Source organism: Shewanella waksmanii, from assembly GCF_043643685.1.
Lineage (GTDB): Bacteria > Pseudomonadota > Gammaproteobacteria > Enterobacterales > Shewanellaceae > Shewanella > Shewanella waksmanii_A.
Genome location: NZ_JBHZSN010000005.1, coordinates 57,672 through 115,342 on the forward strand (window position 1 = coordinate 57,672; position 57,671 = coordinate 115,342).

The 57,671-nt window shown below is 46.3% G+C and carries 59 protein-coding genes and 1 pseudogene (2 of these 60 cut by a window edge); 44 read left to right on the forward strand and 16 right to left on the reverse strand.

The features are described from left to right. Both ACHUFW_RS08980 and ACHUFW_RS08985 read right to left on the reverse strand, forming a co-directional pair. Positions 1-894, reverse strand: the 5' portion of a protein-coding gene (locus ACHUFW_RS08980; protein ID WP_394202354.1) for an NTP transferase domain-containing protein. Its footprint begins 15 nt before the window's first position; only the first 894 of its 909 coding nucleotides appear in the window; the start codon lies at positions 892-894; the stop codon falls past the left edge of the window. 356 nt (positions 895-1,250) lie between these two features. Continuing rightward, positions 1,251-2,333: a hypothetical protein gene (locus ACHUFW_RS08985; RefSeq protein WP_394202356.1), complete on the reverse strand. Its 1,083-nt coding sequence runs from the start codon at positions 2,331-2,333 to the stop codon at positions 1,251-1,253. 361 nt (positions 2,334-2,694) lie between these two features. On the opposite strand from ACHUFW_RS08985, the gene gmk reads away from it, so the two are divergent. The 32 genes from gmk (at position 2,695) to ACHUFW_RS09145 (ending at position 34,165) form a co-directional block, all read left to right on the forward strand. Further along, complete coding sequence (gene gmk, locus ACHUFW_RS08990; RefSeq protein ID WP_394202358.1) at positions 2,695-3,318, forward strand: guanylate kinase; 624 nt, start codon at positions 2,695-2,697, stop codon at positions 3,316-3,318. A 59-nt stretch (positions 3,319-3,377) separates the two neighbouring features. Continuing rightward, positions 3,378-3,659: a DNA-directed RNA polymerase subunit omega gene (gene rpoZ / locus ACHUFW_RS08995; protein ID WP_028773472.1), complete on the forward strand. Its 282-nt coding sequence runs from the start codon at positions 3,378-3,380 to the stop codon at positions 3,657-3,659. A gap of 14 nt (positions 3,660-3,673) precedes the next feature. Next, entirely contained in the window at positions 3,674-5,779 is a 2,106-nt protein-coding gene (gene spoT, locus ACHUFW_RS09000) for a bifunctional GTP diphosphokinase/guanosine-3',5'-bis pyrophosphate 3'-pyrophosphohydrolase (protein ID WP_394202360.1), read from the forward strand. 31 nt (positions 5,780-5,810) lie between these two features. Then, positions 5,811-6,194 (forward strand): RidA family protein, encoded by a 384-nt coding sequence (locus ACHUFW_RS09005; protein ID WP_028773470.1) that lies wholly within the window; start codon positions 5,811-5,813, stop codon positions 6,192-6,194. A 105-nt stretch (positions 6,195-6,299) separates the two neighbouring features. Next, positions 6,300-7,001: a tRNA (guanosine(18)-2'-O)-methyltransferase TrmH gene (trmH, locus tag ACHUFW_RS09010; RefSeq protein ID WP_394202361.1), complete on the forward strand. Its 702-nt coding sequence runs from the start codon at positions 6,300-6,302 to the stop codon at positions 6,999-7,001. A 187-nt stretch (positions 7,002-7,188) separates the two neighbouring features. Next, on the forward strand, positions 7,189-8,844 hold the full coding sequence (locus ACHUFW_RS09015) for an AMP-binding protein (RefSeq protein ID WP_394202363.1): 1,656 nt from the start codon (positions 7,189-7,191) through the stop codon (positions 8,842-8,844). Between the two features lie 170 nt (positions 8,845-9,014). Further along, positions 9,015-9,944, forward strand: a complete 930-nt coding sequence (locus tag ACHUFW_RS09020) for a calcium/sodium antiporter (protein ID WP_394202365.1) — start codon at positions 9,015-9,017, stop codon at positions 9,942-9,944. A gap of 434 nt (positions 9,945-10,378) precedes the next feature. Then, positions 10,379-11,068 carry a tetratricopeptide repeat protein gene (locus tag ACHUFW_RS09025; RefSeq protein WP_394202367.1) on the forward strand — a complete coding sequence of 230 codons (690 nt, stop codon included), beginning with the start codon at positions 10,379-10,381 and terminating at the stop codon, positions 11,066-11,068. 65 nt (positions 11,069-11,133) lie between these two features. Beyond that, a complete protein-coding gene (locus ACHUFW_RS09030; protein ID WP_394202369.1) occupies positions 11,134-12,207 on the forward strand; it encodes a sensor histidine kinase in 1,074 nt (357 codons plus the stop codon). Between the two features lie 2 nt (positions 12,208-12,209). After that, positions 12,210-12,806: a response regulator transcription factor gene (locus tag ACHUFW_RS09035; RefSeq protein ID WP_394202371.1), complete on the forward strand. Its 597-nt coding sequence runs from the start codon at positions 12,210-12,212 to the stop codon at positions 12,804-12,806. Between the two features lie 131 nt (positions 12,807-12,937). After that, on the forward strand, positions 12,938-15,013 hold the full coding sequence (gene recG, locus ACHUFW_RS09040) for an ATP-dependent DNA helicase RecG (protein WP_394202373.1): 2,076 nt from the start codon (positions 12,938-12,940) through the stop codon (positions 15,011-15,013). Positions 15,014-15,233: 220 nt separating this feature from the next. After that, positions 15,234-16,115 carry a DUF3014 domain-containing protein gene (locus ACHUFW_RS09045; protein ID WP_394202375.1) on the forward strand — a complete coding sequence of 294 codons (882 nt, stop codon included), beginning with the start codon at positions 15,234-15,236 and terminating at the stop codon, positions 16,113-16,115. A 234-nt stretch (positions 16,116-16,349) separates the two neighbouring features. Beyond that, positions 16,350-17,060: a beta-ketoacyl synthase chain length factor gene (locus tag ACHUFW_RS09050; RefSeq protein ID WP_394202377.1), complete on the forward strand. Its 711-nt coding sequence runs from the start codon at positions 16,350-16,352 to the stop codon at positions 17,058-17,060. Next, the gene (locus tag ACHUFW_RS09055; RefSeq protein ID WP_394202379.1) at positions 17,057-17,860 is read left to right on the forward strand and encodes a lysophospholipid acyltransferase family protein; all 804 of its coding nucleotides are present in this window, start codon (positions 17,057-17,059) and stop codon (positions 17,858-17,860) included. Before ACHUFW_RS09050 ends, ACHUFW_RS09055 begins: the two co-directional genes overlap by 4 nt. Continuing rightward, positions 17,857-18,111, forward strand: a complete 255-nt coding sequence (locus ACHUFW_RS09060; protein ID WP_394202380.1) for a phosphopantetheine-binding protein — start codon at positions 17,857-17,859, stop codon at positions 18,109-18,111. Before ACHUFW_RS09055 ends, ACHUFW_RS09060 begins: the two co-directional genes overlap by 4 nt. A 9-nt stretch (positions 18,112-18,120) precedes the next feature. Next, entirely contained in the window at positions 18,121-18,369 is a 249-nt protein-coding gene (locus ACHUFW_RS09065; RefSeq protein WP_394202382.1) for an acyl carrier protein, read from the forward strand. After that, positions 18,369-18,920 carry a COG4648 family protein gene (locus ACHUFW_RS09070; protein ID WP_394202383.1) on the forward strand — a complete coding sequence of 184 codons (552 nt, stop codon included), beginning with the start codon at positions 18,369-18,371 and terminating at the stop codon, positions 18,918-18,920. The genes ACHUFW_RS09065 and ACHUFW_RS09070 overlap by 1 nt, the downstream gene beginning before the upstream one ends. Then, positions 18,913-20,277 carry an AMP-binding protein gene (locus ACHUFW_RS09075; protein ID WP_394202385.1) on the forward strand — a complete coding sequence of 455 codons (1,365 nt, stop codon included), beginning with the start codon at positions 18,913-18,915 and terminating at the stop codon, positions 20,275-20,277. The genes ACHUFW_RS09070 and ACHUFW_RS09075 overlap by 8 nt, the downstream gene beginning before the upstream one ends. Further along, positions 20,270-20,647, forward strand: coding sequence for a 3-hydroxyacyl-ACP dehydratase FabZ family protein (locus ACHUFW_RS09080; protein ID WP_394202387.1), 378 nt, complete (start codon positions 20,270-20,272; stop codon positions 20,645-20,647). Before ACHUFW_RS09075 ends, ACHUFW_RS09080 begins: the two co-directional genes overlap by 8 nt. Beyond that, a complete protein-coding gene (locus tag ACHUFW_RS09085) occupies positions 20,644-22,374 on the forward strand; it encodes a glycosyltransferase family 2 protein (RefSeq protein WP_394202388.1) in 1,731 nt (576 codons plus the stop codon). The genes ACHUFW_RS09080 and ACHUFW_RS09085 overlap by 4 nt, the downstream gene beginning before the upstream one ends. Further along, complete coding sequence (locus ACHUFW_RS09090) at positions 22,374-23,936, forward strand: HAL/PAL/TAL family ammonia-lyase (protein ID WP_394202390.1); 1,563 nt, start codon at positions 22,374-22,376, stop codon at positions 23,934-23,936. The genes ACHUFW_RS09085 and ACHUFW_RS09090 overlap by 1 nt, the downstream gene beginning before the upstream one ends. A gap of 27 nt (positions 23,937-23,963) precedes the next feature. Then, entirely contained in the window at positions 23,964-24,392 is a 429-nt protein-coding gene (locus ACHUFW_RS09095) for an acyl-CoA thioesterase (RefSeq protein WP_394202392.1), read from the forward strand. Between the two features lie 2 nt (positions 24,393-24,394). Next, positions 24,395-25,099, forward strand: coding sequence for an outer membrane lipoprotein carrier protein LolA (locus ACHUFW_RS09100; protein ID WP_394202393.1), 705 nt, complete (start codon positions 24,395-24,397; stop codon positions 25,097-25,099). After that, positions 25,099-27,477: an MMPL family transporter gene (locus ACHUFW_RS09105; protein ID WP_394202395.1), complete on the forward strand. Its 2,379-nt coding sequence runs from the start codon at positions 25,099-25,101 to the stop codon at positions 27,475-27,477. Before ACHUFW_RS09100 ends, ACHUFW_RS09105 begins: the two co-directional genes overlap by 1 nt. Next, on the forward strand, positions 27,477-28,745 hold the full coding sequence (locus ACHUFW_RS09110) for an NAD(P)/FAD-dependent oxidoreductase (protein ID WP_394202397.1): 1,269 nt from the start codon (positions 27,477-27,479) through the stop codon (positions 28,743-28,745). Before ACHUFW_RS09105 ends, ACHUFW_RS09110 begins: the two co-directional genes overlap by 1 nt. After that, positions 28,733-29,317 (forward strand): DUF3261 domain-containing protein, encoded by a 585-nt coding sequence (locus ACHUFW_RS09115; RefSeq protein ID WP_394202399.1) that lies wholly within the window; start codon positions 28,733-28,735, stop codon positions 29,315-29,317. The genes ACHUFW_RS09110 and ACHUFW_RS09115 overlap by 13 nt, the downstream gene beginning before the upstream one ends. 34 nt (positions 29,318-29,351) lie before the next feature. Next, the gene (locus ACHUFW_RS09120) at positions 29,352-30,539 is read left to right on the forward strand and encodes a beta-ketoacyl-[acyl-carrier-protein] synthase family protein (RefSeq protein ID WP_394202400.1); all 1,188 of its coding nucleotides are present in this window, start codon (positions 29,352-29,354) and stop codon (positions 30,537-30,539) included. After that, positions 30,536-31,033 (forward strand): hotdog family protein, encoded by a 498-nt coding sequence (locus tag ACHUFW_RS09125; RefSeq protein WP_394202402.1) that lies wholly within the window; start codon positions 30,536-30,538, stop codon positions 31,031-31,033. Before ACHUFW_RS09120 ends, ACHUFW_RS09125 begins: the two co-directional genes overlap by 4 nt. Positions 31,034-31,070: 37 nt before the next feature. Further along, positions 31,071-31,796: a 3-ketoacyl-ACP reductase FabG2 gene (locus ACHUFW_RS09130; RefSeq protein WP_394202404.1), complete on the forward strand. Its 726-nt coding sequence runs from the start codon at positions 31,071-31,073 to the stop codon at positions 31,794-31,796. Then, on the forward strand, positions 31,796-33,034 hold the full coding sequence (locus ACHUFW_RS09135; RefSeq protein ID WP_394202406.1) for a beta-ketoacyl-ACP synthase: 1,239 nt from the start codon (positions 31,796-31,798) through the stop codon (positions 33,032-33,034). Before ACHUFW_RS09130 ends, ACHUFW_RS09135 begins: the two co-directional genes overlap by 1 nt. A gap of 18 nt (positions 33,035-33,052) precedes the next feature. Then, a complete protein-coding gene (locus ACHUFW_RS09140) occupies positions 33,053-33,796 on the forward strand; it encodes a hypothetical protein (protein WP_394202408.1) in 744 nt (247 codons plus the stop codon). Between the two features lie 156 nt (positions 33,797-33,952). Further along, positions 33,953-34,165 (forward strand): hypothetical protein, encoded by a 213-nt coding sequence (locus ACHUFW_RS09145; RefSeq protein ID WP_394202410.1) that lies wholly within the window; start codon positions 33,953-33,955, stop codon positions 34,163-34,165. Here ACHUFW_RS09145 and ACHUFW_RS09150 read toward each other — a convergent pair. Continuing rightward, entirely contained in the window at positions 34,129-35,703 is a 1,575-nt protein-coding gene (locus ACHUFW_RS09150) for an Ig-like domain-containing protein (protein ID WP_394202411.1), read from the reverse strand. The two genes, ACHUFW_RS09145 and ACHUFW_RS09150, sit on opposite strands and share 37 nt — an antisense overlap. A 262-nt stretch (positions 35,704-35,965) precedes the next feature. Continuing rightward, positions 35,966-36,880 (reverse strand): AraC family transcriptional regulator, encoded by a 915-nt coding sequence (locus tag ACHUFW_RS09155; RefSeq protein ID WP_394202413.1) that lies wholly within the window; start codon positions 36,878-36,880, stop codon positions 35,966-35,968. A gap of 323 nt (positions 36,881-37,203) precedes the next feature. Here ACHUFW_RS09155 and ACHUFW_RS09160 point away from each other — a divergent pair, with 323 nt between their 5' ends. Further along, positions 37,204-38,589, forward strand: a complete 1,386-nt coding sequence (locus tag ACHUFW_RS09160) for a DUF4397 domain-containing protein (protein WP_394202414.1) — start codon at positions 37,204-37,206, stop codon at positions 38,587-38,589. Positions 38,590-38,735: 146 nt separating this feature from the next. Here ACHUFW_RS09160 and ACHUFW_RS09165 read toward each other — a convergent pair whose 3' ends face one another. The 5 genes from ACHUFW_RS09165 to ACHUFW_RS09185 form a co-directional block, all read right to left on the reverse strand. Continuing rightward, on the reverse strand, positions 38,736-39,197 hold the full coding sequence (locus tag ACHUFW_RS09165; RefSeq protein WP_394202416.1) for a thioesterase domain-containing protein: 462 nt from the start codon (positions 39,195-39,197) through the stop codon (positions 38,736-38,738). Further along, positions 39,197-39,640 carry a D-aminoacyl-tRNA deacylase gene (gene dtd, locus ACHUFW_RS09170; RefSeq protein ID WP_394202418.1) on the reverse strand — a complete coding sequence of 148 codons (444 nt, stop codon included), beginning with the start codon at positions 39,638-39,640 and terminating at the stop codon, positions 39,197-39,199. The genes ACHUFW_RS09165 and dtd overlap by 1 nt, the downstream gene beginning before the upstream one ends. Positions 39,641-39,702: 62 nt before the next feature. Beyond that, complete coding sequence (locus ACHUFW_RS09175; RefSeq protein ID WP_394202419.1) at positions 39,703-40,275, reverse strand: hypothetical protein; 573 nt, start codon at positions 40,273-40,275, stop codon at positions 39,703-39,705. Continuing rightward, a complete protein-coding gene (locus ACHUFW_RS09180) occupies positions 40,272-41,216 on the reverse strand; it encodes an alpha/beta fold hydrolase (RefSeq protein ID WP_394202421.1) in 945 nt (314 codons plus the stop codon). The genes ACHUFW_RS09175 and ACHUFW_RS09180 overlap by 4 nt, the downstream gene beginning before the upstream one ends. Positions 41,217-41,219: 3 nt before the next feature. Next, positions 41,220-42,203, reverse strand: a complete 984-nt coding sequence (locus tag ACHUFW_RS09185; protein WP_463602308.1) for a virulence factor BrkB family protein — start codon at positions 42,201-42,203, stop codon at positions 41,220-41,222. Positions 42,204-42,300: 97 nt separating this feature from the next. Between ACHUFW_RS09185 and ACHUFW_RS09190 the strand changes: the two genes are divergently transcribed. The 8 genes from ACHUFW_RS09190 to ACHUFW_RS09225 all read left to right on the forward strand — a co-directional run bounded on the left by ACHUFW_RS09190 (position 42,301) and on the right by ACHUFW_RS09225 (position 49,515). Next, positions 42,301-42,525, forward strand: a complete 225-nt coding sequence (locus tag ACHUFW_RS09190; protein ID WP_394202422.1) for a hypothetical protein — start codon at positions 42,301-42,303, stop codon at positions 42,523-42,525. 60 nt (positions 42,526-42,585) lie between these two features. Beyond that, a complete protein-coding gene (locus ACHUFW_RS09195) occupies positions 42,586-43,233 on the forward strand; it encodes a DUF2959 domain-containing protein (protein WP_394202423.1) in 648 nt (215 codons plus the stop codon). Positions 43,234-43,457: 224 nt separating this feature from the next. Next, positions 43,458-44,672 (forward strand): 4Fe-4S binding protein, encoded by a 1,215-nt coding sequence (locus tag ACHUFW_RS09200; RefSeq protein WP_394202424.1) that lies wholly within the window; start codon positions 43,458-43,460, stop codon positions 44,670-44,672. Positions 44,673-44,821: 149 nt separating this feature from the next. Then, positions 44,822-45,130 (forward strand): hypothetical protein, encoded by a 309-nt coding sequence (locus ACHUFW_RS09205; protein ID WP_394202425.1) that lies wholly within the window; start codon positions 44,822-44,824, stop codon positions 45,128-45,130. 373 nt (positions 45,131-45,503) lie between these two features. After that, positions 45,504-45,824, forward strand: coding sequence for a c-type cytochrome (locus ACHUFW_RS09210; RefSeq protein WP_394202885.1), 321 nt, complete (start codon positions 45,504-45,506; stop codon positions 45,822-45,824). A 158-nt stretch (positions 45,825-45,982) separates the two neighbouring features. After that, complete coding sequence (locus ACHUFW_RS09215) at positions 45,983-47,695, forward strand: DUF3373 domain-containing protein (protein WP_394202427.1); 1,713 nt, start codon at positions 45,983-45,985, stop codon at positions 47,693-47,695. 46 nt (positions 47,696-47,741) lie between these two features. Next, on the forward strand, positions 47,742-49,136 hold the full coding sequence (locus tag ACHUFW_RS09220; protein WP_394202428.1) for a tetrathionate reductase family octaheme c-type cytochrome: 1,395 nt from the start codon (positions 47,742-47,744) through the stop codon (positions 49,134-49,136). 166 nt (positions 49,137-49,302) lie between these two features. Next, a complete protein-coding gene (locus ACHUFW_RS09225) occupies positions 49,303-49,515 on the forward strand; it encodes a DUF7661 family protein (protein WP_394202429.1) in 213 nt (70 codons plus the stop codon). Here ACHUFW_RS09225 and ACHUFW_RS09230 read toward each other — a convergent pair. Beyond that, complete coding sequence (locus tag ACHUFW_RS09230; RefSeq protein WP_394202430.1) at positions 49,512-50,639, reverse strand: multidrug effflux MFS transporter; 1,128 nt, start codon at positions 50,637-50,639, stop codon at positions 49,512-49,514. The two genes, ACHUFW_RS09225 and ACHUFW_RS09230, sit on opposite strands and share 4 nt — an antisense overlap. Positions 50,640-50,738: 99 nt before the next feature. On the opposite strand from ACHUFW_RS09230, the gene ACHUFW_RS09235 reads away from it, so the two are divergent. Beyond that, a complete protein-coding gene (locus ACHUFW_RS09235; protein ID WP_394202432.1) occupies positions 50,739-51,515 on the forward strand; it encodes an AraC family transcriptional regulator in 777 nt (258 codons plus the stop codon). Between the two features lie 9 nt (positions 51,516-51,524). Here ACHUFW_RS09235 and ACHUFW_RS09240 read toward each other — a convergent pair whose 3' ends face one another. Together ACHUFW_RS09240 and ACHUFW_RS09245 are read right to left on the reverse strand one after the other, a co-directional pair. Continuing rightward, positions 51,525-51,929 (reverse strand): MAPEG family protein, encoded by a 405-nt coding sequence (locus tag ACHUFW_RS09240; RefSeq protein ID WP_394202433.1) that lies wholly within the window; start codon positions 51,927-51,929, stop codon positions 51,525-51,527. Between the two features lie 56 nt (positions 51,930-51,985). After that, a complete protein-coding gene (locus ACHUFW_RS09245) occupies positions 51,986-52,384 on the reverse strand; it encodes a DUF4345 domain-containing protein (protein WP_394202434.1) in 399 nt (132 codons plus the stop codon). Positions 52,385-52,688: 304 nt separating this feature from the next. Here ACHUFW_RS09245 and ACHUFW_RS09250 point away from each other — a divergent pair, with 304 nt between their 5' ends. Beyond that, positions 52,689-53,045, forward strand: a complete 357-nt coding sequence (locus tag ACHUFW_RS09250; RefSeq protein ID WP_394202435.1) for a nuclear transport factor 2 family protein — start codon at positions 52,689-52,691, stop codon at positions 53,043-53,045. 59 nt (positions 53,046-53,104) lie between these two features. On the opposite strand, the gene ACHUFW_RS09255 is transcribed toward ACHUFW_RS09250, so the two are convergent. The 4 genes and pseudogenes from ACHUFW_RS09255 to typA all read right to left on the reverse strand — a co-directional run bounded on the left by ACHUFW_RS09255 (position 53,105) and on the right by typA (position 57,049). Beyond that, positions 53,105-53,458, reverse strand: a complete 354-nt coding sequence (locus ACHUFW_RS09255) for a hypothetical protein (protein WP_394202436.1) — start codon at positions 53,456-53,458, stop codon at positions 53,105-53,107. Positions 53,459-53,477: 19 nt separating this feature from the next. Then, positions 53,478-54,062, reverse strand: a complete 585-nt coding sequence (locus ACHUFW_RS09260; protein ID WP_394202438.1) for a CatB-related O-acetyltransferase — start codon at positions 54,060-54,062, stop codon at positions 53,478-53,480. Between the two features lie 220 nt (positions 54,063-54,282). Beyond that, positions 54,283-54,369, reverse strand: a pseudogene (locus tag ACHUFW_RS09265) (type B chloramphenicol O-acetyltransferase); the annotation flags it as partial. A gap of 856 nt (positions 54,370-55,225) precedes the next feature. Further along, on the reverse strand, positions 55,226-57,049 hold the full coding sequence (typA, locus tag ACHUFW_RS09270) for a translational GTPase TypA (RefSeq protein WP_394202439.1): 1,824 nt from the start codon (positions 57,047-57,049) through the stop codon (positions 55,226-55,228). A 377-nt stretch (positions 57,050-57,426) separates the two neighbouring features. Here typA and glnA point away from each other — a divergent pair, with 377 nt between their 5' ends. Then, positions 57,427-57,671, forward strand: partial view of a glutamate--ammonia ligase gene (gene glnA / locus ACHUFW_RS09275; RefSeq protein ID WP_394202441.1) — the 5' portion only. The gene runs 1,165 nt beyond the window's last position; 245 of the gene's 1,410 nt are visible here — the first part of the coding sequence; the start codon lies at positions 57,427-57,429; its stop codon lies beyond the right edge, outside the window.

Below are 57,671 nucleotides of genomic sequence, written 5' to 3' on the forward strand. Positions count from 1 at the left end.
CTCCATTAATTTTTGTTTTACCTCAGTCACATCCTGAGGATAGGTCACACCCAACCATTTCTCGGTTGCAGTGCGCACCTTTATCGGTAACACGCTTGGTGTTTGTTTTGACACATCCAAAGCTGTCTGTACCACTGAAGGCAAATAGCATTCAGCGGTTGCATGGCTTGGATTATCAGACAAAAATGCCAGTAAAGACTGCTCTAGCACGCTAAAAATATTGTCACTAAAGCCCCAGCATGTCATTGATACTAAGGCATCTGTTGCTAATTGTCGCTGCCGACCTTGATATTCACCGCTACAAGTCTCTGACGCCAAATCAGCCCGAATGTTCAACCATTCTTGCACGCTAACTAGCTGGCCGTCATCAACCTGACAAATACCACGATTCACTCCGCCGTGTTCAGACAAGGTATGACTTAATTGATAAGCCACCATCTGCCATTGCTCAGGCGATGCAGCAAAACCCTGTGCGAGTAGCTCAAATGCCTGTTGACCATAATAATCATCAGCATTAATTACCGCCATCGCTCCAGTAACGTGTTTACGGGCACACCAGAGTGCGTGAGCGGTGCCCCAAGGCTTAGTGCGATGATCAACATGATTAATAATCGTTTGCCAACCATTGGGTAAGTCGTCCATCACTTGGTAGCAAAAGCTCAGCTCAATGTTTTCGCCAACAAAGGGCGCCAAACTTTTTGCCAGCGTCGACTCTAATTCTGGGCGGATAATTAGCACCACTTTATTAAAGCCAGCTTCAATGGCGTCGCGAATTGACAAAGCCATTAAGGTTTCGCCATTCGGGCCAAGCTCTGCGAGCTGTTTATCGCCACCAAAGCGGCTGCCCATGCCCGCAGCCATAATGACCAAAGTTAACGGATTTTGTTTTTGCATATACTCTTGCGCCATGTCGCAAACAGCTATTGGCAAACAGCTATTAGCATACAACTATTCGTATACAACTATTCGCATACAACTAAGGGGGATTGCCTCAGTCTTTTATACTGGGACCTGCGGCCTATCATCGGGTAGCAGTGCTATACTGCTACACCATTACAGCCTCAACAAACAAGCCCCGAAGTCTAATTACTTAACCGCGCAAATGCTAGGGGCTATTAACCTTTCGAAGCTAAATTTTGTTCGTAATAAGCGCTTTCATCGCCGCAAGAGTTTTGCCACGGCCTCGATAACATCTCTCAACAAACAGAAAAGCGCTTTTTCCGTCCCCACAGGACAGCGTTTGTAATTACTTACAAGTAATCGATAAATCCTGCGCTTTTTGCTAATGCAGCTTGGCTACCTTTAAGGCTAAATTGATAGCCACACAATTTTAAATTACCACGCATAGCGATATCGGTAATAATCGCCTCCGTATCAAGTGGCGAGAAACGGGCTCGGGTGGCACTACTCGGTAGCAACTCAACACGTATTGGGCGATAACTTGCACCATTATTAAACTCCATCACCTGACAGGTCTTATCACCAATGGCAGTTTCAAGCGACCATAATTGCTGTGGCTCTCCGCGCTCACCAAGCCATTCAAGTATTACCGCGTCATCAGATAATATGACGCTAAATCCATCTGGCATTTCTGCTTTAGCATCGGCTTTAAAAGCGATGGGTTGGATCGGTTCTGGCATGAGTTGCTCTGCAACAGGCTCAACAGGTTGTTTCGCCGGATTTAGCCAGCTTAATATCACCGCTAATACGATAGTAGCTGCAACACTGACCATGAGCATTTTTTGCTTAACGGCAGACAACGTGGTCCACTTATGACTAATCGCCTGCCAATTAATTTGCTCACCAACCGGCTCAGCTGAGTTCTCCTGCGCCCGATGAGTTGCCAAGTCATCAATTTCTTCGTCACTCACTTCGCTAGGTTGACCATCCAAGGTCGGCTCAACACGGCGACGTTCCGCAGACTGTTTACTAGCAGTCTGGTTACCATGAGGTCCTGCGTAACCAAATTGATCAAATGGGAGAGATTTCGCGCTGGGCAATACCAGCTGCGTCAATACCAAAACCGCAGCGCCAATGAGTGCACTAACCAGCAATAAGGTCACGCCGGCATCCAACGCCAATGCAAACCAAAATAGGGTTAACGGCAGTGCGGGTAATAGCGCAAACCACACTGGGGTTTGCACATGTTTGACGCGACGTTTGGCGCTCAAAGTCACCATGGCGATAACCGGCAAAGCAACGATTGCGGTGGCAAAGCTTGCGCCAACTAAACTGGTGATAATCAGTAACACCACATAAGCCAGTACATTGATCGCCATAAAACGATACTGGCTATCGGCACCTGTTAAACAAAATAGCGATTTAATGTGCATAAAAGACGTCACCTAAAACATGCATGGAAAAGTCGATTAAAACCGATGGAGCTGAGCCGAAGATTAATGAACTGGCAAATATTATCCTCCATCTTGGCTGTTTTTATACCATAGACTACTGAATCACCCTAGGGGCTTGCGGGCATTGACCCTGTGTTTCGTCATCAACTGAGGACGAAATAAGCAGGTTAACCAGCATATTGCTGTGATGCTCCAGTCATATTTCTTTGTGACTCCTAGTCGTACTTTCCTGTGACTCTAAATTCAACGGCGATATTTTTTTTGCAGCCACTAGCTCAATAGATCGGCTAAGAGGTATAATAAGCGGCTATTATTAATTTCTAGCTTTGGACTTCGCACCATGACCTCTCGTGGCAACCTATTTATCATTTCTGCGCCAAGTGGCGCCGGAAAATCGTCGCTTCTCTCTGCTATCTTAAAAGATAAGCCCGCTGATATGCAGGTTTCAGTGTCGCACACGACACGCCAACCCCGTCAAGGTGAAAGCAATGGCGAGCACTATCACTTTGTGTCGGTCGATGAGTTTAAGTCACTTATCGAGCAAGGGGCATTTTTCGAGTGGGCCGAAGTGTTCGGTAACTACTACGGCACGTCACGCCAAACCATCGAAGCCAAGCTCGATGAAGGGGTGGATATCTTCCTCGATATCGACTGGCAAGGTGCACAGCAAGTTAAACAAATGATGCCTGAAGCCATTGGGGTATTTATTTTACCGCCATCGAAAGCAGAATTAGAGCGTCGTTTAACAGGTCGTGGACAAGATTCTGCGGAAGTGATTGCAGGCCGTATGGCGCAAGCAACCTCAGAAATTTCCCACTACAACGAGTATGATTTCATTATCGTCAATGATGATTTTGAACAAGCACAGGTAGATTTAAAGGCGATTATTCGCAGCCAACGGCTTACTGGTGCTAGCCAAATTCAGGCTCAAAATGATATGCTTAAAGATCTGTTGGCAGACTAACTGTCATAGTGTACAATTTTGCGTCATTTTTTCACCCATAAAGACTGGAGTTCCATCAGATGGCTCGCGTAACTGTAGAAGACGCCGTAGAACAAATCGGCAACCGTTTTGATATGATCTTGGTTGCAGCTCGTCGTGCTCGCCAAATCGCTGTACAGGGTAAAGACCCTATGGTTGAAGAAGAGAACGATAAGCCAACGGTTATCGCACTTCGCGAAATCGAACTAGGTTTAGTAACTGCTGACACCCTTGATGCTGATGAGCGTCAAACTGTCCGCGAACGTGAAGCAGCTGAAATTGCTGCTGTTGCTGCCATCGCTGAAGGCCGCAACACTATATAAGGAGTGCCGCCACTTTGTATCTGTTTGAAGGTCTCAGGGAGTCTGCATCAGCTTATTTAGATGCTGAGCAGGTAGAATTACTCAAGCAGGCCTATCAGGTGGCGCGTGATGCCCATGAAGGTCAGATGCGCACCAGTGGCGAGCCTTATATTACCCATCCGGTTGCGGTAGCCCGCATCCTGGCAGAGATGCGTCTCGATCACGAGACGCTGATGGCTGCCCTGCTACATGACACCATTGAAGACACCCCGGTCACCAAAGAAGACTTAGCCGAGCGCTTTAGCGAATCGATTGCTGAGCTGGTTGAAGGTGTGTCTAAACTGGACAAACTCAAGTTCAGAGACAAAAAAGAAGCCCAAGCGGAAAACTTCCGTAAAATGATGATGGCAATGACTCAAGATATTCGAGTTATTCTCATCAAGTTGGCTGACCGCACCCACAATATGCGCACCCTTGGTGCTTTGCGTCCTGATAAGCGTCGTCGTATTGCCCGTGAAACCTTAGAGATTTACGCACCGATTGCTAATCGTCTTGGTATTCACAACATCAAAACTGAACTTGAGGACTTAGGTTTTCAGGCCTATTACCCCATGCGTTATCGCGTGTTAAAAGAAGTGGTAAAAGCCGCTCGTGGTAACAGAAAAGAACTGATCCAAGGTATCGAAGCGGCGATTCATACTCGACTTGAAGATACAGGGTTAGTTGGCACGGTCAAAGGCCGTGAGAAAAACCTGTACTCGATCTACAACAAGATGTGCAGCAAAGAACTGCAATTCCAAGAAGTCATGGACATCTACGCGTTCCGCGTCATTGTTGATACCGTGGACACCTGTTATCGAGTCATGGGGGCTATGCACGGTTTATACAAACCGCGTCCTGGCCGATTCAAAGATTATATTGCTATCCCTAAAGCCAATGGCTATCAGTCATTGCATACTTCACTATTTGGTCCCCACGGTGTGCCGGTTGAGATTCAGATCCGCACCGAAGACATGGATCAAATGGCGGATAAAGGGGTAGCTGCACATTGGTTATACAAAGGTGCTGGTAGCCAAGATCAAGGCACCACCACCCAAGTTCGTGCCCGTAAATGGATGCAAAGCCTGCTCGAGCTGCAGCAAAGCGCTAGCACCTCGTTTGAGTTTGTTGAAAACTTCAAAACAGAACTGTTCCCTGAAGAAATCTACGTGTTTACGCCAGAAGGGCGCATTCTTGAATTACCCGTCGGCGCAACGCCCGTTGATTTTGCCTACGAAGTACATACCGACGTGGGTAATACCTGTGTAGGCGCGAGAGTAAACCGTCAAGCCTACCCCCTCAGCCAGCCTTTGATTTCAGGGCAAACCATTGAAATCATTACCGCCAAAGGTGCTAGACCAAATGCGGCCTGGCTTAACTTTGTGGTGACAGGTAAGGCACGTTCTAAGATTCGTCATCTACTTAAGAGCCTCAAAGAGGACGATGCAGTTGTGCTCGGTAAGCGCCTACTTAATCACGCGCTGGGTGAGAACAACATTGAAGATATCGATCCTAAACAGATTGAAAAAGTCGTCAGTGATACTAAACACAACACCTTAGATGAATTACTTGCCGACATTGGTCTAGGCAACGCCATGAGTATTGTCATCGCCCAGCGTTTACGCGGCGATCAAATTGAGCAACACGAGCACAAAGAATCCAATATGATGCCGATTCGGGGCGCCGAAGGCATGTTGGTCTCTTTCGCCAACTGCTGTCGCCCTATCCCAGGTGACGCCGTGATTGCCCACGTAAGTCCAGGTAAAGGCTTAGTGGTGCACATGGAAAGCTGCGCCAATATCCGTGGCTACCAAGGTGAACCCGATAAATATATTCCGGTGCAGTGGGATAATGCGGAAGGTGTTGAGTTCCAGGCTAACCTGCGTGTTGAGATCGTTAATCACCAAGGTGCGTTAGCAAAAATTACCTCTATTGTCGCCGCTGAAGGTTCAAACATTCATAACCTCAGTACTGAAGAGCGAGATGGGCGAGTATTCTTAATCAATTTACGAATTTCGGTCACCGACCGAATTCACTTAGCGAACGTGATGCGTCGCATTCGCGTATTACCTGAAGTTTTGCGTACATCCCGTAACCGATAAGCATTAGCAAAAGATTATAACGGAGAGTTTCATGGCTGAAAAAACCATCATCGCAACCGATAAAGCCCCACAAGCAATCGGCACTTATTCTCAAGCTGTCCGCGTTGGCGATACTGTGTATTTGTCAGGTCAAATCCCACTAAATCCACAAACAATGGAGATGGTGAGCGATGAGTTTGAAGCACAAGTTGTGCAAGTTTTTGACAACCTAACTGCGGTATGTGAAGCAGCAGGTGGGTCACTGAACGATATCGTTAAACTCAATATCTTCATGACTGATCTAAGTAACTTTGCGACAGTGAATGAAATCATGGGGCGTTACTTTAGCCAGCCATATCCTGCACGTGCCGCGATCGGCGTGAAGCAACTACCAAAAGATTCGTTAGTTGAAATGGACGGTGTATTAGAGCTGTAAGCCCTGCACTGTTAAGTATGTAAGGGCGCTTTGGCGCCCTTCGTTATTTTTACTGGTCAATATGCGTGTTGTTAACACCATTGCAAGTACTGAATTGAAATCCCTATGAGTCCCGAACGTTTACAGCGCATCAATCAGATGCTCGACAATCGCCAAACTGATCTCACCATCTGTTTAGATAAAGTCCACAAAACCAACAACATTGCTGCAGTAGTTCGCACCGCTGACGCTGTTGGTATCCATCAAATTCATGCAGTTTGGCCAGACAGTGATATGCGAGTTTCTGGCAATACCGCTTCGGGCAGCCAACAATGGGTCGGTACCAAAAAGCACTACCACATGAGTGAAGCTAAAGCCTGTTTTGATGCACAAAACATGCAAGTGTTAGTGACCAACTTCTCTGACACCGCGGTAGATTTCCGTGAAATTGATTACACGAAACCCACCGCCATTATCATGGGCAATGAGCGCGATGGTGTCAGTGATGAAGCCATTGCGATTGCCGACCAACACATCATCATCCCAATGATTGGCATGGTGCAATCCCTCAATGTCTCTGTGGCCTCGGCATTGATTATGTTTGAAGCACAACGTCAACGGGAACTGGCCGGCATGTATGGCAAACGCACCTTAGATGATGCCTACTGCCAGAAAATGTTATTTGAGCAAGGCCATCCGATCTACGCCAAAGCCTGTCGTCGCAAAGATATCCCCTACCCACGTATTGACGAACATGGGCAAATTGCCGCCGACGAAGATTGGTGGCAACGTATGCGTGCGCCCGATCCTAATGCTGAGCCAGAATAACTTACAACTGCCCTACACTCGCCCGCCATTTATAACACTATGATGACAATTAAGGATTTTGTCCTGTAAATCAATTGTCATCATTTCTTTTATTCGCCATACTCATATCTCAACACCTGTAAAAAATTACAACAAGACGATCCGCTCAGCTGAGTGAATAAAAAAAATTACAACTATGGAAGATCCGATGGAATCAGCAATCAAAACCCCTGTAGAGATGCTTGCCCAATGGGTTGATACGCAAGGCGACAGCATCTACCTTAGACAGCCAATTAATGGCCAGTACGTTGATTTTACTTGGCAAGATGTGCAGCAAAAAATGCAGCAACTTGCTGGTGCGCTTAGACACTTAGGCTTACAACCCGGCGACAAAGTCGCTGTGCTTTCGAAAAACTGTGCCGAGTGGTTTATTACTGATTTAGCATTGATGCATGGGGGCTACATCAGCGTACCCATTTATCCTACCGCCAATGCCGACACCATTAAATATGTGTTAGAGCACAGTGAGTCAAAAGCGATTATCATCGGTAAATTAGATTATTGGGCCGACCAAGAACCGGGCGTTGGCGGCGATATTCTGCGTTTAGCTATGCCCTATGACACCATGCCAGCACAATACCAATGGGATAGTCTGTTAAAGCTGGGCGCTCCCCTTGTTGATGTTGACTACCCGCAAGCTGACGACACCATGACGCTAATTTATACCTCAGGCTCTACCGGTAAGCCTAAGGGCGCGATTCAAACCTATGGTAGTTATGCATGGACCTGCCAAGCTGTCGTGCGTGACTTACAAACCAATGTTAAAGATAGACTGATCTCCTACTTGCCACTGGCTCACATTACCGAGCGAGTGGCGATTGAAGGCTCTTCGTATTATTCAGGCAGCTGCGTCGCTTTCGTTGAAAGCCTAGATAGTTTTGTTGCCGATGTGCAACGCGCAAGGCCCACGGTATTTTTCTCTGTACCTCGCCTCTGGAGCTTGTTCCAAAAGAATATTATCGACAAGATTGGTTATGCCAAACTTAACTTCTTACTTAAGGTGCCCATTGTTAGCGGCATCGTGAAAAAGAAAATTCATCAGGGTCTAGGTTTAGAGCATTGCCATCTACTCGGATCAGGCTCAGCGCCTATCCCACCATCGCTCATTGCTTGGTACAACAAGATTGGCCTGAATATCAGTGAAGCTTGGGGCATGACAGAAAACAGCGCCTACTCCATTATCAATTTCCCATTTGATGCTAACAAAATCGGCTCTGTTGGCCGCGCCGTTAAAGGTTGCGATATTAAACGCGCCGAAAACGGTGAGTTATTGGTTAAAAGCCCTGGCTTGATGAGCGGTTACTATAAGCAACCGGAAATCACCGCTGCCAGCTTTGATGAAGATGGCTTTTTCAAAACCGGCGATCTGTGTGAAATCGACCAAGATGGTTGCGTTAGCATTACTGGCCGAGTGAAAGACAACTTTAAGACGGCCAAAGGCAAATATGTGGCTCCTGTGCCTATTGAGCGTAAGTTGGCGCAAGATCCACATGTAGAACTATTGTGTGTTATTGGCTCTGGTTTACCTCACCCTATAGCACTAGTGCAACTGTCTGAAGGTGCACAGCTGCAACCTAGAGAAGAGGTGCGTGCGTCGTTAAAAGCCACATTAGATAGCATAAACCCTAATCTGGAATCCCATGAAACCATTGATGCTATTGTGGTCGTGGCCGAAACCTGGGATGTTGAAAACGATGTACTCACGCCGACATTGAAGATCAAACGCCATGTCCTAGAAAGCCGTTACAGCGAAAAAGTCGATGGTATTCGTGGCGCTAAAGTTCGCTGGGAAGAAGAACTCTAACTCCTAAATCAAAAACTTAGTGAGTTATCGACAAAAGCACGCTATTAGCGTGCTTTTTTGTGGCTAAAGGTTAAACAAAAATTAATCATTATGGCGTGAAAATTCTATTGCCTTTTTGTCATTTCGGCCTATTCTTGCGCTCCCTTAAATGAATCTTAAAACTTGGCATTATGTGGATTGCTCTATCTATTATTGGTGGCTTTATCATCCTCACTTTGGGAGCTGAAGCTTTAGTTAAAGGTGCTAGCCAAATCGCACTAAGATTAGGTATTGCACCACTTATTATTGGCCTAACGATTGTGGCTTTCGGTACTAGTGCACCAGAATTTGCTGTAAGCATTAAGGCAGCATTGGCTGGCAATGCCGATATTGCGATTGGCAACGTGTTGGGCTCTAACATTGCTAATATCGGCCTGATTTTGGCGATCACCGCGTTAATTAAGCCCATTCGAGTGAAGTCGCAAATGGTCAAGCGTGATATTCCGCTAATGATCATAGCATCTCTACTACTCACCGCACTACTGTGGGACGGAGGTTTGGGACTCATCGACGGTATTATCTTAGCGACACTATTGGTGGCTTATCTGGTGATGAGTTACCTAAAAGCGGATCCGCAAGATAGTGATGAGGTTGACGCCGAAGATAACAACTTAGCACCTTGGCAATCACTATTAATGATTGTTGTGGGTATCAGTATGCTCGTTGGTGGCGGCATTGTATTTGTGGACGGTGCGGTTGAGTTAGCAACGGTCTTGGGGATCAGCCAAGTTGTTATCGGTCTCACCGTCGTTGCCGTCGGCACCAGTATGCCAGAGTTAGCCACTTCAGTTGTGGCAGCAAGGCGCGGTAAAAGTGATATAGCCATTGGTAATGTGGTTGGCTCAAACTTATTTAATATTTTAGGTATTTTAGGTATTACCGCGATAATCGCGCCAATATCGAGCCAGTCCCTCGCCACATTGGATTTAATGGTCATGCTGATGTTAGCCGCCATCTTATTGCCATTTGCATGGACAGGTTATCGTATTGGTCGCCGTGAAGGCAGCCTATTGTTAATTTGTTATTTGGCCTATATCAGTCATTTAGTACTGAATGCTTAGGGCGTGTTGAACTTTCGCGGTTAAATTTTTTTCGAAGCAAAAGCGTTTTAATCGCTACGAGTGGCGGACGACTAGCTGTTTTCCGCCTGGCATGCTAAGCAAAATAGCGCTCAACAAAGAGTAAAACGCTTGTAGCCGACCCCTTCGGGCAGCGTTTGTGGCTCCTTTCTACTTCGTTATCGGCTTATCAAGTAGTGCACTACATATCAAAACCTCTGCCTTGTATAAAGCTCCCACAAACTACCGCAAAAATCAGCTCGAAAGCACAATACGCCCTAGAATTTAAAAATACAAATCAATCAGGGGTGACAATGCTCACCCCGATTCAGTGACAAATGTCATCGGCAATTGATGACATTTGTGCCTGCCGCTTTTTGCTCACAACTTAGATACTAGTATTGAAATCAAGGACAATATCTATCTAGGAGAGCAACATGAAAACAATCACTTTATTCGCCACATTAGCATTAAGCAGTTCACTGTATGCCGCCGACATCAGCGACATCGATAACGCCGTCAACCATATGGCCATTGATCAGCTGCAAACTATGGCAGAGCAATCCCAAGGTTATGAGCAGGCATATGCCAACTATCGCTTAGCCATTAGCGCCAATGTCATGGGTAACAATGCCACAGCACAAAAGGCTATCGATGCCGCTCAGCAAACCCTTGAAGCCTTAAGTGCTGCAAATGATGATAGTGAAGCACTGGTGTTGCTTGCAGCAACCTATGGCATGCAAATTGGGTTAAACCCCCAACAAGGCTCGAGCTATGGTGGCAAAATTTATACGGCTCTGAAAACTGCAGAAACCTTAGACCCCAATAACCCCAGACTGATACTAGTCAAAGCCATCAATGCATACACCACCCCCGCAGCCTATGGTGGTAGCAAGCAAAATAGTATCGCATTGACAAGCAAAGCTATTGAATTGTTTGCCCAACCCTGCGATAACATCTGTTGGGGTCATGCTGAAGCCTTTACTTGGCGTGGGCTAGCTAAACAGGATTTAGGCGATAATACGGGTGCGGCGGCAGATTGGAATAAGGCCATAGAAGTAGAATCAGGTTATGGGTGGGCAAACTTTTTGCTACAGCAAAACCAGTCTCTAAGCGTTAAAAACTAACCGCTCAATCTCAGCATAGTTAGGCCCGCTTGCGGGCCATATATCCCGTCAAATGGAATAGACATATGAAGCGCACAACCACACATAACGAAGATAAACTGGCATGGGTGTATTTAATCAACCTGACTTTTTATCTCATCCCACTTTTTATTACCGATAAACCTCTGTGGAAAATCGGCTTGGCATTATCGGCGCTTGTTCCCTTTGTTTTCGCCTACTTTTGGGCATATCGCAGCACTAAACAACAAGCCTATAAGCCCATTCTAGCCATGATTGCTATCGGGGTGATTGTCACGCCTATTAATACTGGCTCCTTATCACTATTTACCTTTGCTGGCTTTTTTATCGGCTTTTTTTACCCACTATCCCGAGCACTTATGTGTTTTCTCGCCATGGCAGCCATGTTGCTCACCATGAGCTACAGTCTCGAAATTAGCTACTATTTTGCCATTTATGGTACCGGACTTATTGCCGGTGTAGGGCTGTTTGGTGTGGCAGAGCGCAAGCGACTTGAAGCCAAATGCAAAGAGCAGCAAAGCCAAGATGAAATCAGCCAATTAGCCGCCATGCTTGAAAGAGAGCGAATTGCTCGTGATCTGCATGACATTATGGGCCACAGCCTTTCATCGATTTCATTAAAAGCAGAGCTGGCCGAAAAGCTACTAGCCAAGGGCAATATTGCCCAAGCACAAACCCAGCTACAAGAGCTCAATAGCATTGCAAGAGACAGCCTGTCGCAGGTGCGTGAAACTGTTTCTGGATATAAACATCAAGGGCTACAAGCTTGCGTAGCCAACTTGTGCCAAAAGCTGCGTGATAAAGGCATGTCAGTCAGTTTAGTGGGTGAGATCCCCGCACTTAGCGATGACGTTGAAACCCAGGTCATACTGTCCATTACTGAGTTATGCAACAATCTAGTTCGCCATAGCCAAGCGAGCCATTGCCAGCTTAAATTTAGCGCCAATGACAACCACTACCACATCAGTGTTGAAGACGATGGTGTTGGCGCAGACATTAGCGAAGGTAATGGTCTCAAAGGGATTCGAGAACGCCTCAATAAACTCGGCGGCTCTTTGCATTACCACAGCCAACCCAATTATCAATTTACCCTATGTTTCCCCGTACAAGGAGCCCAGTAACCATGCGGATTTTATTAGCCGAAGACCAAGCCATGGTAAGGGGCGCACTGGCAGCACTGTTAAGTCTAGAAACCGATTATCAAATAGACCAAGCCTGTGACGGTGACCAAGCGGTCGCACAGCTACAGCAGCAACAATATGATTTACTGCTTACCGACATCGAAATGCCCGGACTCACGGGGATTGAGCTGGCCCAGTGGTGCCAACAGCACGCACCAGCCACTAAAGTTGTGGTATTAACCACATTTGGTCGCGCCGGCTATATTAAGCGAGCCATTGATTTAGGCGTGGGCGGATTTTTGCTTAAAGATGCCCCTTCCGATTCCTTGATTCAGGCGATTAATCAGGTTATGCAAGGCAAACGAGTCATCGACCCTGAGCTAGCAATCAGTGCCATGGGTGAGCAAGATCCACTTAACGACAAAGAGCGCAAAGCCCTGCGCTTAGCTAGCGACGGGAAGACCACTGCAGAAATCGCGCAAACATTATTTATTGCAGAAGGCACGGTGCGTAATTACCTCTCTGAAGCCATTGCCAAACTACATGCCACCAATCGTATCGACGCCGCTCGTATCGCCAAACAAAAAGGTTGGCTATAAGGTCAGGGGGACTCGACGCAAATTTATTTGACGATTGCGTTAACTGATATCTTTGATAATATATGTATATATTTACAGTATTTTGTCATTTTGAATAACAAAATACGCCAAGTTTCAAGTGGGTATCGTTAGTGAGAAGACTCGATCTGATTGCTGTGACAGAGCTAAAAGGCGTCGCCAAAAGAATGGCTGAACGTTTGCACAAGCTCGGCATAAAAACAGTGCAAGATGTGCTTTTTCATTTACCACTTCGCTATGAAGACCGTACCCAAATATACCCGATAGCTCATCTGCATCCTGGCCAACATGGCACCATAGAAGCAGTTATTCAATCTAGCCAAATCATTCAAGGCCGCAAACGCATGCTCACCTGTACTGTCCGCGATGACACTGGGGTGATCACCTTACGCTTTTTTAATTTTTCATTAGCTCAGCGCAATGGCTTAGAAAACGGCGCCACGATTCGTGCCTATGGTGAAATTCGCCGCGGAAAACACCATGCCGAAATCATTCATCCTGAGTACAAAGTTATTTCGCAAGATACTGACCTTAATCTCAGTGAAACCTTAACGCCCATTTATCCCACCACCGAAGGGTTAAAGCAGGCCAGTTGGATTAAACTAACAGATCAAGCGCTAGCCATGCTTGACGACGGTGGATTGCTAGAGTTGCTGCCCAATAGCCTACAACCGGGTAATTTAACTTTGCAGCAATCATTGCAAATATTGCATCGTCCCCCAGCCGATGTTGCCCAGTTTGAATTGGAACAAGGCCATCACCCTGCGCAGCAACGATTGATACAAGAAGAGTTATTGGCCCATAACCTGAGTATGTTGAAACTGCGGCAAAAAGTGAATCATGATGCCGCGGTAACCATGCTAGCAAGCGGTCAATTACTTAACCCATTTTTAGCATCATTGCCGTTTAAGCCCACCAATGCTCAGCAACGCGTGGTCGCAGAAATTGGTGAAGATCTGGCTAAGTCCCATCCAATGATGCGTTTGGTCCAAGGTGATGTTGGCTCAGGAAAAACCTTAGTCGCTGCACTTGCAGCACTGCAGGCCATAGAAAGTGGCTATCAAGTGGCATTGATGGCGCCGACCGAACTGTTAGCAGAACAGCATGCCAATAACTTCAGCGCCTGGTTTGAACCATTAGGGCTAAAAGTGGGTTGGCTGGCAGGTAAACTAAAAGGCAAAGCGAGAACGCAGTCACTGGCCGACATCAAATCAGGTGATGCCCATATCGTGGTTGGCACTCATGCAATATTTCAACAGCAGGTCGAGTTTAGCAAGCTTGCGCTAATCATCATCGACGAGCAGCATCGTTTTGGTGTGCATCAACGTCTCGGATTACGAGAAAAAGGCATCAATCAAGGTTTTCATCCCCACCAATTAATTATGACGGCAACGCCAATACCTCGAACTTTAGCGATGACCGCCTATGCTGATTTAGATACCTCCATTATTGATGAGCTACCACCAGGAAGAACACCGGTGACGACAGTGGCCGTCTCCGATCTACGTCGTCAAGAAGTGATTGCACGGGTACGCGCAGCAGCACTAGAGCACGGACGCCAAGCCTATTGGGTCTGCACTTTAATTGAAGAGTCTGAAGTGCTTGAATGCCAAGCGGCCGAAGATACCGCAGAAGAACTAAAACTCAGTTTACCTGAACTCAAAATCGGCCTAGTTCACGGCCGCATGAAACCTGCCGAAAAGCAGCAGATCATGGCCGACTTTAAAGCCGGTGAGCTAGATTTATTGGTTGCAACCACAGTAATTGAAGTAGGTGTTGATGTCCCCAATGCCAGTTTAATGATCATCGAAAACCCCGAGCGTTTGGGGCTAGCTCAACTGCATCAATTACGCGGTCGAGTTGGCCGTGGCAGTGTCGATAGCCACTGCGTGCTGATGTATAAAGCGCCGCTCTCTAATATGGCCACGCAACGACTTGGGGTATTACGTCAAAGCAATGATGGCTTCGTTATTGCCCAAAAAGATTTAGAAATTCGCGGTCCAGGTGAAGTCTTAGGCACCAAGCAAACCGGTATTGCCGATATGAAAATAGCCGACTTGGTGCGCGATCAAGCCCTGATCCCCCATGTGCAGAAGTTAGCGCAGCATGTGATGGAGCAGTCACCACAAAGTGTCGATGGTTTAATCGAGCGCTGGCTAGGGCAGCGCGAACAATTTGTGCAGGCTTAATCGCTGATATTCAAACTCTATTCAGCTACGCGCCGTATAATCATTTGCAGTCATTTTACGGTACACATAAATGATAACCCGCTGGCAATGACACTATTTTTGTCATCAATGTTGATTAATTATTCTTTAATTGCGTCAGCGGCTATAGACAAGCTCTGCTAATTTTGCAGAATAACAACAGTACACTCAATGTTCAGGCACAGCCTTTCAAGGATATTCAATGCAGGTAAGTCAAGAAGATAGGATCACAGCACCAGAGCAACGTCGCGGTACCAACTCGTTGGTGATTGCCGCCGTAGTGATTTTGCTTATTATCGTTGGCGGTATCTATTTCCTGTTCAGTAGCGATGAGAAAAGCACCGAGCCGACTACGCCTACACCTGTGCAATTACCTGAAATCGTACCGGAAGAACCGCTACCTACCGTGGCACCACTCCCAGAACCTGAAGTGGTTGAGCCTGTGGTTGAAGATCCAGTACCTGTCACCTTACCAGAAGTGGTGGAGCCAGAAGTCGAGCCACTACCAGCGCTTAATGACAGTGACCCATTTGTACACCAAAAGACCGCAGAAGTGGCTGACGGTATGAAGATTGAGCCACTGCTAGTTGAAAAAGACTTGGTGAGACACTTCGTGGTATTTGTCGATAACTTAGCCCAAGGTGAGTTAGCACGTAAAGTGAGCCCGCTACAGGCCCCTAACCGCATTTTTACGGTTTCAGAAATCACCAATAAAACCTATTTGAACCCAGATAGTTATCACAGATACGACTTGTATGCTGATTTCCTTGCTGGGTTAGATCAACAGCAACTTGCTGTGGCTTACCAACAGATGACGCCATTATTAGGCGAGGCCTTTGGCGAGTTAGGCTATGGCGATATGGGCTTCGATGAGCGCATGATTGAAGCGATTGATGTGATGTTAGCTGCACCGATCATCGAGCAACCCATCGAATTAGATGGTGTTAGTGTGAACTATCAATTTATGGATCCTAAATTGGAAGCCTTGCCCAATGCGCAAAAGTTAATGATTCGTATGGGGCCTGACAACAGCCGAAAAGTGAAAACGGCACTGAGAAAGATTAAGCAGCAACTGCAGCAATAAGCCTTAAGCTACGTCTTCGAAAAAGCCCGCATCAGATGCGGGCTTTTTTATAAGCAATGAAAATATACATCTCTATACATAAAAGCTATTCAGCATAACCCCTACTTTGGTATAGAATAGCCGTCAAGGCGAAACATTTCGGTCAACTCAGCCACAATTACGCCACATACGTATCTATAGCCAGTGCTATGTTAAGGACAACCCCAGCAATATCGCTAACGCAGAGGCAAAGCAGTGCAGTTATCATTAGGCATCCAGTCTATCGGAGCTTGGTCTCCAGAGTTTCAAACTCTGCCGCAATGGCTAGATTGGCCCCACTCTCCCATTACTGACATCGATCCAGAGGCCAAACCTAAGCTGTCTCAGGTTCCTGCTATGCAACGTCGCCGCTTTAGCCGTCTCAGTAAAATGATGTTGGAAGTGGCATTTCAATGCCAGGCCCCAGCACAATGTCGCTCTGTTTTTGCTTCTCGCCATGGTGAACTGCATCGCACACTCGGGTTATTAAAGGACATCATTAAAGATGAGCCGATCTCTCCCATTGGCTTTAGCCAATCAGTGCATAATACCGCTAGCGGTTTATATACGATTTTGACTGAAAACCAAGCGCCGTCTACATCAATTGCCGCCTGCGAGCAAAGCCTACTGCAAGCACTGATTGAAGCTTACTGCCAGTTAAAACAACAGCCTGACCCCTTGTTGCTGGCCTTTGGTGATGAGCCGGTACCGGAGATTTATGCCAACTTCGTCAATGAGTCTGAATTACCGATTGCCTTAGCCATGGTACTGGTGCCTGACGGGCAAGGTGACTTAGGCCGCCTAACGCTCGACACTGAGCCGCAGTCAGAGCAAACGTTAAGCTATGGCGCAATCATTCATGCCATTGCAACAGGTCAGCGGTTAACAGGGCAGTTTCAAGGCTCTCAGTGGTGCATTAATTCATGACCGAAATGCCTGTAGCACCGACCTTACGAGGAATACGTTACATTCCTCGTTGGTTAGGTGGCGTAAGCTGTTACATCGTTTTTGGTCTTGGTGGCTTACTCAGTTCGCTAACCATTTTGCCAGTACTCAGGTTTTGGCCCGGTAGCCGCCAGCAACGAATTCGTCGCGTTAGAGCCGCTGTTAGTGCCATGTTCCGGTTTTTCGTTGCCATGCTGACATGGGCCGGTGTACTAAAACTGTATGCCAATAATGCCGCTAAGCTCAATGAGACTGACGGTCAGGTCATTATCGCTAACCACCCAACGCTCATTGATGTGGTGGTGCTCATTAGTTTAATGCCCAATGTGGGCTGTATCGTTAAGCAAGGTTTATGGCGCAATCCGTTTTTACGGGGTGTCGTTGCCAGTGCAGGTTATATCCCAAATCGCGGCGCTGAACTGTTATTACAAGATTGCCAACAGGTGCTCGATACTGGCACCAATTTAATTATCTTTCCCGAGGGAACACGCACCCTAAAAGATAATGTGATCAACCCTTTTGCCCGAGGTGCAGCAAACATTGCCCTTAGGACAAAAACCGATATTACCCCTGTGGTGCTCAGAACCAATGCCATAGGGCTAACTAAGCAACAGGCTTGGTATCAAATCCCTCGACAAACCATAGGTATGCGGGTAGAGGTAGGAACAAGATTTGCGCATCACGGTTATGATGCGGATAATCAAGGGCAAGCTAAAGCGGCGCGGACACTGACCCGTGACCTTGAACACTATTATAGACAACAACTAGATAAGAACTTATGAGCTTACATAACGAAATTAAACAGCTGATCATCGACTGCCTAGATCTAGAAGATATTAGTATTGATGATATTGCCACCGACGACGCTTTGTTCGGTGAAGGCTTAGGTCTGGACTCCATTGACGCACTAGAATTAGGACTGGCTATCAAAAAGCAATTCGATGTCAAAATTGAAGCAAACTCTGAAGCAACCAAAGCACACTTTTACAGTGTCGCAAGCTTAGCCAGCTTTATTGAGTCTCAGCGCGCTTAGGAGGGAAGTATGCAAAATCGTGAAGAAATTCTCGCTAAACTCACAGACATCCTAGTCGACGACTTTGAAATTGACGCTGACGATATCAGTTTACAAGCTTCGTTATATCAAGAACTTGATTTAGACAGTATCGATGCCGTTGATTTAGTGATTAAGTTGCAGCAGATGACAGGCAAAAAAATTCAACCAGAAGAATTTAAGGCTGTGCGTACCGTCGAAGATGTCGTCAATGCCATTGAAGGGCTAATCAACAGCTAATGCGCCTGCTACTGCAGATAATCACCGGCGCATTGATTATCGGCTACCCACTGGCGGTGTTTTTTGGTCTACACCTACTGCCACCTGGGGTAGTCGCACTGGTGTTATGTGTGGCATTGATATTACGTCTGGCGCTGCAAAAACAGCAAGTAAAAGCCATGATGGCACCGATACTAGTAGGTATTGGGTTAACCGCAGCAAGCTTTATTGCTAAAGAGCAGCAATGGTTACTGTATTACCCTGTGGTGATCAACCTGAGTATGTTGGCCTTGTTTGCATATTCACTCAAACAAGGGCCAACCATGATTGAGCGCTTAGCAAGATTAAAGGAACCCGACCTACCACAAGCGGCCATTCCTTACCTGCGCAAAGTCACTAAGCTTTGGTGCGGCTTGTTTATATTTAATGGATTAATGGCTTGGTATACGGCCAGTTTTACAACGCTAGCGGTATGGACTTGGTATAACGGTCTGATTGCTTACTTACTTATCGGAGCCATGTTTGCAGGTGAATGGCTATATCGAACATTTTGGTTGAAAAAACATGACTGAGTTACTTACATCTTGGCTGATAAAAGGGCCAGCAAACCAACAGCTCATCAGCTTTAACCACCATGATATTGTCACTGGTGCGATGTTTACCAACCAAGTGGCGCATATCCACTCACAGCTCAGTGAGTCCGATGCAAAACGTTGGCTGTTGGCGAGCGATGACAGTGCGCTATTTGCAGCCGGGTTGTGTGCAGCTTTACTCGCTGGCAAACAAATCATTTTACCTAATAACACCCAAAGCGGCACCCTCAGTGCCATGACGCACCAGTTTGATGGCTTACTCGCCGATCAGGTGTTGTGTGAAGGCAAGCGCCTAGTCTTACTAAAAAAAGATTACCCTAATAACCAGCAAACCTGGCCAACATTGAGCCAATGGGGTGAGCTACAACTGTTTACATCCGGCAGCAGTGGTGAGCCTAAAGCCATTATCAAAAAGGTTAGTCAACTCGATGCAGAAGTGAGTGTGTTAGCGCAAACATTCTCCAAACAAATCGCCCAAAGCAGCGTAATAGCCACCGTATCTCACCAGCACATCTACGGGTTATTATTCAAAATTTTATGGCCGCTTGCAGCTGGTTACCCTTTTTTAAGTGAGCTGGTCGAGTACCCAGAGACCCTCACCTATTACACCAGTCTGTTTCCTAACCTGTGTTTAGTAAGTAGCCCAGCACAGTTATCTCGCTTGCCAGATGCACTCGACAATGAAGTACAAATGCGCAGCCCAGCAGTCATTTTTAGTTCTGGTGGACCACTAAGCTATGATGCCGCAACCAAAGTAAAACATTGCTATGGCAAGGCCCCCATAGAGATATTTGGCAGTACCGAAACTGGCGGCATTGGTTATCGCCAACAAAATCAGCCCGGGCAAACCTGGCGCTGCTTTAGTAGCCATCAAATTAAACAAGATGAGCAAGATGGTGCTTTGTGGCTGCAATCACCTTATCTCGAAAACAACCAATGGCGTAAATGTGATGACAAGGTAGCACTGGTATCAGCGCAGGAGTTTACCTTGCAAGGGCGACTCGATCGCGTGGTTAAAATCGAAGAGAAACGAGTTTCACTGGTACAAATGGAAGCGCTGTTAATCAGCCACCCCTTGGTGAATGACGCTGCATTGGTGATGTTGTCACAGCCACGTCAAGGCCTTGGCGGCATAGTAACACTGAGCCCACAAGGGCAGAGCCAACTTGTAGAGCAAGGTAAATTGGCAATTAATAACATTTTAAAAGCGCACTTATTAACCCAATTCGAACGCGTCACCTTACCAAAGCGTTGGCGCTATCCCGCGGCAATACCATTAAGCAGCCAAGGGAAGCGTATTCATGCGCAGTTAGTAGAGTTGTTTGACCATGATTAATGCTGTTTTACCGCCTATCATTAGCCAAAGCCTAGGCATCGACACTGCCGAGTGGCGCTTATCCGTGGCCGCTGATCTGCCGTTTTTTCAAGGTCACTTTCCCCAGCAACCCGTGCTTCCGGGCGTCACCCAATTGGACTGGGCCATTCAACTCGGTGCAAAACATTTTGGCTACCCTGTGGAGGTTGCAAGCTTAGAAGTGTTGAAGTTCCAGCAGCTTATGCTACCTGGCACAGAGGTGACATTAACCATTAAACACAAAACGGACAAAGGTAAGTTAGTATTTACTTACTCCGATGGTGACAAACGTTATGGCTCAGGACGGATAGCATTTACTTCACAGCCAAATGCCCAAGGAGCGGCACAATGAAACTGGCGTTAGTGATTCCTAACTACAATCATCATTATGCTATTGAGCAGACGCTAGTGACATTAGCGCGCTATGAGCTGCCCTGTTACTTAGTCGATGACGGCAGTAACGAGCAAACCCGCTATATTCTTGAGAAACTGGCACAGCGATTTAGTTGGGTCAAGCTGCTCCACCATCCGTACAATCGCGGTAAAGGTGCGGCAGTGACAACTGGATTACGTGCCGCCTATCGCGATGGATTTAGTCATGCATTGCAAGTTGATGCCGATGGGCAACATAATCTCGATGATATTGAGCAGATGATTGCCGCAGCGTCCGCATCACCCGACGCGGTGATTTCAGGCCTACCTCAATATGATGAATCAATTCCCAAAGGTCGTTACTATGGCCGATTTATCACCCACTTTTGGGTGTGGGTAGAAACCTTAAGCCTGCAAATTAAAGATTCCATGTGCGGTTTTCGAGTTTATCCATTAGCCGCGACCGAAGCCCTGTTTTTGCAAGACAGTCTAGGTGAGCGTATGGACTTTGACATCGAAATCCTCGTCAAACTGTTTTGGCGTAATGTCCAGGTTGTCCATGTCCCCACTAAAGTCATTTACCCGGAAGGCGGGATTAGCCACTTCCAAGGGTTCAAAGACAATATGCGAATCTCTTGGATGCACACGCGACTATTCTTCGGCATGTTAAAGCGGCTACCGCAATTACTCAGACGCAATAAGCAGCCTCAACATTGGTCGAGTTTGAAAGAGCGCGGCAGTTATTGGGGCATCAAGTTACTCGCCAACAGTTACCGCATCGGCGGCCACTGGCTTTGTCGTCTTATCATGTATCCAGTGATCTGCTATTTCTTTTTAACTGGCCACACAGCCCGTGAAGCGTCGCTGAAATACCTACGCTATGCTCAAGCCTGTCATCCTAATAGTCCCGATCTGCAAGGCGAGATTGGCTGGCGACATAGCCTCAAGCACTTTATTAGCTTCGGTAATGCAGCCATTGATCGCATCGATGCATGGTGCGATAGAATAAAACTCTCAGAGGTTGATTTTCCCGACCGTGAACAATTAGCCAACCAGTTGGCCAGTGGTCAAGGTGCAGTACTTTTAGTCTCCCATTTGGGCAATCTTGAGTTATGCCGGGCTATCTCTATTAACCAGCGCAAGGTAAAAGTGAATGTGCTGGTGATGACTGAGCATGCAGAGAACTTTAACCGAGTGCTCAAACAACTGAACCCTGACAGCGCACTTAACTTAATTCAAGTGACCGAATTAGGCCCCAGTACCTCAATGTTACTACAACAAAAAGTGGAACAAGGTGAATTGGTGGTGATTGCTGGTGACCGCACCTCATCAAGTAGCATGGGTAGGGTGGTTTATAGCCAATTTATGGGCCACAGCGCCCCCTTCCCGCAAGGGCCGTTTATTTTATCCGGGCTGCTAGATTGCCCAGTTTATATGATGTTTTGTTTGCGACATAAGCAGCACTATCGCGTTTATGTTGAACCCTTTACTGCATCACTTAAAGGCCCACGCAAAGAGCGTGCTGCCCGTCTAGATGCCGCTGTCGCTAAGTACAGTGAACGTCTAGAACATCATATTGGTCTAGCGCCAATGCAATGGTTTAACTTTTTTGATTTCTGGCAAAAGGATGATCAAACCCAGCGTGATAGTCAGCGCAATTCGCCACAAACTCAAAATGAAAGTCAGTACAATAGGACCGAAAATTAATGTCACACCACCAAGCTTCTAACCCTGCAGAGCAAACCGTCGCATTTGGTCAGGTTTCGCTCACGCTTGAAGATGTCGTCGCTGTCGCCAAAGGCGCTAAAGCGCAATTGCATACCAGCCAAGCTTACCAAGATTATATTGAGCAAGGTGCCAAGTTTATCGACAGCTTGCTAGACGAAGAAGGCGTGGTTTATGGGGTGACAACCGGGTACGGTGACTCATGTACCGTCACTGTGGGATTAGATTTGGTGCACGAACTACCATTGCACCTGAGTCGTTTCCACGGTTGTGGTATGGGCGACGTGCTCAGTATTGAGCAAGCGCGTGCCGTTATGGCATGTCGCCTCAATTCGTTAGCGTTGGGTAAATCTGGGGTCAGCTATGCGCTACTCAAGCGGATCGAGACATTATTGAACCTCAATATTACCCCTGTGATCCCTGAAGAAGGATCTGTGGGTGCCAGCGGAGATTTAACCCCTCTGTCTTACCTTGCGGGTGTGTTGGTTGGTGAACGCGAAGTGTTTTATCAAGGTCAACGTCAATCAACCGAGTCAGTCTATCAACAGTTGGGCATTACCCCGCTGACACTGCGCCCTAAAGAGGGCCTCGCCTTAATGAATGGCACTGCGGTAATGACAGCCTTAGCCTGTCTCGCCTATGACCGAGCTCAGTACCTTGCAAGGCTCAGTGCACGCATCACCGCCATGGCATCGTTAACCTTAAAAGGTAACTCTAATCATTTTGATGATATTTTATTTGCTGCCAAACCCCATCCAGGTCAGAACCAAATTGCGGCGTGGATTCAGCAAGATCTAAATCATCATGAGCATCCTCGTAACTCCGACCGATTACAGGACCGTTACTCCATTCGCTGTGCACCGCACATTATTGGCGTGTTGCAAGATGCACTGCCTTTTATGCGTCAGTTTATTGAAACTGAACTCAACAGCGCCAACGACAACCCGATTGTTGATGGTGAAGGTGAACATATTCTCCATGGCGGGCACTTCTATGGCGGTCATATTGCCTTTGTGATGGATTCGATGAAAAATGCCATCGCCAATATTGCCGATCTCATCGATCGACAAATGGCGCTGGTAATGGACACCAAATTTAATAATGGGTTACCAGCGAATCTATCAGGTGCCAAAGGGCGCCGACAAGCCATTAATCATGGCTTTAAAGCGGTACAAATTGGTGTATCAGCGTGGACAGCCGAAGCACTGAAAAATACCATGCCGGCCAGTGTCTTTTCCCGCTCAACTGAATGTCACAACCAAGATAAAGTCAGCATGGGCACCATTGCCGCCCGCGACTGTTTGCGGGTTTTACAATTAACCGAACAAACCGCAGCGGCAGCACTACTCGCGATGACTCAGGGTATTAACCTGCGCATCGAACAACAAGAGTTATGTCAATCTTCACTAACGACGTCATTGCTAAAAACCCTATCGCAAGTTAGAGCTGACTTTAGTCCGCTTGAAGAAGATCGACCTCTAGAGCCTTTATTGCGCCAAACAGTCGATAAAATTCAGCAAGGCCTTTGGGAGGTGTGCCACTAGTGGGCACAGTTGCATAAGGATAACGCCATGAAAGCAATTTTAGCCACTGAAATGACCTTAACCATCCCATTTCATGATGTCGATTCCATGGGCATTACTTGGCATGGGAACTATTTGCGTTATTTTGAAATTGTACGTTGCCAACTGTTAGATGAAATTGATTATGGCTACCGAGCCATGCAGGACTCAGGTTTCGGTTGGCCGATTGTTGACGTGCAAATCAAATATGTTCAGTCCAGCACCTTCGACCAACAAGTCCGTATTCGGGCTGAGCTGGTCGAATGGGAAAACCGTATTCGTATCAATTATCAAGTACGCGATGCCCAAACTAATCAACGACTGACCAAAGGCTACACCATCCAAGCAGCAGTCGACATGGCAACCCAAGAATTGTGTTTTGTCACCCCGCAAGTGTTTAGAGATAAAATTGCTCACCTTGTTGATGTGGAGCAATAACCATGTTTGCCCGCCACTTACACAAACTCTTCAGGCTATTGCTATTACCTTTGTGGTGTATCAGTATCCAAAGCTTCGCTGACAATGCCGAATATCAAGCCCTGTTTACTCAGCAAGCTGACGAAAAGGCCCTGCAACAACTGGCACAACAGTTAAATCAGGGACCGCAAGCCATCGGCGAATTTAGCCAATCACGCCAGTTAGCGGTGCTAAATAAAGCGCTTATCAGTCACGGCAAGTTCACTTTCGACAGCCAGCATGGCTTGGCATGGGAGCAACTCAAACCGTTTTATAGCGCATTGGTATTATCAGGCCAGCAGATCACCCAAATAGATGCGCTAGGCCAACAGCAAACCATGCAGGCACAAGGCAGCGCAGCGGCAATCGCTAACCTTATGCCACAACTACTACAAGCTATGCTAAGTGGCAATGTGAGCCAGCTTCAGCAACAGTTTAAAATCGGCTTTATTCAAAATGGTGACCATTGGCAGCTTGGGCTAATTGCAGATACGCCTGAACTCGCCAAGTTATTACCCAATATCGTCATCAAAGGCGAACAGCAAGTCAGACAGCTGCTGTTGTTAAGCGACAATGGCGATCGCAGCACCATTGATTTTACCCAGTTAGATTATCGTCAGCTCAGCCCGTCCGAACTTGATATTTTTAATGGTGTTGACGCAGATGCCAATGAGATAAATCAGCCCTAATGACTAAGCGCAATGGACTGGGCTCAACATTCGCGACAACGCATTGTCATCACTGGCAACGCTTGGGACTTTTTGCCGCGTTGCTTATCATGTTACTGGCAACAGGGATCTGGCAATGGCAGCAAGGGGCAAGAGTCCAAAGTAATATTTTGGCAATGCTGCCCAAGGTTGATGAGCAACCGCTAACGCAAGCAGCTATAAAAAGAGTCGAATCTCAGCTTGAAGATCGCGTCTATTTCGCCTTAATCGCCGCTAATGAAACCCAAGCTGTTGCCGCCGGCAAACAATTTATCACTGATTTGACAAAGCTAGGTGGATTTATTGATATCAAAAGTGCTGCCATGGATGATGCTAGCGCCTTAAATAAATTCTATTTCCCACACCGATTTAAGCTACTCACCGATGAGCAATTAGCGCAATTTGAGCAGCATGGCATGGCGGCCTGGCTCAACCACGCCCAGCAACAAATCTATAGTGCCTTTGGCTACGCCAATAGTGCGTTGTTGGCAAACGATCCGTTACTGCTATATCCAGATAACCTCAAGCAATTAGCCCCTCAAAGTCAGCTACAAATCAATAATGGTATTTTGCTAAGTCCCACAGACGATAAACAGATAGCCGCAATAGTGAGTGCTAAGGGCAGCCAAAGCGCCTTCAACCCGCAAGCGCAAACCAAACAATTAACCAGCATTGAAGCCGCAAAAAGTCGCTTACCTGCCGACATCAAGGTCATTGCTGCGGGGGCTCTATTTCACGCCTCTCATGCCACCAGCCAAGCAAAAGCCGAGGTCTCAACCCTTGGGCTCGCCTCATTAATTGGGGTGATAGCTTTGGCTTATTTAGCGTTTCGCTCCATCATGCCATTGCTGATCGCAGCAACCACATTAACCGTGAGTTTTGTATCCGCTTTTGTGGTCACTTTGACACTTTTCGGTGAAATTCATCTGTTAACCTTGGTATTTGGTACCAGCTTAATTGGCGTTGCTATCGACTACTGTTTCCATTTTTATTGCGAACGGCTCAATCAAAACAGCGCACTGCCACAGCAAGCCATAAAAGCCATTTTACCTGCAATCTCTTTGGCATTAGTCACTACATTGCTGGCCTATATCGCAATTGGATTGACGCCCTTTCCGGGAATGCAACAAGTAGCAAGCTTTTGCGGTGCAGGCCTACTCAGCGCCTACCTCACTTTAGTTTTAGCTTACCCAACGCTTGCAGCAAGCCGCCTACCCAACCGTGATAAGCCATTAAAACAGGCTCAACAATATTTAAGCTGGATCAAGCACACCGCAGCACGTTTATCGATTGCGCAGCGACAAGGGCTAGCCCTGCTGGCGGTTATTGCTATCGCTCTCCCCCTTAGCCAATTGACCAGTAATGATGATATTCGCGCACTACAAACGGTCAACCCGCAAGTGATGGCACAAGAGCAGCAAGTCCGTCATCTACTTAGTGGTGGGACAGATAATCAGTTCATTCTCGTTTCTGGCGCTAATGAGCAGCAGTTATTACGTCATCTTGACCAACTTGAGCCAGTGTTATCTCAAGCACAAACTCAGGGTTGGCTTGGTAACTATGTTAACCTCGGACGCTTTATTCCCAGTCATCAACGCCAAGATAACAACTACCTAAACCAACAAGTTGTCTATCAGCAATTAGCTGATATTCTTGACACCTTGGGGCTCAACCAAGCGCTCGCTTCTGAACTACAGCAGCAGTATCGCAACGCAAAGTCGCAATATATTGAACCAGATGCTTTCTTTGCCAGCTCCGCCGGCCAGATGCTAGCACCGCTATGGATTACACCGTCTGCTGAGCACCCTCAAGAGTATGGTGCTATCGTGCTACTAGGCGGGATCCGTGATTTGCCGGCGCTAAGCCAAAGCCTGACACAAGTAAATGCTGCGATTCTGGTCGACAAAGTCGCTGATATTTCGACGGTAATGGGACACTACCGGCAGCTCACCCTATTGCTGCTCGCGATTGCCCTCACTATTGCAGCAGCGCTGTTTTGCATTCGATTTGGCATCAAAAATGGCTTACTGGTTGTCGCAGTGCCGTTATTGGCCATATTGACCACCTTAAGTGTGTTGGCCTTGGTCAATGCCCCTTTGACACTGTTTCACGCCTTAGCGTTAATTTTAGTATTTGGTATCGGTGTCGATTACGGGTTATTTTTCGCTGCCTCTAGTCATAAAAACAGCGTTATGATGGCGGTGACGTTATCGGCATGCTCGACCATGCTGGCGTTTGGCTTACTCGCTTTTAGCCAAACCCCTGCGATACATGCGTTTGGATTTACCCTATTATTGGGGATTGCATTTGCCTTTGTGCTCTCTCCCCTTCCCTATATTTTTGCAAGGAATATGAAGTAATGCAGTCTGCACAGCAAGTTAGCGCTCCAACCCCGCAGCAATTTGATGTTGCTATTATTGGTGCAGGTCCATCGGGAAGCGTCGCAGCCAGCTTGCTACATCAGCAAGGAAAGCGCGTCATTGTCATTGAAAAACAACACTTTCCACGATTCTCTATTGGTGAAAGTTTACTGCCTTGCTGTATGAACGTATTAGAGAAAGCCAAACTAATCGACGCGGTCAACCAAGCGGGTTTTCAGTTTAAAAACGGCGCCGCATTTAACTCTCAAGGGCGCTACACTGAGTTTGACTTTACCGATAAGTTCTCCGTCGGCCACGGCACCACGTTCCAAGTTGAGCGTGGCCAGTTTGATAAACTTCTGGCAGACACTGCAGCTAAGCAAGGCGTCAAAATTCGCTACGGACATAGCGTAGAAAGCATCGATTTAACTGAAACTCCCCGCCTTGCAATCACAGATGAGCATGGTTTGGCTTATGACATTGAAGCAGAATTTATTCTCGATGCCAGCGGTTTTGGTCGAGTATTGCCGCGGTTACTCGACTTAGAAATCCCGTCAAGCTTGCCAACCCGAAGCGCTGTCTTTACTCATATAGAGGACAATATCGATCAAGTTGACCTAGAAGGCTTTAACTTCGACCGCGATAAGATTCTCATCAGTGTGCATCCAGAAAATAAGGATATTTGGTACTGGTTGATTCCCTTTAGTCACGGTCGCTGCTCTGTTGGCGTTGTTGGCGAACCTCATTTATTGGGGGACTTGGATGGCGATTTACAAGCGATACTGCAACGTTTCATCAATGAAGAGCCTCGGCTTAACCAGTTACTCAGTAAAGCAAAATTTGTCCGCGAATGCGGGCTATTGCAAGGTTATTCAGCCAATGTCAAAACCTTAGCAACCGATAAGTTTGCCCTGCTGGGTAATGCGGGTGAGTTTTTAGACCCCGTGTTTTCTTCAGGAGTCACCATTGCCATGCAGTCGGCTGATTTAGCCAGTCAGTGCCTATTAAAGCAACTTGATGGCCAACCAGTTGATTGGCAAACCGACTATGCTCAGCCGCTGATGATTGGCGTAGATACCTTCCGAACCTATGTTGAAGCTTGGTACGATGGCCGCTTTCAAGATGTGATTTTCTTTCCTGATGCAGACCCCAAAATTAAGCAAATGATCTGCTCAATTTTAGCTGGCTACGCTTGGGATGAAACTAACCCCTTCGTCGCCGAATCGGAGCGCCGCCTTAAAATGATTGTCGAATTATGTCGCGCATAGCTTATCGATTAACTACCTGCTTACTGGCTGCCATTGTATTGGCCGGTTGTAGTACGTTAGTGCAGCGTCAAACCTGTATGGCACTTGCCAGCGAAGTGGACTTCTGTTTGGCGCCGCTTACGCCAACCACGGCGATTGACAGTCAAACCTTGCAGGTGCACATCCAGTTGGGTGAGCAATCACACCAATTGCTCACCCAATTAGAAGTCAGCGAGGCACAAGCGACTATGGTCGGCTTAGCGCCGCTGGGTAACGCACTGTTTACCGTCACCTATGACGGGCAACAGATCATCAGTGAGCAAAGCCCATTGCTGGGCGATAATTTCAAAGCAGAATACCTGCTCGCCATGCTGCAACTAATTTATTGGCCTATCGATGATGTCAATCAACATTTACAACAGGGACGACTTGTTTCAGAGCGAGAGACTGCAGTCATGGGGAGAAGATTATATGCTAACAATAACCCTGTTGCGGCAATCGATATTCAGTACAATAGTCAGCAGATAAACCAAGCTCAGGTAAGGTTAACCATACCGGATGCCAATTTTACCATGACGGTCACCCCGTTATAAAACACCGAAAAGAAACGAATTAAGATTTAACACCATGACCGATATAGCAATAACCAGCTTGGGCTTATGTACCCCACTTGGGCAAACAGCCCAAGCTGTTGTCGATAATCTCATTAAGGGCAACACCCAAGGCATGGTGTGGCGTGATGATTTGATCCCCAATAAATCGGTGTTAGTCGGTGCGGTCACTGACCCCCTACCTGCCTTACCCAGTGATTTTTCGCAATACGAATGCCGCAACAACCAGTTACTGCTCAGTGCAATGCTGCAAATAAAACCGCAAGTGGACCAAGCGATTGAACGCTATGGCGCAAAGCGGGTTGCGGTAGTCATTGGTACTAGCACCTCAGGCATTAACCGCGGTGAACAAGCGCTATCTTACTTAAATGAAAATGCCACTCTCCCCGGTGATTATCGCTATCAAAAGCAAGAACTGGGCAACAGCAGTGAGTTTGTGAGCCAGTACTTCGGTGTCACCGGCCCATGTTATACGGTGTCAACTGCCTGCTCCTCCAGTGCTAAGGTTTTTGCCAGCGCACGTGGATTATTGCTCGCAGACCTATGCGATATGGTGATTGTCGGCGGCGCTGACAGCCTATGTAAACTCACCCTCAACGGCTTTGACTCGCTTGAGTCCATTGCTAGCGGTCACTGCTTACCTTTCAATGAACAGCGAGACGGTATCAATATTGGTGAAGGTGCCGCGCTGTTCACTGTCACTACGGGTAAAGCCGAGGTACAACTGCTCGCCGTAGGCGAGTCGAGTGACGCCCACCATATTTCTGCGCCTCACCCTGATGGCCGCGGCGCAATTGCGGCAATGAACGCCGCATTACAGCAAGCTAATTTGCAGGCTGAAGATATCGATTATGTCAATTTACATGGTACAGCTACGCCAAAAAACGATGCCATGGAAAGTCGTGCCATTAGCGCAGTTTTTACTGGCAACTTGCCACCATGTAGCTCGACAAAACCGCTAACTGGGCACACACTAGGCGCCGCGGGCGCTATTGAAGCGGCATTTTGCTATCTGCTACTTAGCGATTGCAATGACCAGCAACAATTACCGCCGCAAATTGGTGATGGTAGCCAAGATGAGCGCAATCCACATTTACCGCTAGTATCAGCGCAGCAAGTAAAGCCTCTGCGCTATATTATGAGTAACTCTTTTGCATTTGGTGGTAGTAACGCCAGCGTTATTTTTGCTAGAGGTGATAAATGAATCTCCCATTAACACCCGCGCACACCGATCCGGTGCTAGCCAAGCAAAATGTGGCCAATTACTTACCCCATCGTGAGCCAATGATTTTGATCGACCGCATACTTGCTTATTGTGATGACAACTTATTGTCTGAAACGGTGATATCGCCAAGCAGCGCTTATTTTGATGCAGCTACACAACAAGTGCCAAACTATGTGGGCATCGAGTATATGGCGCAAACCATTGCCGCGTTGGCTGGCGTTGAAGCCAAAGCCAACAATCTGCCTATTTGTATTGGTTTCCTGCTTGGTAGCCGTAAACTTGAAATGCACATTAACGGATTTGAGCTGGGAGCGAGCTATTTCACCCGAGTCACTCGCTTGTATCAAGAAGATACCGGGTTGGCCGTGTTTGACTGCCAAATACTTCATCAAGACCAGGTAGTCGCCAGTGCCAACGTCAACGTATTTCAACCGCAAGATGCCCAAGCTTATATTTCTCAAAGCATCCAATAATTTGGATATTTGTGTAACAGGGAAAAGTAATTAGACCATGAAAAAACGAGTATTAGTCACCGGCTCTAGCCGTGGAATCGGTAAAGCTATCGCCCAAAAGCTAGCCGAAACAGGCTTTGATATTGCACTGCATTTCCATAGCAATCAACAAGCTGCTACTGACACCCAAGCACAGTTAAGCGCACTAGGTGCACAAGTCAGTTTGTTGCAATTTGATATCGCCGATCGCGCGGCAGTTAAACAAGCTATTGAACAAGACATCGCTGATCATGGGGCCTACTATGGCGTCATTCTTAATGCGGGTATCAATGCCGATACTGCGTTTCCAGCCATGAGTGAAACACAATGGGATAATGTGGTTCACACCAATTTAGATGGCTTCTACAATGTCATTCACCCCACTGTTATGCCTATGGTACAAGGCCGTCAGGGTGGACGTATCATCACTATGGCCTCGGTATCAGGTATTGCGGGTAACCGCGGTCAAGTCAATTACAGTGCATCTAAAGCAGGTATCATCGGCGCAACTAAAGCCCTGAGTTTAGAGCTAGCCAAACGTAAAATCACCGTTAACTGCATTGCACCAGGGCTGATTGAAACGGATATGGTCAATGATATTCCTAAAGACATGGTTAAGGATTTAGTACCGATGCGCCGTATGGGGCAGCCTTCAGAAATTGCGGCTTTAGCAAACTTCTTAATGTCAGATGATGCTGCCTATATTACTCGCCAAGTTATCTCAGTTAACGGCGGAATGATCTAATGGCTAGCTCAACAAAACGTGTTGTGATCACTGGCTTTGGCGGCGTATCGAGCCTCGGCCATGATTGGCCAAGTATTGCCGCTGCATTGAAAAATCAACAAAATGCCGTGGTGCATATGACCGATTGGCACAAATACGCTGGCCTTAATACCCGCCTTGCCGCGCCGGTCACCGACTTTGAAAAACCTGCCCATTATTCACGCAAAAAAGTTCGCTCTATGGGACGAGTGTCACTGATGGCAACCTATGCATCTGAACAAGCACTCATCAGTGCCGGTTTACTGGATGATCCTGTTGTCACATCAGGAGACATGGGCATCGCTTATGGCTCATCGACTGGCAGCACAGACCCTATAATCGCATTTGGCGATATGCTTAAACATGGCGATATGTCTGGGGTGACAGCCACCAGCTATATCCGCATGATGGCCCATACCACCGCGGTAAATGTCGGGGTGTATTTTGGCCTTAAAGGGCGAGTTCATACCACCAGCAGCGCCTGCACTTCAGGTAGCCAAGGTATCGGCTATGCCTATGAAGCCATCAAGTATGGCCAACAAAAACTGATGTTAGCCGGTGGCGGCGAAGAGCTATGCGCTACTGAAGCTGTGGTATTTGATACCCTATTTGCCACCAGCACGCGCAATGATGATCCCCATGGTACACCACGCCCGTTCGACAAAGATCGTGATGGTTTGGTCATTGGAGAAGGTGCTTGTACATTGGTATTAGAAGAGCTCAGTCATGCTCAAGCTCGCGGCGCCCACATCTATGCAGAAATTGTTGGCTTTGGCACTAACTCAGATGGCTTGCATGTCACTCAGCCTCACGCCGAAACCATGGAAGTGGCCATTCGCCACGCAATTGCCGATGCTGACATTGAGCCACAGCAAATCGGCTATGTGAATGCACACGGTACCGCAACTGACCGCGGAGATATTGCAGAAAGCCATGCAACCCATGCGGTGTTTGGTAGCAAGGTGCCAATCTCTTCTTTAAAAAGCTATACCGGCCACACGTTAGGTGCTTGCGGTGCATTGGAAGCTTGGGTCAGCGTCGAGATGATGAATGAAGGCTGGTTTGCCCCCACCTTGAACTTACAACAACTCGATCCCGAATGTGCCACCTTAGATTACATTCGCGAAGACATTCGTCGTATTGATACCGATTATGTAATGAGTAATAATTTTGCATTCGGTGGCATCAATACGTCGCTGATATTTAAAAAATGGAAATAATCATAGATAGGATATCTAATGAAAAAGCTCTCTTTAGCACTATGCTTAAGCATGGCTATAGTGAGCGGGGGTGCGTATAGCAAACCGCTTACTGAAGCTCAATATATCGAAATCTTCCAAGGCGATAACGTTGAAAAGCAAAAAGATGCGATCGCCTCTTTAGTGCTTGCTGGACTCAATGATCCCAAAGTATACGACACCTTAAACAGTAAGCTACTCGCTTCACTGCCACTGGCCGTTGATCGCCACAGCATAGATTACAGTGCCTGGTTAATTAAGGGGCTCGCCTATTCAGGTGATGAGAAATATATCGCCACTTACAATGAGATCATCAATGGTGATTACCATAGTAAGCTGCAAAAATACGCCAAAAAGTCCCTTAAAAACCTAGAGAAATATCAAGTTTGGGCACCAATTCTTGCGGACAGAAGCCAATACGATGACAATTTTAATCAACGCAGTAACGTATTAAGTAATGCCATTAGAAGTGATGACCTGCAATTAAAGCTAAATGCCGCCAAGCGTATCATCAATCGCGGTGTTTATACTGAGCAAGTGCTTGAGACCCTTAACAATGAGTTGTTAGATACCCGACTGCTAAAACACGACAAACTGGCTATTCAGGCCTATGCGTTTATGGCAAAAGCACTCGCTAGCAGCAGTGAAGAGAAATACCGCCCGACGATCGAACAGCTTGCAAGCTCTGCCAGTGAGAAAAAGCTCCAGCGCTACGCTGCCAAATATTTACGCGCCTATTATTAGGCCGATAAAGCTTTAATAACAAGTTAACAAGCCACCAAAGCACTTGGTGGCTTGTTCATATTGGTATTATACCAACCTGTATAAGAAGTTGATCTACTCAGCGCGCTTTTGGCAATCTAATTCAAGGCGAATAACTGAAACAATGGTTGTTCCCTTGTGAAGTTATTCAACACAGAAGTAGGCAGCCAAAAACGCGCCACAATGGCGAGTTTTGGTGCTCCTGATGCTGTGTTAACGAGCTTAACCGTAGAACAACTATGCTCTTCACTCGTCGCCTTACCTCAGAAGCACCCAATTCTCGCTGAGCGATCAAATCTTTATACAGATTGGTATTATTTGTGGATGGTACCTATGGCCGCCGCACGTTGATCGTAATCATCAGCGTGGCATGTCTGGCAGCTATCTGATGCCCTTAGCCAAGGCTTGTTGTATTGGCCGTCGGCAGAGAAATGACTTGGGTGATCAGACGGTTGGTCTAAATTAATGCTAAACATATGCGACTCACTTGGCATATGACAATCAACACACTTGGCCATCATCTCATGGACTATACCGCCACCATTGCCGGGGTTAAATTCCATAGTGTGGCAATCAGTACATTGCGCCACCATAGCATCTTCATGACCTGGCTGATTTTGATTGTGCTCCGAACGATGCGGGTTATGGCATGTCGAGCAAGCGAAATCTTTTTTCTTACCCATGGCTTCGCCAGTGTCAGGATCGATACCAATCATGGTTGTCGCCGCATGACGTCCACCGCGGCCACCTAATCCGCCACCGTTTTTATCTATACGGCCACCTTGGCTATCGCCACCGAAGACACTATTAAGTGGTGAGACATAATCCGGATAACGTTTAATGGCATCGTCAACGGTATGACATTCACTACACGCAACTGCTTGGCCGTAAGCCATATCTTCGGCTAAGAAGTCTGCAGTTTGGCGGGCGGTCGCTAACTTAATAATGTTTTGTTTGGACGGCCCTTTCACGTGGTCGGCACCAGCACCGTGGCAGCTTTCACACTGTACGCCGGTCATCGCAAATGTCCCGCCCATGCCAGGCATGTCGTCCTGACGGTTGAGATTACGATAATCGCCCGCGGCCTCGGTATAATCCTTCCACCCTGTCGTGTGGCAGCGACCACAATAGTCGTATGCATGGGAGTCTGGTGCATCATTTTGATGATATGGCCACATCATCTCGGGAGTCACTTGATGACCTTTAGGCACCACTGCCGTGCCCACTTTATCACCAATCATGATGTAACCATTTTGGTCAAGGAACATGGCACTGGTTTTATAGCCACCAATGACATAACTGATATCACTCCAACCATTTGGATTGCCTAGGGTGTTTTTCACGCCATCAATCAAATCCACGGCACCGTCAATAGAGGTAAATGGATAGCTCGGTGCTAAGCCATTCTCAATTTTAGTAAACTTGAAATTGTGGCCTGTTTCAAAGAAGGTCTGCTTATCTGTATGACACGCAACACATTGGTTAGATCCAACATAAATTTCACCACTTTCTGTCACCACCACGGTCACAATCGATTGCGCCTCGCCGCCATTGCCATCACTGATGTGATATTCAATCACGCTGGTTCCCGCTGCTTCTGCAACAAATAAAATTTGATTATCTTGTATGGACGCTTGGCCGCTGCCTGATTGCAATTGCACTTGAGTTAGGGTTAAAGGATCGCCGTCAGCATCTTCATCGTTGGCAAGTGCATCAATTAATACAGACTCGCCCACTTGTGCCTTAGCATCAACCGGATTAGCCACCGGAGGCGTATTGGGTAATGGCGCTACATCATCATTATCGCTACCACACGCGGCCAGTACACTGAGCATACTCGCCAGCAATAACGATCTGCGCCACTGACGCTTGTTTACAACATTCATCATCACATATCCTTGGAATATTCACGCTTTGCTATTGTTATTTTGCGTCCGCAGATACTCATTGTGTGCTTTAACAAAGCTAACTACAGAGCATCCCGCCGCATGACTGGCGCCATATTGATAGCGCCAGCACGCACAAGTTACTCCTAACGCAAGTGGTGATAACATGGCGTAAATGGTCCAAAAATGGTGATTTTCGAACCGAGCCAAAGATTTGTGAGCTCAGCAGCAAAAGTAAGACATGCTGCTTAAATAGATGACTTAATCAGTTTAGGTGGCGCATTTCATGATCAAACTGAGCACGGAACTGCGAAGGTGTCAGCTGAGTATGGCGTTTAAAAAACTTCACAAAGTAAGTCACATCATCAAACCCCAACTGATAGGCTATTTCCTGAACTTGCGCACTTTCAATCGCTAAACACCGCTTAGCCTCCAATATGGTGTAGTTGTCGATTAACTGTTTTGCCGTCAATCCACACGCATGGCGACATAGCTGATTAAGCGACTTATAGCTCATGTGCAGTCGCTCAGCATAATCTGCGGCACAACGCTGAGTTTGTGTGGTTTGATGGATCAACTGTTTAAACTGATTAAAGCGCTGCTGCTGAACATCACTTAAATGTTCACCGTGATGTTGCTGCTGATTCTCAATAGTCATGATCAGCGAGCTGAAAAGCAGCTGTGCCAATAGTGGATCATCCAATTCATTTTGTTGAGTTTTATTAATTTCTTCCAGCAACACATTACAGGTATCAATCGACGCATCGGGTAAATTAATTAGCGGCGTGTACGTACTAAATAAGTTAGACAGTGAAAAAAACGGCAGACGCACTTTGGCAAGAATCGAATCAAAAAATGCCGCCGTCACATTAATCATTTTGCCTTGGGCACGGCTGGCAATATCAAAGGCATGTACTTGATCTTGATTGATTAAAATAAAGCTTCCCGGTTGAAATTGATAATATTCAAAATCAACAAAATGCCCACCTGAGCCATGGGTAATATAGATAAAACAGTAGTAACTGATTCGATGAGGCTTGGCAGGATCAAAACGACACCGGTGTAGCTTTTGATAAAAGTCGCCTAAATCGAGTATTTCTAGACCGGATTTCTGCTTACATGGCGCCCGAAAGTTAACCTGTGGAACCACCTCTTTTATCTGCTCGTTATTGGTCGTCATTGAAAGTTTTTTAACTGGGTTTACTTAAAAAGCACTTTACATCGCAATAGTCACACTGTCTGTTAACTGCATCATAACCTGCTAGCAGACACGGCTTTTTCAGACCAGAGATATCAGCACAACCTAAACAATAAACCACTAATTAAATTAAAGTTATTACTTTTAACCACCAAAATAAAAACTGCATAAACATAGGGTTAGCTTGCAATGCTACATCCGCACCAATTAACGGCACTGCACAAAAAGTCGTTAAAAATTTGTGATCGTTATTTTTTAAGCAGGCGTATAGCGAGTGTAACCTACACTCAATGAAGGAATATGCTATGCAACGTCTTTATCTTGGTATTGTGCTCAGCGCAGCACTCGCTCTCACTGCTTGCAGTGATGATGATGACAACAGCTCAACAACACCGCCTCCTACTCCAGCTCCTGCACCTGCTCCCGCTGAAATGTCGATGGTCAGGGTGATTCATGCCAGCGCCGATGCGCCCATGGTTAACGTAATGGCCAATGATGCTGAGCTGCTTACAGATGTTGATTACGCCATGTCGTCAGGCTTATTAAGTGTTGAATCTGCCACCTATGCAATTTCTGTAGATGCTAAGCTGCCAGGCGATGAGACTGCAACCGTATTATCAACCGAACTCATGGCTGAAGCCGATATGGAATACACAGCGGTTGCCGTTGGCAGCGTAGCTGGTGAATCGCTACAGTTAGCACTTATCGCCAATGCCACTAGTGAAATCGCTGCGGGATATGCTCGCGTGCAAGTACTTCACGGTACAGTGGGTGTTGGCTTGGTCGACGTGTATGTGACAGCTGTTGATGCTGACATCACAGATATGGCCCCCACGTTATCAGTAGATTTCATGGATAACACTGACCAGCTAGAAATTATGGCGGGTGATTATCAAGTACGCATTACAGGTTCTGGTCAGAAAGATGCGGTATATGATTCAGGTGCGATTAACCTAGCTGCAGAAACCGATTATTTACTGACTGCCGTCACCAACGTATGGAGTGGTGATTCGCCTGTGGCATTGTTAGCTGCGCTACCTGAAGGCCAAGCGCTAATACAAGACAAGAATGCAGGTGCTGATTTACGTGTGGTTCATGCGGTTGCAGATGCACCAGCTGTCGATGTATTTTTAGATGGTTCAATGACTGCCGCAGTCGATATGTTGTCTTTTGGCGAAGTGACTGGCTATTTAAATGTGCCTGAAGGTGAACACACAGTGACTGTGGCAGCCGATGCTGACAACAGTGTGGTAGTGATTGATGAAGCACCAGTATCACTTGATCAAGGCATGAGTTACTCAGCACTAGCTATCGGTTCACTCGGTGATGAAATCATGCCATGGGTGTTGATGGATAGCCCTCGTCGTGTTGCAACAGCAGCAAAACTAAACATTGCCCATGCGTCGTTCTCTGCTGGAAATGTTGATATTTATCTGACTGCCACTGATGACATTAGCGATGCAGCTCCTGCACTAAGCGATGTACCGTTCATGGTAGCATCAGGTGCCCTTGAAGTTGCTGCCGGCGACTATGTCGTCAGCGTCACGCCTCATGACAGCAAAGATGTCGCCATTGGTCCACTTAGCATCAGTCTAATGGCCGGTGGAATCTACTCAGTTGCAGCCGTCGATGCTGCGGGCGGTGGTACGCCTCTTGGTGTAATTCTGATGGATGATTTTGTGGCAAATTAATCGCCAAACACTTCAGTACAAATTTTACCAACTAATGAAAAGGCGATCCCATGGGATCGCCTTTTCTTATAATGAGTCCAATAACCTATTTGGCTATTAAACGTCTAAATTTTAACGCCTAGTATTTAACATCTAGTGTCTACGATTTAAGTCGCCACCTTAAGAGGTAAACTGACATACTTAGCCACAAACGTTGCACATAAAGTCTCACCACAATAAAGCTCAACCGTAAGCGGGATTTTAACTCTGCGACCTCGCTCCAATGAAGATAGGTCAGTGTCGCCCCAACTGACACAAGCTGTTGGTTGCTCCTCAACCGGTGCTAAATAGCGCACCTGTGCGTCAGCAAGCACAATATCACCTTGCACACCTTGCTTGTGCTGCTGTAACCAAACCATGCCCCAGCCCGTTAACGTCATTAAGGTATAAATGCTGCCTGCAAACATAGTTTGATGCAGATTAATATTGGGTGCTAGCGGCGCCGTCACCAAAAACTGCTCTCCATCAAAACTCAGCGGCTCTACCGCCATAAATTGGCTAAGCGGGATGGTTTGATACCAGGTTTGCTGCAATTGTGACAATAGCGGATCGGTTAATTCCATGGTCATCAAACCTGTAAATTAAACGTCACTGGACCGTCATTGGTCAGACTCACTTGCATATCGGCAGCAAACTCACCGGTTTGCACATTCACCCCTTGATCACGGCAGAATTCAATAAATTCTAAGTACAACTGCTTGGCTTGCTCAGGTGTCCCCGCACCAGAAAAGCTTGGACGTAATCCTCTACCTGTGTCGGCCGCCAAAGTGAACTGAGACACCACGAGCAAACTTCCACCAGCCTGAGTCAGATTCAGGTTCATCTTGCCGTTTTCATCGCTAAACACGCGATATTTCATCACCTTGGTCGCCAGTTTTTGCATTTTCTCAGTGTCATCTTCACGCTCAACACCAAGCAACACTAATAATCCCTTATCAATGGCACCTATCGTTTCACCGGCTACTTGTACTTGTACTTGCGCTTGCGTTACGCGCTGGATCAGGGCTATCACTTACTCTTATACCTCGTTTCAATAAAAGGCTTTGTTAGCCAACAAAGCCGGATACCTAGCGACTAGGCTGATTCTGGGTTTTTCATAATCGGAATCGGTTTAATCAACTCCTCTGAGCCTTCTGGCAAAGACTTGCCTACTTGATGTAAACCGTCATCAGTCCACAACATGAAACGGCGGATCTCTTCTAAATCAATGGTGTTAACAAAAGTCGCTGCGCCTTGTACCTGAATCACATTGCCTTTTTCACGCAATGTAAATTTGGCAAAGTTAAGTTTATGGTTCAGTGTTCCAATCAAGACTAACAGCTCTTTGCTGCCAACCATTTGCGGGTGAACCGCATAAAAGCGATTCATCAATATCCGGTCGATTCCATCGGGATTAATACTGGGTTGTAGGACAAATTGACTCTTATCGAACTGCACACCAACTCGCGTGGGTGACACTTTGGTTGCCGGATAGTTTTTCTTCAGCAGTGCTGCTAATAACGCATCGGCAGCAGCTTCATTGGTCATTCCACCAAGCGTGACAGACTCGGGTGCAACAGTTGCTACATCACTGGTTTTTGCCTCATCGGTTGATGCGCACCCAACTAATGCAGCACAAAGTGCAGATATCATGATGGTTTTTTTCATTCTGGCATATCCTTTCTGTTATTCATCATTTTCCGTAAGGCGGAAATTACCGCTAACCGCATCTTATCATCGCCTAGGGCATGATACCCGTGATTAATGATCTGTAAGCGTAAATGGCTTAAGTCGCACTGTTCAATGAAATGATTCACTGCCTGTGGCGGACAGACCCAATCGAGCTCACCTTGTAAGATGACCGTCTGTGCCACAATCAAGTTGGCACGCTGCTGTAAAATTTTCTCTGCCTCAAAATATTCGGCCTGCGCATAATGCGCTTCAATTTTTGCCAGTGACTCCCCTTGATAATTAAAGGCTGAAAAGTCCACCATTGGCATTGCCAAAACTTGTTCCCACTGTTGCCAACGCTGGTGAAACTGCCGCCGCACAAGCTCATCTTTATGCTGCAAACCCGCAACGAAATAATCTATCAATGCCGCGGTATCACCACCATTAAAATCACCTTTAAAATTTTGATAGTGATGAGAAAATATTTGTGCAGCCCCATCACGACCATACAGCCATTCAATACTTGTTGCGGACGGAATAAACGCGCCCCACAACAGCTGCTTGCTCACACGCTTAGGAAAGCAGCTGCTATATAACAAGGCTAACGTCGCCCCAAAAGAGCCGCCACACAGCCACCACTGTTCCACATTTGCCCATTGCCTTAATTTTTCTATATCACTGAGTAGGGCGATCAAATGGTTGTGTTCAACACTGGCATAGGGGCGAGAACGTCCCGCACCACGCTGGTCGACAAGATATAAGCGCACAGGTAAGCCAGCAAACAGGGCAGCATCATCAGGGCGGCAGCCCGCACCGGGCCCGCCATGTAAATACAACACTGGAGTGCCCTCTGGGTCACCGTATTGCGCGACAAAGACCTGATGTCCATTGCCCACATCTAGCCAATCTTGGCTAAGAAGAGCGAGGTGTTCCGTCAAGGATTACTGACCTTTGGTGACATTCGCGTCACCGTTTTTTGCATCGATTGTATCTGACTGCGAGGCCGTAGAAGTCTCTAAGGTTGAATCCACTTCAGCAACCGTTCGCTGCTGACTAAAATGCCGACGTAGCGCCACCAAACGGGTATCTAAATACTCGGGCATCCCCGCTGTGATCACCGCCCCTATCAGCACAATCATCCAACTCAAATACACCCAAACAAACAAAATAGGAATGGTGGCTAAGGCACCATAAATCGCCTCATAACTCGGAAATTGAGTGAGGTAATATGCGAAGCCTTTTTTACCAAACTCAAACAGTAACGCCGCCACAATGGCCCCAAGTAAGGCATGGAAAAACTTCACTTTGGTATTAGGCACCACCATATAAATCAATAAGAATGTCGCCACTGAAAACAGCATAGGTAGGCGTTCAACTACCAAAGGCACAACACCCGAAAAATCGTTGTCGGTAAAGACTTTTAGCGACACCACATAAGAGGTTGCCACTAAGCTCGCCCCCATCAACACTGGGCCCAATGTCAGCACCATCCAGTACATGGAAAAAGACACCACCATCGAGCGTTTTTCCGTGGTTCGCCAAATGGCGTTTAAGGCTTTATCAATATTAGAGATGAGCATAATGGCTACCACCACTAGAGCGCCTATACCTACCGCGGTCCCCTTTGATGCATTAGCGACAAATTCATTGATATACATCTGCACGCTATCCCCTGCGGAGGGAATAAAGTTTTCATAAATAAATGACTCTATTTGACCGCGTATCCCCTTAAATACGGGGAATGCCGACAACATCGACATGGTCACTGCAACCATAGGGACTAGCGATAGTAAGGTCACATAGGCTAAATGCCCGGCACGAATATTAACCTGGTCTTCAGCCAATCGCTGACGCAGGTGGAGTGCAAAATGCCAAATGCTCAGAACAATGGTATAAATTACTGAGCTTTTTATTTTATCAATCACAGCTATCTCGTTATTCATTGGCGTTAAGAGGCGAAAATCTGTATCTTCGTACAATAAAGCTTATAACCTAAGATTTACAAGTGTAAGGAAAAAATTGATGTCTCAACAAGGATCTGCAGGCAATGTAATTGCCGCAATTGCTAGCTTTTTTATCGTTGGATTAGGCCAACTTGTGCAGGGCCGAATCATGTCAGCAATTCTGTTTTGCGTATTCACCTACGCGGCATACGGTATTGCCAGCTTTACCCTAGGGTTATTCCTAATCGTAGCAGTCCCCTTGCACATTTGGTGCATTATTGATGCTGCTAGATACAAAAGTTAACTAACCAAGGTAATAGAACGTAAATCTCAGCAATATGCGTTTTGAAAAGGTGGTTTCAGGATGAAAAAAGGATTATCAATCGCGCTAGTGAGCGCAGCGTTATTACTTGGCGGCTGCCAAAGCGCTTATTACGGCGCAATGGAAAAAGTGGGCTACCATAAACGCGATATTATGGTTGACCGCGTCACTGATGCAAAAGAGTCTCAAGAAGAAGCACAAGAGCAGTTTAGCTCGGCGCTTGAAGAGATGCAGGCATTGTTAAATCATGACGGCGGCGATTTAGAAAAAGCCTACAACAAAGCTAAAGATGAATATGAATCATCACGCGAAGCGGCCGATGATGTCAGTAATCGTATCAGTAAAGTCGAAGATGTCGCCGAAGCACTATTTGATGAATGGCAAACTGAGATTAGCGAGATAAGCAAAGCCAGCCTTCGCCGTAATAGTGAAACTAAACTCAGAGAAACCCAGCGCTCCTATGATCAGTTAGTGCGCACTATGAAGCGTGCCGAAAGTAAGATGGAGCCAGTACTGGTGGCGATGAAGGACAACATGCTGTACCTAAAGCATAACCTCAATGCGCAAGCGATTGGTGCTATTAAAGGTGAGTTTGCCAGCTTACAAACCGACATCTCTGGTCTTATCAAAGAGATGAACAAATCTATCGAAGAGTCTAACAAGTTTATTGCTTCAATCGAAGGCCAATAAATAGCAAATGCGGTTTGCTGGATTAACAGCAAACCGCATCGTCACCTAACAAACCAACCGGTTTTTTAGCAATCTTGTTTTTTACCCTCTGTGACCCAAACCACTGATTTAAATTGTCCAGCAACACATTTTAGACAATAGTCACAAATCAAATACTCATTTACGAACCAAATTGATAAATCTGGCTCACAAGCGTTACTGACTGTATCGATTGATGGATTATTATGAGTTTCGTTGAATCACTCACACTGACTTTTGCTCTGCTCTATGCAGCAAGCTTACTGTACTTTAGTGGCCAGAAATGGGGAGGAGCTATTGCCTTTGGCCTGTTCAGTTCAGCCTTAATTGCCACACTTTATTGGCCCATGTTGTTAGCTGCGGTTATCGCGGCGTGTCTGCTAGGCATCATTAAGCGCTACTTCCCAAACAGCATCAATGGTGAACTCAAAATCAATACCCTGCGCGAGCTTATTCATCATGGGCTGGCGATCTCTATGTTACTGGTCGCTATTCAATTTAGCGCCAACACTATCATGTTGAAAATGGGAATCGAGCCTTGGTTAATGCGTCCCGATGTTGGGGATGCCTTCTTACCCATTGCTGGCGGCATTGAATTAAAAGCCATAATCACCTTGGGACTATGGGATCAAACACACCCTGCTGCAGCAGTTATGCTCACTGTGGTACTGCTCACTGGCTTATTATGCAAGCGCGCATTTTGTGGCTGGGCATGTCCATTAGGCTTGGCTGGCGAATACCTATATAAACTGAGAAAACGCTTTGTTAAGCGCGAGTTGCTACCACCTGCTTGGATAGACTGGCCGTTAAGAGGGCTTAAGTACCTACTATTGCTGGCACTAATCTATATCATTGCTGGCATGCCAAGCCAGGCCATCCCCAACTATCTAAATGGCAATTATCACAAAATTGCCGACTTAAAAATGGCGCTATTTTTTATCACCCCAGGGCTGATCACACTCGCTTGCTTTGCCGTTATTCTGGCGTTAGCGGCATGGCGGCGCCAAGGGTTTTGTCGTTATATTTGCCCATATGGTGCGCTACTTGGGGTGATGAGCTTTTTAAGCCCGCTAAAAATACGTCGCAACACTCAGCACTGCCTCATCGATAGCAAGGGCATGAAGTGCGACAAATGCACTCGGGCCTGTCCTGCCAACATCAAGGTTCATCAACAGATCACCGTTCGCTCTGATGAATGCCAAGCGTGCATGCGCTGTGTTGCCGTCTGTCCGAAAAAAGCATCGCTAACTTTCAGTACCCGTAACGGTTGGCAGCTATCATCCACCGGCCTCGCAGTCATGCTACTGACATTACTATTTGCCATTCCATTGTTCGCCTATTTAAACGGCTTTTGGGTAAGCCAAACACCTGATGGCATCCGTATGTATCTTATCCAACATATCAATGCTATCGGCCACTAATTCATAAGGTAATTAGCTAAAAATGATCTTGGCATTATTATTTGTTAATAATGCCAAAATTCCTGTAATTACCGCAGTTGATTAAGACTAAATTAACGCCTCATTGCTAGCGTATAACGGTCAAAAACATCTATAGAAGGACTGCCGTTGTGGGGATGGTTATCGCATTTAGCTTAGCCAGCGTTGCTATGCTAGCGCTACTTATCAGTAGCGCTATTCTGATTCGCCTGTTTCATAAAATTGACAATCAACAGCAAGCTAATCGGCTAAAGCTAAAATTGCTACTGCTAACCCCGCTGAGCTGGTTGATGGTGTACGCTTTTCCGACACAATATGATGCTGCTCGCAATAACTATGATCAGCTCATTATGGTGTGGTGTACGAAAACGGCATTGTTTATTCTAATGCCAGCATTCATTGCGACGGTATGTCGATACATAGACAGCAAGTCCAAATAAACTCAAATACGTCATAGAAGTATATCGCCACAATCATACTCACAATATGACGCCGTAAAAACAGTCGTAGCAAAAGTATCACTTAAGTAATAGCTAAAAAAATCAACCGTGATCCTGATCACGGCTTAATTACATCAAAAACCTACCTCCCTCTATTTTCACAAAAGCAGAAAATAGAATAATTACAATCGTTTAAATTACATTCATTAGATTTTTTTCAACAATATTTTTATCAATTAGATTTTTGCGATATTAGTGATCAACATCAAATTCACATCTACCTACATTTGGTAAATTTATTTACAAGATGAGTACCTTCTCATCAATACAAAACACACCATCAACTAAGATGGATAAGGACCAAAAGATGAAAATGATGATGAACATGATCGGTTGCTTGGTTGTCGGCTTAGCCTTAGCAACCTCGGCGTATGCCGTGGATGGCGGTAACCCCAAAAAGGGCAAACACCTGTATAAGAAAACTTGCAAAGTTTGCCATGGCCAAGGTGATGTAGGCGGTGAAATGACACCCATGACAAAAACAATGTCGCAGTGGGATCGTTATTTCAAACGCAACAAACACAAAGGAAATCCCGAAGTGTTTCAGCAGCTCTCTGACAAAGACAAGCTCGATATCCAGCAGTTCCTGTATGACCATGCAGCCGATTCTGATCAACCGCAAACCTGCGGCTAACGCTCAAACCGACTAGCAAACACTTAACCTAATTTGAGCAATTTATAGGGATACCCCTAGGGCAACGGCTTGCCAAAAATTGCCTCAAATCATGAAAAATGGACAGCTTGGTAACACGAAAAACGGACTCGATTCGTGCTGCCATAAGGAGATTCCTTATGCGTACTATACTATCAATCTTGATTGCTAATGCGCTAGTAATGTCAGGCTCTGCATGGGCAAATGACAGCGACACACAGAAAATAAACGAACTTAAACAGCAGCTTGCGGATATTACCGAAGAGCTAGATGATCTGAACGATCGCGTCGATAACAATGAGCGTCACACGGCGCTTGATCGTATTAGCCTCACTGGTGACTTTCGCGTCAAAGCCCACTCGCTACACTACCAAAATGTCACTTGGAACCCAGCTATCAAGGTGAACTTCAATGACTTTGGTAGCAAAGCCATGGGCGGAGTATTCGGTTCACCCACCGACAGTGATTCACCTTTAGGAAAAATGCTCGCAGCCAATCCATCACTCGCAGCCGCATTTCAGCAGGGACAACTGCAAGGAGTGATGCCCTATGTACTCGCTCCTAAAAGTACCCAAGATATAGATAACGACATTTTCTATACCACTCGACTCAGACTCAATATTAAGGCAAAGGTGTGGGACAACGTGAATTTTGCCGGTCGACTCTCTATGTATAAAAACTGGGGGGACTCCACCGGCGTCCAGGTATTTGACTCTTGGCGCTCTTTTACCATGGATGGCACCAGCAGTGGTAACACCAGCGGCGACTGGCTGCGGGTTGAGCGCGCTTACTTTGATTGGAAAAACATTGGCGGTTCCAACACCTATTTGTCTATTGGTCGTCGCCCATCAACCTATGGTCCACCGACCCATTATCGCGAAAACGAGAAACGGGGTGGCACCCCTTCAGGTCATCTAGTGAACTTTAATTTTGATGGTGCAACCTTAGGCTATAACCTCGGTGAAATCACCGGTATTGATGGTCAAGTGGTGCGTTTCTGCTATGGCCAAGGGTTTGAATCGCAATGGGGCAATGGCGAAATGTTCGGTGATATTGTCACTAAAGATACCCACCTAGGCGGCTTCAACATTGACGCTATCAATGATGGCACCAACTTCCTGCAATTCACCTTATTTGGCGCTAAAGATATCAATGATGGTTTCAAAGGCACCATGGCATTTCCCACTCAACTAGCGGGTATTTTTGCGCCCACCATGTATCAAGACATGCAAAAGTTCAGCAACTTCAACTTTGAAACTCGGGTGCAACCCAGCGGAGTGATCGGCGATATGTACTTAGGGGGTATCGGCTTTGCCCGTGAAGAAGCCAATGATATCAAGTGGTTTATCTCTGGTGGCTGGACTCGCAGTGAAAGTAATGGCAACGCCGGCATGTTTGGCGGCATGCTCAGTGATGCGGTATTTGAAGCACAGCTGAATGCCGATGGTTCAGAAATTATCATGATGCCAGCCCATAGCGATGACAATGACACCAAAGATGGTTATGGCGTCTATGTCGGGATACAAATGCCGGCGCCACTGGGTAAATTTGGTATCGAGTACAACTACGGCTCTAAATATTGGACCCCCTTTACCCAAGCCCAAGACGACCCCATTGGTAGCAAGCTTGCGACTCGCGGACATGTGGGTGAAGCCTACTACATATTCGATGTTAACCCACACATGTTCATTAAGCTGGCAGGGCTTTATTACGACTACGAATACACCGGCAGTGGCACTCCCGTTGGTGCACCACAGAATATTGATGACATCTTAGCTGGCAGTGCCTACTCGATGTTACCGGTAGTCGACACCGCCTTTGATATCAACGCCTCGTTAACCGTTAACTTCTAGTCTTGATAGCCCCCTTGTAAACCGCAAGGGGGCAAGGAGCAATCAGATGAAAACCCCAATATGGACCCTACTGTTGAGCCTGCTAATAAGTGGCTCAGGTTGGGCAAGCCAAGATCATAGCGAAATGCTCAGCGGCCCGTTTACCAATGGCAGTGAAGTCACTAGCCAATGTATCGAATGCCACGAAGAGCATGCCAGTGCTTTTATGAAATCCTCCCATTGGACATGGGAACTGGAACAACAACTCCCCAACCGAACGGTGAAAAGAGGCAAGAAGAACAGCATCAATAACTTTTGTGTGGCAATATCAAGTAACGAACCGCGCTGTACCAGTTGCCATGCTGGGTATGGCTGGAAAGATAACGGTTTCGACTTTAGCGACATGACCAAAGTCGACTGCCTGATATGCCACGATACCACGGGCACCTATGTTAAAGATCCAGCTGGCGCGGGCGAAGTGGCCGCTAAGGTCAACCTGACTCGCGTAGCACAGAATGTCGGCCGCCCAGTTAGAGACAACTGCGGCAGTTGCCACTTCTTTGGTGGTGGCGGAGATGGGGTCAAACATGGTGATTTAGACTCCTCCATGTCATATCCTGACAAAGCCACTGACGTTCACATGGATACTGATGGTAATGACTTCCAATGCCAAGATTGTCACGTCACTCAAGACCATCAAATCACAGGCAACGCCATGGGCGTCTCACCCGGTGGGGATAACCCTATCGGCTGTAGTAACTGCCATCAAGCTGAGCCTCATAAAAAAGCGAAGCTTAACCAGCACAGCCAAGCCATTGCTTGCCAAACCTGTCACATCCCAGTGTTTGCCAAAAATGAACCCACGAAAATGAGCTGGGATTGGTCAACAGCAGGCAGTGATAGAGCACAAACTATCGATCAGTATGGCAAGCATAGCTATATGAAGAAAAAAGGCGACTTTGTTTGGGCTAAATCAGTCACGCCTGAATATGCATGGTACAACGGCAAAGCTGATGCCTATATGCCTGGGGATAAAATGGATCCTAATGTCACCACTAAGCTCACCTATCCTCTCGGCAGCATTAGCGATCCGCAAGCCAAAATTGCGCCGTTTAAAGTTCATACGGGTAAGCAGATTTTCGACAAGAAGCACAACATTTTTATCACCCCTAAAACTTTTGGCGAAGGCGGCTACTGGAAAACATTCGACTGGGCTAAAGCCGCTGAGTTAGGCATGCAGCAAAATGCCACTATGGTGGAAAAAGGCATTCGCTTTAGCGGCGAGTATGGCTTTGCGGCCACCGAAATGTGGTGGCCAATTAACCATATGGTATCGCCCAAGTCAGCCGCATTGCAGTGTAAAGAGTGTCATAACGCCAAAGGGGGCCGCCTTGACTGGCAAGCACTGGGCTACGACGGTGACCCAATGAAAAACAACACGGGTGTTCGTCACGCCCGCTAACCCTGCTTAAGCGCATAGCACTCATCGAAATGAGCTCCCACTCCATGCGCTTGCTTTGCCAGCCGTTTACCTCACCTATAACGGCTGGCTTTTTTGTAAAAACTACCTGCACTAAACTCTGATACACTCAAGTTGAATCCACTGATTTTAGTCACAAGGCCGCAGCATGCACAAATTTAACGTTTTTGGCACCTTAATGTCAGTACACCGACACCAAAATGAATGGCTACTCTTTGTCGAGTCGGGCACGGGAATGCGCCGCCGTGTCTATGATGTAGTGATACCAGCAGAGCTGCATAGTGAACAACTATGCAGCTATTTGGATGATATATTTCATGAACAAGCTAGCCAGCACAACCCGACAGTCACACGCATTTAATCAGACAGATTATGTCTCCCTATGACCAATACGGTAGCAACACTACATGCAATAAGCACTAATGCTAAATTTTGCGCAACACCTGCCAGTGCTAATCCTGCTGCAATCGTTAGGTAATACATCAAACCAAATATCGCACCAGCACTACCAGCATGTTGTTGGTATTCCACCAACGCAATACTGAGTAAATTGGGAATAGCTATTGCAAAGGCCATCACCACGAAAACCATTGGCCCGATGAACCAGATAGAATTTTGTAGCAGATAAACCCCAGCAGCCCCGAGAGTTAACAACAGCACAGCAAAGCGCAATAATATCGTCAATGACACCAGTTTCTTAATCATTAACTTATTAACGTAACTACCTAATAACGTCGCCACGCCCAATAATGCACCGCTATAGCCAAATTGCTCGGCTCCCAATCCCAACTGAGAAAAGCTCATTGCCCCCAGCTGATAATAAGAAAACAGTGCAATATTAAATAACCCGACCAATAGCCCTATGCGCCACAACAGCCAGTCATTAAGCATACGCCATATCAAACCATTTAATGGCATGGAACGTTTTTCGGTTTGAGTTTCAGGTAACTTTAAACAGTTATATACAAACAATACAAAAGCCATAATGAATAAAGTACAGAACACCCACTGATGGCCACCAGCCTGAGCCAATTGGCCGCCTAAAAACATCCCTAGTACTGGACTCAAGGCAATGCCCATTCCCATCAAACTAAATACTTTAGCAAGCTCAGAACCACTAAAGGCATCACGCAACATCGTTTGAGTCACCACAGAGCCCACAGCAATACCAAATGCACTCACAGCACGAGCAACCATCACCCCCGTAAAACTGTCAGTCAGCATGGCAAACAAACTGGCAGCTGCGTAGGTGAGCAACCCGATTAGCATAGTGAGACGTCTACCCAATCTATCAGCTAACATGCCCCACACAATGACACCCATGGCGAAAGCAAAGAAATACACCGACAAAGTTTGCGCCGCTTGCCCATTCGTCACTCCAAAAGACAGCGCAATAGATGCAAGGGCTGGGCTATATATGGTTTCAACAATTTGCGGCACCATTAACATGATCACCATTAACCACAAATTTGGTTTCGTTTTCATCACACACTCTCAATAACAGATAACTTGGCGTGCAGTTTAAAAGCGATTAACCTATAGCCAATATCAATATTAAAACCAAAAACATCAAAAATAAGACAAATGGCAGTCATACAGGTAAATACACGTTTCAATCCCGATAGCATTAGCAATTGTGTGGTTGGCATTGCCGCGGATGTCGGTCAACATGATTCAGGGGTTCATCAACACAAAAAAGGGCAATTGCTGTTTGCTTCTCATGGCTGCATCAGTTTTGCTTTAAGCAGCGAAATGTATGTACTACCGCCTACCAAAGCCGTATGGATCCCACCTAATACTGCTCATCAAGCTAAAATGACCAATGTTGTCGGCTACCGCTCGGTGTACTTCGACTGCAATAAATTCACTACCCCAAAAAATATCACCATGATTGAAGTTGATGGGCTATTGAAAGCACTGATTGATAAAATGGCATTGTGGCCATGGGATACACCAGAGCCTTTAATGCACAATACAACTGCGTTATTTTGGGAAGAATTCAATGGCGCTAAACAACACTCGTTTCAGTTGCCGATACCCGATAATCGCCGCTTAACTAAGTTTCGCCAACAACTACTGCAAGCTGATTTTAAAGTGCCGTCAATCACAACATTAGCTAAGACAGTTGGCGCAAGCCCTAAGACCATCACACGGATATTTAAAGCGCAAACAGGCATGAGCTACCAAGATTGGAAACTGCAGTGGCGTTTGTTAAAAGCCATTGAATTGTTATCGCAAGCAATGCCGGTTGGCGAGGTTGCCCATAGACTCGACTTTTGCTCAGACAGCGCTTTTATTGCCTTTTTTAAGAAGCAAACCGGCCAAACACCACTGTATTTTATCAAGCAACAACACAGCTAACGGAGTCATTTACACCCAAACTACTAGCCCGGTCATAAATATCGCCAACAAACCACTCGCACTAACAGCAAAAGATACGCTGCGCAGCACTTTTATATTTGCATAGTAGAACAGCATATGCGCGACACGGCCTAGTAAATACATCACCGCGAAACCATTTACCCAACTGGGACTCGCAGCAGAAAATATCGCGAACAGGGTAAACAGCACAAAAATGCCCACGGTTTCATTGCTATTGGCAAATGCACGACCACTACGAAACAACAAACTATCATGTCCTTCATTGATTTGGGTGCCGGGTGTGTGTTTACGGCGAATCCCAATGATATCTGCGACGATTAACTGAATAAAAAACAACAATCCTGTTGCCCCAATAACTATCACTGTCATATTATACGGTGCTAACCAATCCATATTTGCACTGTCCTTTTCATTAATCTACAACTCAACATCTGTCCTTATACAGCCCTTTAGCTTGACGCCGTAATTTGAGTGTCGCTGTGACGTTTTCTCAAGAAAAATGCACCAAAGCCAAACACTAATTCGGCAATCAAATAGACATACATCAAGGCGTTGGCTTGACCATCAGTCATGATCCCCACTAAACGACCCAATGCCATCAGCAGTAAACATAGACCGACCATGACTAATGCCAAATCAATATCTTGTTTATGCTGAACAATAATCAGCATTATCACCCCAATGGCCAGTTGTGCTCCACCATAAGTCGCCCTTAAATCTATTTTTGCGGATGGCACACTGGGTGCCCCGTCTGTCACCCAATTGGCGATTTCCATCGGCCAAATTATGAAACCCACCCCATAGCCAATAAAGAAAACCGCCGTTGCATAAACAAGAAGTTTCGACATATCACCCCCAACAAAACGAGTCTAAATCAACATCACATCCATGCAAAGGTATCGTGGCAGTGACCACTGCCAGTAAAGCTGCCTTGTAAACTCGTTTTTTATCAATCATATTAAAAGCTTATAATATCGAGAAACTAACAAAGTCTGCACCACTCAGCAATCACCCATTAGTGGGCTATGTACCGCACCAGATACAAATCGCGGCAAACATCACTCTTTGCAGCCTTGCTTATTCAACGATATTGCTATTGGCTCCACACTAAAGCAAAGTGAATTTGATTCGATATCTGAGTGGAGTAAAGCTATGGAGCCAGAACAAATTGTTCAAAGATGGGTTGATGCATTTAACCAAGGCGATGCTGAAACCATTGCTAATTTCTATAGCGAGCATGCAGTTAACCATCAGGTTGCAAATGAACCTGTTGTTGGAAAAAGCGCCATTAAGCAGATGTTTACCGATGAGTTTGCTACCGCCGACATGGTCTGTATCGTTGAAAATATCTTCCAAGATGGTCAATGGGCTATTTTGGAATGGAAAGACCCTATCGGCCTACGAGGTTGTGGTTTCTTCCAATTTGAAAATGATTTAATTGTTTTGCAACGAGGTTACTGGGACAAACTTAGTTTTCTAAAAGCCCACAACTTACCAATCCCCAATTAACATCCATCCTCGTCAGCGGTTGGGGTACCTGCAACCGCTGTTAAAGTACCCTCAGGGTTTTATTGGGTACTAGCAATATACACCAGCGCTAACTTAATCGACGTAATTAACCCCAAATAACAGCAATGCCCAATTGACTTGCGCCGCCGCTCTGGAAGCAACTCATCAATGACTAAACACCCTTTTTCATCGATAAGCTTGGCACCCCATAGAATGAACCAAAAAATGCGAACTGAAAAACGCTCGCCAGCCAACACGATACTTGTTGTCATGTAGGGGAGAAAAATATATTTAGACAACAACTTATCACCATTACAGCTAATGGATAACCGCGTCGTTAAGCGGTCATATTCTACTGCGATGATATTCTTGCCATGGTGGTGTTGTTTTCGTTGAAATCGCTCAAACCGCATTGGGTAATTAATTGACCTTTTACTTAGCTCGTACTTCACTGCACCAATATTGATAAAGCTGATGGATATCTCCCGAGCACAAATAAGGCATCGCCGCTTTAATCTGTGCAGGTTTCCAATTCCACCAAGTCATTTCCAGTAGCTTGGTTATATCAGCCTCAGTAAACCTAAATTTAATGTGCTTAGCCGGGTTAGCACCAACAACTTCATAGGGCGCAACATCTTTAGTCACCACAGCTCGACTCGCTATGACAGCACCATCGCCAACGTTAACCCCCGCCATGATCATCGCTTCAGAACCGATCCAGACATCATTACCTATCACGGTATCCCCTGCTGGGACAAAGGCATCGACAGCGCCAGTAAAATTGTCATCATCCTGATAGAAAAAGGGGAAAGTGCTTGCCCAATCATTTCTATGCCCCTGGTTTCCAGCCATCATAAACACTGCTCCTGAGCCTATCGAACAAAAGCGGCCGATGATGAGCTTATCCACATCATTTCTATTTGGATCTAGATACCTAGCACAATCATCAAAGCTATGGCGATGGTAATAATACCAATCGGCATAAGAAAGTGCTCTACTCAGAGCTTTTTTTGGCAAACTAGTTCGAGACGAATAACTTAAGTAATAGTGGTTCTATTGGGAAGTTATTCAACGAAGAAGTAGGCAGCCAAAAAAGCTCCCAAAGGGCGAGTTTTAGCACTTCTGATACTGTGTAAACGAACTTGAACGTAGAGTAACTATGCCCTTCATTCGTTGCCTTGTCTCACAAGCGCTAAACTCTCGCTGAGCGATCACATCTTTATGCCGATTGGTATAAATAGCTGTATTCACCAACAATAATATTGGGGTTAGTGACCTGTTGGTTTAGTGGTATTCCCGTAAACGGCGAAGCAAAATAGTTCATCTATTTATGTCACTCAAAGTTGATCATAATAACGTCGTGCTGTGCACTCACAAGGTTGGATTGCCCACATTATGCCCCATCAATAAGGTTGAAAACTACCGCTATACCGATATCGACTTTCAGTTTGTTGTTAGCAAATTTGTCTTTGCTTACTATGCGTTAGCCCAATCACCTCCTGATAGACATTTTGATCGAACACGTCAAGACAGGGCGTAAGCATGTTGGTGCGGCCTCTACGGCAACGTGAAGAAGGCGCCTCGCTGAAGCATCAGCACAATAGCCTGCTTCAAGCAAAAACCACTAGCGGGGATAAGCATATCTGCACCCTGCTTATATCCCCCAAGGTCGTTACCGCGTTTAATAAATAATCAACTTTTTACTTCAAACCAAGCTTAATCGAAGAATTAATCTATCCGGTGCCGATGCGGCTGCGAGTATCGGTTTCAGGGATGAAACCGCTAAGCGGCCATGGATGGCTTCACAGCGCCTCGCTGAAGCATCGGTGCAATAGCCTGCTGCAAGCAAAAACCACTAACGGGGATAAGCACATCCCAAAACATGCAAACCCCCTCTCTGGGCTTCCTGCCCATCGGGGATAAGCACATCCCAAAACATGCAAACCCCTCTCTGGGCTTCCTGCCCATCGGGGATAAGCACATCCCAAAACATGCAAACCCCCTCTTTGGGCTTCCTGCCCATCGGGGATAAGCACATCCCAAAACATGCAACCCCCCTCTTTGGGCTTCCTGCCCATCGGGGATAAGCACATCCCTGTGCAAAAAAAAGCCCCGAATACTTTATGTATTCAGGGCTTTAGGATTTACAAAGCTGCTGCACCATTTAGGTGCAAGACAGATTAAGCGTCTTTAGCAGCGCGACTTGCACGCTTACGATCGTTCTCAGTCAGGTGACGCTTACGAACACGAATGTTCTCTGGCGTCACTTCTACTAGCTCGTCATCATCAATGAACTCAAGTGCTTGCTCAAGGGTCATTTGAATGTGCGGAGTTAATACTTGTGCTTCATCAGTACCTGATGCACGCATGTTAGTTAGCTGCTTACCTTTCAAGCAGTTAACTGTTAGATCGTTTGCACGTGAATGAATACCAATCACTTGGCCTTCATAAACTTCTGCAGCATGGCCAATCATCAGGCGACCACGATCTTGTAGACCAAACAATGCAAACGTCAGTGCTTTACCTGTTGCGTTAGAGATCAACACACCGTTTTGGCGTTGACCGATATCACCACCTTTCACTGGACCATAGTGGTCAAATGAATGATAAATCAGACCAGTACCAGAAGTCGCTGTCATAAATTCGGTTTGGAAACCAATCAAACCACGGCTTGGAATGATAAAGTCGATACGGATACGTCCTTTACCATCAGGCTGCATGTCACGCATATCAGCTTTACGCATGCCTAACTTTTCAATCACTGTACCTTGGTGCTCTTCTTCTACATCCACAGTCAGTGTTTCATAAGGCTCACACTTCTCACCATCAATCTCTTTGATGATAACTTCTGGACGTGATACCGCTAGCTCGTATCCTTCACGACGCATATTTTCAATCAAGATAGATAGGTGAAGCTCACCACGACCCGATACACGGAAACGATCTGGACTGTCAGTTTCTTCAACGCGTAGTGCAACGTTGTGTACTAATTCCTGCTCTAGACGCTCAAGGATGTTACGTGAAGTCACGTACTTACCTTCTTTACCAGCAAACGGGGACGTATTCACTTGGAAAGTCATTGTCAATGTAGGCTCATCAACTGACAGGGCTGGTAATGCTTCTACTGTAGTAGTTGCACAAACGGTATCTGAAATTTGCAGATTACCTAAACCAGTAATCGCCACAATATCACCTGCATTGGCTTCGCTCACTTCGTGACGATCTAGACCCATGTAACCTAAAACTTGGCCCATCTTACCGTTGCGTGTATTGCCTTCAGCATCAACGATAGTCACTTGCTGGTTAGTTTTCACGCTGCCACGTTTAATACGACCAACACCGATCACACCCACGTATGAGTTGTAATCTAGCTGTGAGATCTGCATCTGGAAATCACCTTCTGCATCCGCATCAGGAGAAGATACTTTCTCAACAATGGTTTCAAACAGTGGTGTCATGTCTTCGCCAGCTTCATCAGGATCAAGCGTTGCGAAACCATTAAGTGCCGAAGCATAAACAATTGGGAAGTCTAATTGCTCGTCGGTAGCACCTAAGTTATCGAACAGATCGAAAACTTGGTCAATAACCCAATCTGGACGTGCACCTGGACGGTCAATTTTGTTAATAACAACAATCGGCTTCAGGCCTTGAGCGAACGCTTTCTTAGTGACAAAGCGAGTTTGTGGCATTGGGCCGTCAACCGCGTCAACCAATAGCAATACGCTATCAACCATAGACAGAACACGCTCTACTTCACCACCGAAATCGGCGTGACCAGGGGTGTCTACGATATTAATGCGATAGTCGTTCCACTTGATGGCGGTGTTCTTCGCAAGAATCGTGATTCCACGTTCCTTCTCTAGATCGTTGGAATCCATCACCCGCTCAGCGGCCTCACCTCGAGTTTCAAGGGTTCCAGACTGTGCCAGCAACTTATCAACCAAGGTAGTTTTACCATGGTCAACGTGTGCAATAATGGCGATGTTACGTAAATTCTCTAACACGGATAGACCTCTTACCATCAAATATAGGGGGATTTGTAACAGCCTTAAGCATAGCTGTTGCAATAAAAAACGTGCCATTCTACTCTAGCTGAGCCCTCTCGCACAGGATTATTTTTTAGTCAGCTATGAATCACGCCATTCTGTCATCTCTGCACCAGCTTGGGGAAAGCACCAACAAAGTGCACACCCTGCACCACAATAGTGCAAAACGGTTATCCCTCGCGAGCTTAAAAAACACATATACCTTTAAAAACATAGGCTTAGAAAATTGGCACAACTCTAGCTATATAAATTCCAGATTCGCGGTGAGCGCAAAAGATATTTAATTATAGATAAAGATAGAAGGCTTAGCCTTTACCCTACTCGGAGACTTAAGAATGTCAGTAGCATCAGTTTTACAGCAACTAAAAGACTTAGAAGTAAAGTTTGTTGATTTACGTTTTACCGATACTCGCGGTAAAGAGCAGCACGTATCTATCCCGACTCACCAAGTTGACGAAGATTTCTTTGAAGATGGCAAAATGTTCGATGGTTCTTCTATCTCTGGATGGAAAGGCATCAACGAATCAGACATGGTACTAATGCCAGATCCAGAAAGTTTCGTACTGGATCCATTTACTGC

Bases quoted from the DNA above. Each gene is read 5' to 3' on its own strand.
- ACHUFW_RS08985 (WP_394202356.1), bottom strand. From the start codon at position 2,333: ATGCACATTAAATCGCTATTTTGTTTAACAGGTGCCGATAGCCAGTAT.
- gmk (WP_394202358.1), top strand. From the start codon at position 2,695: ATGACCTCTCGTGGCAACCTATTTATCATTTCTGCGCCAAGTGGCGCC.
- rpoZ (WP_028773472.1), top strand. From the start codon at position 3,378: ATGGCTCGCGTAACTGTAGAAGACGCCGTAGAACAAATCGGCAACCGT.
- ACHUFW_RS09005 (WP_028773470.1), top strand. From the start codon at position 5,811: ATGGCTGAAAAAACCATCATCGCAACCGATAAAGCCCCACAAGCAATC.
- trmH (WP_394202361.1), top strand. From the start codon at position 6,300: ATGAGTCCCGAACGTTTACAGCGCATCAATCAGATGCTCGACAATCGC.
- ACHUFW_RS09015 (WP_394202363.1), top strand. From the start codon at position 7,189: ATGGAATCAGCAATCAAAACCCCTGTAGAGATGCTTGCCCAATGGGTT.
- ACHUFW_RS09020 (WP_394202365.1), top strand. From the start codon at position 9,015: ATGTGGATTGCTCTATCTATTATTGGTGGCTTTATCATCCTCACTTTG.
- ACHUFW_RS09025 (WP_394202367.1), top strand. From the start codon at position 10,379: ATGAAAACAATCACTTTATTCGCCACATTAGCATTAAGCAGTTCACTG.
- ACHUFW_RS09030 (WP_394202369.1), top strand. From the start codon at position 11,134: ATGAAGCGCACAACCACACATAACGAAGATAAACTGGCATGGGTGTAT.
- ACHUFW_RS09035 (WP_394202371.1), top strand. From the start codon at position 12,210: ATGCGGATTTTATTAGCCGAAGACCAAGCCATGGTAAGGGGCGCACTG.
- ACHUFW_RS09045 (WP_394202375.1), top strand. From the start codon at position 15,234: ATGCAGGTAAGTCAAGAAGATAGGATCACAGCACCAGAGCAACGTCGC.
- ACHUFW_RS09055 (WP_394202379.1), top strand. From the start codon at position 17,057: ATGACCGAAATGCCTGTAGCACCGACCTTACGAGGAATACGTTACATT.
- ACHUFW_RS09060 (WP_394202380.1), top strand. From the start codon at position 17,857: ATGAGCTTACATAACGAAATTAAACAGCTGATCATCGACTGCCTAGAT.
- ACHUFW_RS09065 (WP_394202382.1), top strand. From the start codon at position 18,121: ATGCAAAATCGTGAAGAAATTCTCGCTAAACTCACAGACATCCTAGTC.
- ACHUFW_RS09070 (WP_394202383.1), top strand. From the start codon at position 18,369: ATGCGCCTGCTACTGCAGATAATCACCGGCGCATTGATTATCGGCTAC.
- ACHUFW_RS09075 (WP_394202385.1), top strand. From the start codon at position 18,913: ATGACTGAGTTACTTACATCTTGGCTGATAAAAGGGCCAGCAAACCAA.
- ACHUFW_RS09080 (WP_394202387.1), top strand. From the start codon at position 20,270: ATGATTAATGCTGTTTTACCGCCTATCATTAGCCAAAGCCTAGGCATC.
- ACHUFW_RS09085 (WP_394202388.1), top strand. From the start codon at position 20,644: ATGAAACTGGCGTTAGTGATTCCTAACTACAATCATCATTATGCTATT.
- ACHUFW_RS09090 (WP_394202390.1), top strand. From the start codon at position 22,374: ATGTCACACCACCAAGCTTCTAACCCTGCAGAGCAAACCGTCGCATTT.
- ACHUFW_RS09095 (WP_394202392.1), top strand. From the start codon at position 23,964: ATGAAAGCAATTTTAGCCACTGAAATGACCTTAACCATCCCATTTCAT.
- ACHUFW_RS09100 (WP_394202393.1), top strand. From the start codon at position 24,395: ATGTTTGCCCGCCACTTACACAAACTCTTCAGGCTATTGCTATTACCT.
- ACHUFW_RS09105 (WP_394202395.1), top strand. From the start codon at position 25,099: ATGACTAAGCGCAATGGACTGGGCTCAACATTCGCGACAACGCATTGT.
- ACHUFW_RS09110 (WP_394202397.1), top strand. From the start codon at position 27,477: ATGCAGTCTGCACAGCAAGTTAGCGCTCCAACCCCGCAGCAATTTGAT.
- ACHUFW_RS09115 (WP_394202399.1), top strand. From the start codon at position 28,733: ATGTCGCGCATAGCTTATCGATTAACTACCTGCTTACTGGCTGCCATT.
- ACHUFW_RS09120 (WP_394202400.1), top strand. From the start codon at position 29,352: ATGACCGATATAGCAATAACCAGCTTGGGCTTATGTACCCCACTTGGG.
- ACHUFW_RS09125 (WP_394202402.1), top strand. From the start codon at position 30,536: ATGAATCTCCCATTAACACCCGCGCACACCGATCCGGTGCTAGCCAAG.
- ACHUFW_RS09130 (WP_394202404.1), top strand. From the start codon at position 31,071: ATGAAAAAACGAGTATTAGTCACCGGCTCTAGCCGTGGAATCGGTAAA.
- ACHUFW_RS09135 (WP_394202406.1), top strand. From the start codon at position 31,796: ATGGCTAGCTCAACAAAACGTGTTGTGATCACTGGCTTTGGCGGCGTA.
- ACHUFW_RS09140 (WP_394202408.1), top strand. From the start codon at position 33,053: ATGAAAAAGCTCTCTTTAGCACTATGCTTAAGCATGGCTATAGTGAGC.
- ACHUFW_RS09150 (WP_394202411.1), bottom strand. From the start codon at position 35,703: ATGATGAATGTTGTAAACAAGCGTCAGTGGCGCAGATCGTTATTGCTG.
- ACHUFW_RS09155 (WP_394202413.1), bottom strand. From the start codon at position 36,880: ATGACGACCAATAACGAGCAGATAAAAGAGGTGGTTCCACAGGTTAAC.
- ACHUFW_RS09160 (WP_394202414.1), top strand. From the start codon at position 37,204: ATGCAACGTCTTTATCTTGGTATTGTGCTCAGCGCAGCACTCGCTCTC.
- ACHUFW_RS09165 (WP_394202416.1), bottom strand. From the start codon at position 39,197: ATGACCATGGAATTAACCGATCCGCTATTGTCACAATTGCAGCAAACC.
- ACHUFW_RS09175 (WP_394202419.1), bottom strand. From the start codon at position 40,275: ATGAAAAAAACCATCATGATATCTGCACTTTGTGCTGCATTAGTTGGG.
- ACHUFW_RS09190 (WP_394202422.1), top strand. From the start codon at position 42,301: ATGTCTCAACAAGGATCTGCAGGCAATGTAATTGCCGCAATTGCTAGC.
- ACHUFW_RS09195 (WP_394202423.1), top strand. From the start codon at position 42,586: ATGAAAAAAGGATTATCAATCGCGCTAGTGAGCGCAGCGTTATTACTT.
- ACHUFW_RS09200 (WP_394202424.1), top strand. From the start codon at position 43,458: ATGAGTTTCGTTGAATCACTCACACTGACTTTTGCTCTGCTCTATGCA.
- ACHUFW_RS09210 (WP_394202885.1), top strand. From the start codon at position 45,504: ATGATGATGAACATGATCGGTTGCTTGGTTGTCGGCTTAGCCTTAGCA.
- ACHUFW_RS09215 (WP_394202427.1), top strand. From the start codon at position 45,983: ATGCGTACTATACTATCAATCTTGATTGCTAATGCGCTAGTAATGTCA.
- ACHUFW_RS09220 (WP_394202428.1), top strand. From the start codon at position 47,742: ATGAAAACCCCAATATGGACCCTACTGTTGAGCCTGCTAATAAGTGGC.
- ACHUFW_RS09225 (WP_394202429.1), top strand. From the start codon at position 49,303: ATGCACAAATTTAACGTTTTTGGCACCTTAATGTCAGTACACCGACAC.
- ACHUFW_RS09230 (WP_394202430.1), bottom strand. From the start codon at position 50,639: ATGAAAACGAAACCAAATTTGTGGTTAATGGTGATCATGTTAATGGTG.
- ACHUFW_RS09235 (WP_394202432.1), top strand. From the start codon at position 50,739: ATGGCAGTCATACAGGTAAATACACGTTTCAATCCCGATAGCATTAGC.
- ACHUFW_RS09240 (WP_394202433.1), bottom strand. From the start codon at position 51,929: ATGGATTGGTTAGCACCGTATAATATGACAGTGATAGTTATTGGGGCA.
- ACHUFW_RS09245 (WP_394202434.1), bottom strand. From the start codon at position 52,384: ATGTCGAAACTTCTTGTTTATGCAACGGCGGTTTTCTTTATTGGCTAT.
- ACHUFW_RS09250 (WP_394202435.1), top strand. From the start codon at position 52,689: ATGGAGCCAGAACAAATTGTTCAAAGATGGGTTGATGCATTTAACCAA.
- ACHUFW_RS09255 (WP_394202436.1), bottom strand. From the start codon at position 53,458: ATGCGGTTTGAGCGATTTCAACGAAAACAACACCACCATGGCAAGAAT.